A 56,513-nucleotide genomic window follows, 5' to 3' on the forward strand; every position below is an offset into this window, starting at 1 on the left:
CAGGGAATCGTCGATTCTGATCGACGGCCGACCGGTCATCGCTCAGGCTCTGCAGGACCGAAGCGATGAATGACGACGTCCATCATGAAGCGTGGGGCGACCGAGTCGGGCCGGAGTTGCTCGACGCAGTTCGCCACGGCAACGTTCCGGAAGTGCTGAGGCGGCTCGAGGAAGGATTGCCGTCCGACTGGCAGGACACGGAGGGATGCAGTCTGGTGTTCTTGGCCGCATTCCACCGTCGGTGGGACATCGTTGACGCCTTGTTGGCGCACGGCGCGTCGATCGATCTGCCCGATCGTCGTGGCTGGACGCCGCTCTTCTGGGCCGCCTTCAACGGACATGCGGACATCGTCTCATTCCTGATCGGCCGCGGCGCCGATCCCGACCTGCGCACGGAAGACGGGGAGTGGCCCTTGTTTTGGGCGGTATACAAGGGCCACACGGCGGTTGTTCGAAACCTGCTGATCGGCGGAGCAAGGAGGGACCTGCTCGATGAGGAGGGCCATGACATGCTGTGGCTCGCGCGGACTTTGAAGCGACGGGACATCATAGCGATGCTGGAAAGACGGTAAGTGACTTGCTTCGGCAATGGGAGCACGCCGGGGCGCATGTGCGCATCGCCGCTCAATGGGCCGCCGGGGATCACTTAATACGCAGCGCTCCTTACGAGCAGGCACGAGTTGCCCTGCAGATCGGGGATCGGCATCGGTGACGTGATGCCGATCCCGCGGAGCGTTGAGGCTTAGAATGCGAATTCTACCGGCATGCGCAGGGTGTGCTCAGGTGTTGCGTTCGTCATGCCGACGAGGTGGGCGGCGTTGTACTTGATCGACTAGTGGTTACCCACCGGCAGCTTGCCGAAGATCGCTGGGCCGGCCTTGTGCTGCTGGTCGCTCGACGATTCCCAGTCGTCCCACTTGCCGACTTCGCCGAAACCCTGCAGACCGTACTCGAAGGTCGGCATCAGACATACTTGAGCTGCCATTGGTACCCCAACACAGTCTCGCTCTTTTTTTAGCGTCGAAATGACGCTCGGCGAGCAGGTTCAAGTTGAGCTGGACCTTGCCGAGATCCTTCTGCGCCAGACCACTGAGTTTCACTTCCCAGCCTTCGTCGTGGTTGCGGGGGCGCTCAACTTCGACCGGCAGGCCGAGGTCGATCGGGTACTTACCCGTTTCGGTGAGCTGAAACATATTTTTCCACTCGACATCGCATGGATCCGAATTGGTTTCGCGAATTAAATTTGCTTGATGTGCGCCTGTCATCTGGCCCAAACGCGAGGCCGCGCAGAACGGGATGCTCGCCGAGTCAGTCGTGACCGGTGACAAGCCAGCCCCAGTCGGGCGGCGCGCGCACCGGATAAAAGTCGGGAACCTTCTGCTGTGGAAGACGACGCGAAGGTCACGTATTCTGCAGCGACGCCGCGTAGTGCTGCCCACCGCAGCGTGCGGATGGACGTCGATGCGCGATGTATCCGGCAGGACTTGGCATTGACGGACGAATGGAAAGGAAACGAGACATCGCCAAGTATCCGGCGCACCGAATGCCACCCGAACAATCATCCGACCGATGCGATTACACTGTGAGGAGCATCATGCAGCACGATAACCGGGCACCGATCCGCAAAGCATTGGCCCTCGCCATCGCCTCATTCGGACCCGTGACGATGGCGCTCGCCGCCGAGCCCGTCGAGCTCGCGCCGGTGGAGGTCGTCGGCACCACGCCGCTGCCCGGTATTGGCCTCCCGAAGGACCAGGTCCCCGCCAACGTCCAGACCCTCAGCGGCCAACGCCTGCGCGAGGCGGGTGGCCAATCCCTGGCCGAAGACCTGCAGCGCAGCCTGCCTAGCGTCAATGTCAATGAGATGCAGGGCAACCCCTACCAGGCCGACGTGAATTACCGCGGCTTCTCCGCCTCGCCGCTGCTCGGCACGCCGCAGGGCCTGTCCGTGTTCCTCGACGGCGTGCGCGTGAATGAGCCCTTCGGCGACGTAGTGAACTGGGACCTGATCCCCCAGGCGGCGATCGCCACCACGGTGCTGGTGCCCGGCTCCAACCCCCTCTATGGTCTCAACACTCTGGGCGGCGCGCTGGCGATCGAGACCAAGCGCGGCGACACCCACCCCGGAGGGGAGATCGAGCTGTATGGCGGATCCTTCGGCCGCCGTGGCGGGTCCGTCGAACATGGCGGTAAGCGCGACGAACTCTCCTGGTTTGTCGCTGCGGAGGGGATGAAGGAGGACGGGTGGCGTGACCGTTCTCCGTCCGAGGTCGGCCAGCTGTTCGGCAAGCTCGCGTGGGCCACGGGGAAGACGGATCTCGCCCTCACGCTGGCCCACGCCAACACCGATCTCATCGGCAACGGCCTGGTGCCGAAGAGCATGGAACGTCAGCGGCATGAAGCCATTTTCACCCATCCCGACCAGACGAAGAACCGCAGCACCCTGCTGGCGCTGTCCGGTGGCCATTGGCTGAGCGACGACGACCAGATCTCCGGCACCGTCTACGTCCGGCGTACCCGCACGCGCACGCTGAACGGCGACGGCAACGACGAGTACGAGGACGAGTTCGAGGAATGGGCCGATGCCGGCTTTCCCGCCGGGGAGGAACCCGAAAGCGGTGTGCTCAACCGCACCCGTACCGACCAGAATGCCGCGGGACTGGCCTTGCAGTGGAGCCGCATCGCCGGTGCCCACCAGTTCGCCGTCGGGGTGTCGCACGACCGCAGCCGTGCCAGCTTCCGTCAGAGTGAGCAGGGCGGCGCGCTCACCGGCAATCGCGGCATCGCGGCCGAGGAAGACGAGGAGCAGGTGAACAGCCTGCTCGGCCGCACCCGAACCACCAGCGTCTACGCGACCGACACCGTCACGCTTCCCCCCTCCGTGCATCTGACCGGCTCGCTACGCTTCAATCGCACCCGGGTAATCAACCGCGACCACATGGGCGACGCCCTCAACGGCGACTTCACCTACCGCAAGCTCAACCCCGCGCTGGGGCTCACCTGGCAAGCCGCACCGACCCTCACCGTGTACGGCGGCTTCTCCCAGGGCAGCCGCGCGCCGACGCCGATCGAGCTGGGGTGCGCCGATCCCGAGAATGCCTGCAGCCTGCCCAATGCGATGGCCGCCGACCCCTTCCTCGACCAGGTCGTCACCCGGACCCTTGAGCTGGGTGTGCGCGGCAGACTCGCCGGCAACACGCAGTGGAATGCCACGGTCTTCCGCAGCACCAACCGCGACGACATCCTCTTCGTCGGCACCGGCGGCAGCCTCGGCTACTTCACCAACTTCGGCCGTACGCGCCGCGAAGGCGTCGAACTGGGCCTTTCCGGGGAGACCGGCGCCCTCGATTGGCGCGTAAACTACAGCTACCTCGAGGCCACCTTCCAGTCCTCCGCCTGCATGCTTGCCGAGAACAACAGCACCGAGGGCGAGGGGGGCTGCCCCGACGACGAGATCCGCGTTTCGCGCGGCGACCGCCTCCCCGGCCTGCCCGAGCATAGCCTCAAGCTCGGTCTGGGCTGGCGCGCCAGCGACACGCTGCGCCTGGGTGCCGACCTCCTCGCCTACTCCGGCCAATACGTGCGCGGCAATGAGAACAATCGCCACAAACCGAACGACGAGTTCGGAGGCCGCGGCAAGCTTCCCGGTTACGTCGTGGTGCACCTGAACGCCGACTACAAGCTCGCTCGCGGGTGGACGGTGTTCGGCCGCATCGACAATGTCTTCGACCAGCACTACGCCACCGCGGGTGCGCTGGCCGAGAACCCGTTCGTCGGTCCCGGCAACGCCTTTGAAGCAGATCCGGACGGATGGCGCCACGAACGGTTTGTCGCCCCGGGCGCGCCGCGTAGTGCGTGGGTAGGCGTGCGCTACGCCTGGAAGAACTGATGATCCGTTGCGGGCAGAGTCCGTCCCCGCATAAAGAGGCATGTGTGGAGGTCACCCATGCTCAAACCCTTAACCAGCGCAGCCCGCGCACTCTAGACCAGTCCGAGCGACAGCACGACCAACGACTGCCCTTAATTGGCCGCGTTCCCCGCAAAATCGACAGCATCGGTCAACGGCGACACCGATCCCGAGGCAATCCCGTCGACGATCTCGATGCCGAACATCAGCGCGTTGACCTACAGCGCAATCCATGGCATCCGGCGGTAACGCGGACTCACCGGTTGGTCGGGGGTGCAAACGGTGTCGCAGCAATCTGACATGTTGATCTCGTGGGGGTTGGGGCCGTGGCCTTACTTGAACGGGTGCTCGAGCGACAGGTAGACCAGCACCCCCTGCGTTCCCGATGACGAGCCGACCCCAATCGGCCGGGAAACCCCGGACACGACCTGAAGCCCCGAATCGAAGTTGGCGGCGTAGCGGAAGCCCGGATTGATGAACATCGTCTTCTCGCGTTGTGTGTTGCCATCCGGCTGCACCACCTGAAAATTTGCTCCGGCCGCCTCCAGCATCAAGTTGAAATTCGGGGTCATCAGATAAATGAGGCTGGCCCCATAGTTCGAGCCCACCGTATCGGCACGGGCGCCGCCGGGTTCCTTCGATTTCGGCGTGTAGGTTCCGCCGAGATTCCAGTGGGTGACCACCGTGTCGGACAATTCGACACTCAGCGGCAGGTTCACCTGAATCCCCGTCGCCCCGGTGCCATGCCCATTCTTGTAGTCGCCGGTCGGCGCGATGATCGACAGCCGAGGCGCGAAGGCGACGCGCTCGTTGGCGACGGCCTGATAGCGGTAGTTAAGGAGAATGTCGCCAACGCCGGTCGAGGCGCCCGGATCAGGTGTCCGGAGCACGGGAATGGTGTAGGAGAGTTGGTGTGTTTCATCGGGGACGGGCCATTCTTGCGTGAACGAATAGGCCCACTCCTTCGACTGCTTCAGGTACATGAAACTCTGGATGTGTTGGACCACGCCAGCTTCCTGGTTGTAAGCCTCCTCGACCAGGAAGGAGTTGTCCTGGATCTTCTTGGCCCCTTCGGCCGAGGCGTGGAGGGGCAGACCCAGGGTCGCGGCCAGCGCCAGAATGAAAAGATGATTTGACATGAACGGTTCCTTGCAATAAACGGCAGCACCAATTGCGGTCGGTTGAAAAGCGCGGAGTTCAAGCGTTCAAGCGGCTATCTGTTGTGCATGGTAGCGCTGATTGATAGCTGCAGGCCACAGATCGTCAATCCGAAATCGTCCTGTGTCACGAGGTGCGCTTCGACGGCACGGGCTATCCGCGCGGCCTACAGGGCGAGGCGATTCCCTTCGGCACCCGGCTGTTCGCAGTCATCGACACCCTAGATGCGATGACCTCGAACCGCCCCTGCCGCAGGGGATTGCCATTCGACACCGCGAAGACGGAAATCCTACGCATGAGCGGTCGCCAGTTCGATCCGGAAGCCGTCCTCGGTTCGCCGCGGACGAATAGGTCCCGCGGCACATGGTCGAGAATAAGTGCGGGGACGCTCCTCTGGCCTGAGTTTCTTGGCCAGCAAGTGGGCCATGTACCCAATGTTTGCCGCACGTTTCGCGAGGTTTACAAACAGATAATCCACACGTCATCGATGGGGCAGCCACTCCGGCGCACACTGGCAATATGTGCGAAGGATTCTGGCACGACCACGCCAAGAGCGGATTCGCAAACCATCACCGGAGACCATCATGAAATCCAGGACTGCAGTTGCCATCAGCGCATTCTCTGCGCTCGTCGCGCTTTCCTTCGGAGCGAATGCCGCGCCGGAATCACCAGCTGCCGGGCAGACCACCAGCACGGCGCTACCGACACAGGCAACTACCAGACCCACGACACCGCGCCACAATCACATGACCGAGAAACTCGGCGTACCTACCGCGACCCCAGACTCGGACGACAAAATTGCAGCGAAGGAAAAAACACCGCTCCAGCGACACGATCACCAGCGCGATATGAAGTGACGAGGTGACGTCGCGTCTTTCATGCGTCATGAAATGCCGTGCACACACGGTGTGCGGTGTGCCTGCCGCCTTCTTGCCGCTGCAACGGGTTGTCCCGAGGATGCGGTGAATTACCGCTGTTGCGCCATCGTCCTGCGCAAGCGCTGGATCGTCGAGTGCGATCATGGTTGCATCAGAATAAGTAGAAACAGTACTGATAAGGGGCGTGACCTCGGGCCGATCGATCCCGTCAAACGGATCCTGCTTGGCAACGAGTAGGGGCACGGATAAAGAGAACAGCCCGCCATGCCTGTCGGTATGCGGGCCGTTCGACTGCAGCCGCTTCGCGGCCGGGCAGCTTACCTCCCTCGATGGTCGCGATGCAGCAGGCTGTCAAGACGCCAGACCTCATTGCCCTTCATCATGATTTTGTTGCCGTCCTTCGTTTCCATTTCATGACCTTCCTTCATTGAGGTAGCCCGGCCGAATTTGTCTTCCATGGCCATCTTGCCGTCCTTGAAGATGTACACCGTCGAGCCGTCCTTCAATTCGTAGGACTTCTCGACATTACCCTGATCCACGGCGAAAGCCGAGGTGGCGATCAGGATAGATGCGGCAGCGGTAGCGAGTTTCGTGAACATGATGGCTTCCTCGTGATGTGTTGCAGCAGATGAAGTCGAGCAGGCCCGTGCGGTGAATTTCCTCATCCGGTCCCCGCTCGTGCGGCACGCCGATACCCGTCCCAGAAATCAGCGTCCCCGGTAAAGCGGGCTTTCGGCGACGTACACCGTCACGCCTTCGGCGCCAGGAATGATTTTCGACAGCGGGAAACTGCGCATCGGGAACGCGTCGAAGGTCCAGTTGACCGTCTTGTCGCCGACACGAATGGCGACGGTCTCCAGTTGCACGACGTTGAGATAACGCGTGTCCTTGTCGACGACGATGAGGCGACCGGCCGCGCCGCCGGGTGCGGCATAACCGTAGGGGGCCAGTTGCCGCTCGGAGGGCTGGCTGGAAGACGCCTGGACTTGTTCCAGCCAGTGCGCGGTACCGCTTTCGGAATAGTCCGTGTGGGCGGATGCGCCGGATGCCGCAGCAATCAGCGCCGTTGCAACGACCATGCGGTTCAATGTGCTGTTCATGGTGATTCCCCTTGCAGTGTCTGAGTCGGCCGTTCACATGCGAGCGACCATGAGCACATGCTAGGAGGGATCCCCCGACAGCAAGATGACCCCGAAATTACTTCTACTTTAGCTTTATGTCATGTACAGGACAGGAACGACGGAGCGTCGTGACCATCTTGCTGATGGCTTCCGTGACGATGCCCTCATGCCCACTGGCCGATCGTCGCCCCTTCTCCCGCGGACTGCGAAGAGCCCTGGGGGCAATCCCCCCAAGGCTTTGTAGCAGCGCTTACTTGACCTTGGTCACGACATAGTCCTTGCCTTCCTTCACAAACTCGAATTCCACCTTCTTGCCGTCGGCGAGCTTGTCCAACAGCATCTTGTCCTTGATGCCGAAGGTCATGGTCATCGCCGGCCAGTTCATGCTCTTGACCGCTTCGTGGGCGAAAGTCACCGTGCCGGCGGTGGCGTCCAGCGCCTTGACGACGCCGACGGCCTGATGGGCCTTCACGCTCGGGGCGGACGGCTTGCCCATGTCCATGCCTTTCATGTCCGTGCCTTTCATGCCATCCATCTGCTGCTGTGCAAAGGCGCTGCCCGCCAGCATCAGGGTGGCCAACGCGGGGACGAGAATCGTTTTCTTCATGAGTCGCTTCCTTTCATTCGGGGATTGGAGGAGATGCCGGGGCTGATCGAACCAGCCCCGTCCTGCTAGAACTTCGGGTTCAGGGTGCCTTTCTCGGTGATCGTCTTCCACAAGGCATCGTTCTTCATCACGTACTGGGTTCCGTCCTTGCCTTCCATCTTCACGCCGTTCTTCATCTTGACGCGATTGCCGGCGGCGTCGATATGAACCATCGTGCCGTCTTTCTGCAGGGTGACCTTGCCGCCATCCTTGAGCTCGATGACCTGTGCTTGGACCCGTTCTTCAGCGGCGAAGACGGACAGCGAGAGAGACAGCAGCATCGGGATCAGCAACTTGCGCATGATCATTCTCCTTCTGGTTAATCAAGTGGATTGCATGGGCTTGCCTGAGTCGATCGATCACATTTGGACCACCTCCTTTCCCGGTTCGGGGGCGCGACGGCGTCGGCGCAACAGCAGGTAGACGGCCGGGATCACGAACATCGACAGCAGCGGCGCGGTGATCATGCCGCCCACCATGGGTGCGGCGATGCGCTGCATGACTTCGGACCCCGTGCCACCCCCCCACATGATCGGGAGCAGCCCGGCGAGAATGACGGCGACGGTCATCGCCTTGGGGCGCACGCGCAGCACCGCGCCTTCGCGGATGGCCTCGAGCAGGTCGGCGGTGCCGGTCTTGCCCTGATCGATGCGATCGTCCCAGGCGCTTTTCAGGTAGAGCAGCATGATCACGCCGAACTCGGCCGAGACGCCGGCGAGCGCTATGAAGCCGACGGCGCCGGCCACCGACAGGTTGTAGCCGAGCAGGTAGAGCAGCCAGATGCCGCCGACCAGGGCGAAGGGCAGCGTTGCCATGATCAGCAGCGCCTCGTCGAAGCGCTTGAAGGTCAGGTACAGCAGCACAAAGATGATGAGCAGCGTGAACGGCACCACCACCTGGAGTTTGGCCGTCGCCCGCTCCAGAAACTCGAACTGGCCCGACCACGAAATCGAATAGCCGGGCGGCGTCTTCACGTGTTCGGCCACCGCCCGCTGCATGTCGTGCACGGCCGAACGCAGGTCGCGCCCGCGGATATCCACATACACCCAGCCGGACAGACGCGCGTTCTCGCTCTTGAGCATCGGCGGGCCGTCCACCACCGCGACCTGCGCCACATCCGAGAGCAGGATGCGCGCGCCGCGCTCGGTGACGATCGGCAACGCCCGGATGCGTTCCACCGAGTCGCGGATCTCGCGCGGGTAGCGCACGTTGATCGGGAAACGCGACAGGCCCTCGACCGTCTCGCCGATGTTCTCGCCGCCGATGGCCGACGCGACCACCGACTGCACGTCGGCGATGTTCATGCCGAAGCGCGCGGCGGCATCGCGGTCGATCTTGACGTCGATGTAGCGGCCGCCGGTGAGCCGCTCGGCGAGCGCCGACGAGACGCCGGGCACGTCCTTCAGCACGCGCTCAATGTCGGCGGTAATGCGGTCGATCTCGGCCAGGCTCGTGCCGGCCACTTTCACGCCGACCGGGCTCTTGATGCCGGTGGCCAGCATGTCGATGCGGTTGCGGATCGGTGGTACCCAGATGTTGGCCAGGCCCGGCACCTTCACGATGCGGTCGAGCTCGTCCACCAGCTTGTCCTGGGTCATGCCGGGTCGCCACTGCTCGCGGGGTTTGAACTGGATCGTCGTCTCGAACATTTCCAGCGGCGCCGGGTCGGTCGCCGTCTCGGCGCGTCCGGCCTTGCCGAACACGCTCGCCACCTCGGGCACGGTCTTGATCAGGCGGTCGGTCTGCTGCAGGAGCTCCGACGCCTTGCCGGCCGACAGCCCCGGCAGCGCCGAGGGCATGTAGAGCAGATCCCCTTCATCGAGCGGCGGCATGAACTCGCCGCCGATGTGCTGCAGCGGCCAGACGCTTCCGACCAGGATCAGGGCGGCGACCGCCAGGGTCGTCTTGGGGACGCGCAGCACCGCATTCAGCAAGGGCTGATAGGCCGCGATCAGCAAGCGGTTGAGCGGGTTGCTCTGTTCGTCCGGAATGCGTCCCCGGATCAGGTAGCCCATCAGCACCGGGATCAGCGTCACCGCCAGGCCGGCGGCCGCCGCCATGGCGTAGGTCTTGGTGAAGGCCAGCGGCGAGAACAGCCGCCCTTCCTGCGCTTCCAGCGTAAACACCGGGATGAAGGACAGGGTGATGATGAGCAGTGAGAAGAACAGCGCCGGGCCGACTTCGGCGGCCGAGTCGCCGATGACCCGCCAGTGCGCATCACCCGTCAGCGCGTGGTCTGGATGCTCGTGCTTCCACTGCTCGAGATGCTTGTGGGCGTTCTCGATCATCACCACCGCCGCATCGACCATGGCGCCGATGGCGATGGCGATGCCGCCCAGCGACATGATGTTGGCGTTGACGCCTTGGTAGCGCATGACGATGAAGGCGGCAAGGATGCCGAGCGGCAGCGACACGATCGCGACGAAGGCCGAGCGCAGGTGGAACAGGAAGAGGAAGCAGACCACCGCGACGACGATGAACTCCTCGACCAGCTTGTGGGTGAGGTTATCCACCGCGCGCTCGATCAGGCCGGAACGGTCATAGACCGGCACGATCTCGACGCCCGCGGGCAGGCTCGATTGCAGCGTCTCAAGCTTAGCTTTGACCGCGGCGATCGTCTCCAAGGCGTTCTTGCCGGTGCGCATGACGATGACGCCGCCGGCGACTTCGCCTTCGCCGTCGAGCTCGCTGATGCCGCGCCGCATCTCCGGCCCGACCTGCATTCGCGCGACGTTGCCCAGGCGTACCGACACGCCGGCGTCGGTCGTCATCAGCGGGATCTTGCGGAAGTCGTCCAGCGATTGCAGGTATCCCGAGGCGCGCACCATGTATTCGGCCTCGCCAAGCTCCAGCACCGAACCGCCGTTCTCCTGGTTGGCCTTCTGGATCGCGTCCACGACGGTGCCGTGCGGCAGGTTGTAGGCACGCAGCTTGTCGGGGTCGAGCACGACCTGGTATTGCTTGACCATGCCGCCGATCGAAGCCACTTCGGCGACGTTGGGCACGGCCTTCAGCTCGTATTTCAGGAACCAGTCCTGCAGCGCACGCAACTGGGCCAGATCATGCTGGCCCGTGCGATCGACCAGCGCGTATTCATAGACCCAGCCTACGCCGGTGGCGTCCGGCCCGAGCGAGGCCTTTGCGCTCGTCGGCAGGCGCGACTGCACCTGGTTCAGGTATTCGAGGACGCGCGAGCGCGCCCAGTAGAGGTCGGTGCCATCGTCGAACAGCACATAGACGAAGGAGTCGCCGAAGAACGAGAAGCCGCGCACCGCCTTGGCGCCCGGCACCGACAGCATGGTCGTGGTGAGCGGGTAGGTGACCTGGTTCTCGACGATCTGCGGCGCCTGGCCCGGGTAGGTCGTGCGGATGATGACCTGCACGTCGGAGAGATCGGGCAGCGCATCGAGCGGGGTCTTGCCCACCGACCAGACGCCCCAGGCTGCCACCATCGCGGTGGCCAGCAGCACCAGGAAGCGGTTTTCGATCGACCAGCGAATGAGCCGGGCGATCATGGCCTCTGCTCCATCGCGCCCTTCGGCTCGATGCGGGTCAGCACCGGCAGGCCATCCTTGGTCATCATGAACGCGAAGGCCACCGACTGGCCGAGCTTCAACCCTGGCGGCAAACCGGTCGCCGGCACGCCGAACTCCATCGTCATCGCGCCCCACTGCAACGACGGAATGGGGCCGTGGGACAGCGTGACGGCATCCTTGCCGATGGCTTCGATCCTGGCTTCGCCGCGGTGCTCGACCGGCGCGGCGAGCTGCGCCGGGGGGCTGCCCTCCATGCGAGTGGTCGTCGCCTTGAGGCTGGCCTCGGAATCCACCAGGAACTGGCCCGATACCACCACCTTCTGGCCGGCCTCCAGGCCATGCTTGATCTCGGTCTGGCCGTCCGCCTCGATGCCGATGTCGACATCCACCGGACGGAACTTGCCGTCGACTTCAGCCAGCATCACCACCGTGCGCTTGCCGGTCTGGATGATCGCTTCGGTCGGCACCATCAGCCCCTCCTCGGTCCGGGCGCCCAGGAGCACGCTGACGAACATCCCCGGCGCCAGTTGCGCGCCGGGGTTGGCCACGAGGTTGACGAGCTCCACCCGCGCCTTGAGGGTGCGCGTGGCCGGGTTAACGTCGGGCAGGATCGCCTGCACCTTGCCCTTGAACACGGTGCCGGGCAGCGCCGGGGAGCGCGCTTCCACGCCAGCCCCCGGGCGCAGCAGTCCGGCCTGGCTCTCGGGGATTTCGGAGTTGGCCCAGACGGTGGACAGCCCGTTGATGCGGAACAGGGTCGCGCCCGGCATCACCGTCATGCCCTCGCGCGCCATCAACTCGGTGACGACTCCGCCGATGGGCGCCGTGAGGGTGATGCGCGGCTGCACGCGGCCGGCGACCTCGACCCGGCGGATCTGCTCGTCGCTCATGCCGACCTGACGCATGCGTTGACGGGCGCCATCGATCAGCCCGGCCAGATCGCTGCCCTGCAGGCGACGCACCGACAGGAACTCCTCCTGGGCGGCGACCCAGTCCGGCACGTAGAGGTCGGCCAGCGGCTGGCCCTTGGCGACCTGGTCGAGCGTGGCGCGCACATAGAGGCGCTCGACGTAGCCAGTGGCCCGCGCCTGCACGAGTGCCTGGTCGCGCTCGTTGAAGGCGATGCTGCCGGCGGCCTCGACCTGCGGCGAAAGCGTGCCCCGCCTCACCTCGGCGGTGCGCACCCCCAGGTTCTGCTGCACCCGGGCACTCACCGTCACCTGGCTTTGGTCACCGTCGCCGTCGGCATGGACCGGCACCAGTTGCATGTCCATGAAGGGCGACTTGCCCGGCTTGTCGAACTTCTGCCCCGGTACCATCGGGTCGTGCCAGTACAGCACCTTCTTGCCGGTGGACGGATCGATGTCACCGGCCTGCGTCGGGGCGGCCGCGCCTGCCGAACCGGACCCGGCGCCTGCGGCGCTGCTCGCGTGGTCCATGCCACGTTGCATGCCGAGGGCGTACAGGCCATAGCCGCCGGCAGCGAGTACGCCGGCGAGGAGGAGGCCGATCACGAAGGGTTTGAGTTTCATAGGGTGGTTTTCCATGGCAGGCTCAAGGACGGGGCGTTGCGACGTCGCGGTCGGCCGGGAGCAGGTAGTTGAGTTGCGCCCACAGGCGCGCGGTGTCCAGTTCGAGGCGCAGGCGCTTCAGACGCGTGTCGATTTCGTTGCGACGGGCGTCGAGCACCGCGGAGAGGTTCACCGTGCCGCCGCGGTAGCCGGCCATCGCCGCACGAGTGCGCTCCGCGGCCAGCGGGATCAGCGAGTCGTCGTAGCGTGTCAGGCGCGCCCGGTTGCTCTGCCATTCCTGCAGCATCGCGCGGGCCTCGGCGACGTGTTCGCGCGACGCTTCTTCGCGCTGGGCGCGCATCTGCTCGCCGACGGCGAGCTTCGCGGCGAGTTCACGGTCCTGGCGATTCTTCTGATCCCATTGCAGCGGAATCGAGACGTTGATCGAGACCATGTTCGAGAATGCGGGACCGCGTTGGCTGAACATCAGCTCCGCGCTCCAGTCCGCCTGCTTGTTGGCGCGCGCAAGTTGCACCTCGGCGTCGGCGATTTCTTCCTGCTTGCTCATCACCCGGATCTGCGGATGGTGGGCAAGGCGCGCATCGAGATCCACCGCGCTCAGGCGGACGGCGTCGGTCGGCGGGAGCCCGCCCAAGGGCAGGTTGGCGTCGTCGCCGATCCAGCGCGCCAACCGCATCCGGACCGTTGCGACCTGTGTTTCTGCCTCGGCGATACGGTCTTCGATCTGCGCCACGGAAGCGCGTGCCGCGAAGACGTCGGCCTGGGATCCCTTCGCGCCGCGGTACGCGGCATCGGCTGCCGCGATCTGCAAACTAGCCTCGTCGCGCTGGCTAACCAGGATCTCGCGCGTGCGCTCGAGGTAGTGGCGGTCCAGCCAGGCCAGCGCCGTGTCGCGCTGCAGGTTGGACAAGGCCAGTACTCCAGCGGCCTGCGCCGCCTCGGCTTCGCGCTCGAAGCGCGCCGCGCGCGCCTTGCGCTTGTCTTCGCGCGTGAATTCCTGTGCCACCCCGATCGAGCGCATGGTCATGAAATCGCGTGTGAGGCTGAACCGGTCAGGGCCGCCGACCGGCAGATTGTTGATCCCGGCCTTGAGCATCGGATCAGGCAACTGGGCGGCCGCTATCGCCATTTCGCGGGCGGCGGTGGCGGAGGCGCCCTGGGCGGCGAGTTGGCGCGAACGGTCCTGCGCCAGGCGCAGCGCCTGGTCGAAATCCAGCACGTTGTCGGCATGAGCGCCCAGGGCGGTGATGCCGAGGGCCAAGGCGATGGCGTGCGCGACGACACGCCTCCGCGAGAAGCGGAATGAGTCAGAAAACATCAGAGCTCCAGACAGGGGAACGAGTCAGCTCGGGATAAATCCCGCCGCCGGCGAGTCGAAACTCGCAAGCACGGACGAGCGGAACCGATGCGCCGGACGACCGCTCAGGTCGTCAGCGCAGCGTCGTCTGGAGGATCAATGTCGGAAGCAGCAGTGCAGGATGGCGTGCGGCGGGGAGGTGGCAGCGAGTAGGCTGGCCGCCGCTGCGGCGGGCCGGGTCGGCCCGGTCGGCTCCGGCAAGAGGGGGAGGGTATAAAGGTTGGAAAGCACTACCGCAGGCACCGTCGGTGTCTGCGTCTGATCGCTCTGCTGGCCGAAATGAACCTGTTCGACGCAGAGGTTGGGATTATCGGGGTCCGCCTGACCCATCTCGGGACATCCGGGCGCCATGTCCACGACCGGCGTTGTCGTCTCGGATCCTGCCATGGCCGTGTCCGCGCCGGCCGGACTACCCTTCGAACCCATGGTCGGCATCGCCGACCGCTCGCTGAACTCGGCCGACGACAGTTGCGGGCACGCGTAAGCCGCGAGCGCCATTTGCGAAAACAGCAGAATGCCAATCAACAGCTGGCAAACCGATCGTTTGACGCGCCGGATCATGGTCAATGCTCCACCGCGTCGGCGTGGGCAGGTCGCTCGGCACCGGACGCCGTCCGAAGGCGCACCTGCGGTCCACCCGCCGGGGCTTCCGCAACGGGGTCCGTCGTCAACGCCGCGATGATCGGACAGGCCTGCGACTGCGGCGCCCGGGCACAGCAGGAAACCAGTCCCTCCAGCGCGGAAGCCATCGCTTCCAGCCGGCCGATGCGCTCCCGAATCTCGGCGGCGCGCCGCCTGGTCACTTCGCGCACGTGTACCTGGTCGCGTTCGGCACTCAATGACACCAGTTCGGCGACATCATCGAGCGAAAACCCCAGTTCCTGCGCCCGCTTGATGAAGCGCAGGCGTTGCACGTCGTCCGCCGAATATTCCCGGAATCCGCCCGCCACGCGCTGCGGCTCGTGCAGCAAGCCGCGCCTTTGGTAATAACGCACGGCCTCCACCCCGACACCGGCGGCGTCGGCGATTTTGCGGATGGTGAAGGCACGGGTAGGCACGGGCGGAATCAACCAAAACTCAGTTTGATGCTACGGAGTTTAGTGCCGGTGAATGTCCATGTCCACAAGGGAATCGGTGCAGCTCAAGTTGGCCCCCGGCACCGTGGCCAACCCCGCGCCAATGCCAGATTCATCGACAGCATGTTCGCCACTGCCATTGCGCTTTCCTTCAGCGTGAGGCCGCACCGGATGCCACACCATCTGGGGTGCTGCTGCCGCATCCCGAGATCCATCATCTGGCTGCATCGGCCCGTAATGATCCAGCATGGACTGGCGCTGCTTGAGTCGCTCTCGGGTGAACTGCCCGCTTCCCGGCGCAATCGTACCCTCGAACCTCGATTTCGCCTCCGGCCCCTACATCGAGCGTGATTTCGCGATTACCGAGTTGGGATTATTGGATTACCGCTGACACATAGGCGAAGTGGCAGTGACGCTCGCGGTGGGCGTCCAAGCGGTGGTCTACTGACGCTGCCCCTCCAGTAGCGCGACCACATCCCACCGCTTCAGTGTTCGCGCCAGCCAGAGGACATCGTGGCCGTCCGTATCGAGCAAGTCTCGTCTCGCTCCGCCGATTAGTAGGTACCGAACGACCGAGGTGTGGCCCTTATAAACGGCCCAAAACAGCGGCCACTCCCCCTCCACCGTGCGACTGTCAGGGTTGGCGCCGCGGCCGATCAGGAACGAGACGATATCCGCGTGTCCATTGAAGGCTGCCCAAAAAATCGGCGTCCAACCCCGATAGTCGGCCAGGTCGATGGAAGCCCCCCGCGCCAGCAAGCTGTCGACGACTCCCCATTGACGACCATGCACCGCGTGAAACAACGCACTGCAACCTTCGACATCCCGACACTCGCAGGACAATCCGTCGTCAAGTAAACGACAAACGTCCTGCACATTGCCTGCACGGATTGCGTCGAGGAGGGCAGTTGTCATACGAGCGGTACTCGATGCGCTGTGAGTCGAGTCATTCATCGGTGCGATACCCGCGCCCGTTCCTTTCGGGGGCGATTGTCCGACAGGCCGTGATGTGTTTCGCCTCCCGCAACTTGATGCACATCAGCAGCCTGTCGGGCAGGCGGGATGGCACGCACGCTTAAGGCGAGATTCGTCAGGGTCTCGCCGAAAGGCGAGCTGGGAGCCCTGGAACGGCTTCGACATGAAAAGCCGGTCCGATTTGACGCTCGCAAGCGAGAAAGTGGCCACGGCACACCAACCGGAGAAAGGTGCTCGGCGCGCCACTTACGTCTATCAACTGCCGGTTAATGAAGAAACGGCCTGCGGTGCCGGGGGCGCCCAGGCCATTGGACTTGCACTGCGATTGAATTGCAGTGTCAGCGACCGCCGCGATTCGGATGTAGCGCCCTTTCAAGTCGCCAGATCTCATCGCCCTTCATCATAATCTTCTGGCCATCTTTCGTTTCCATCACGTGACCTTCCTCCATTCTTGCGACCCGGCCGAATTTGTTTTCCATGGCCATTTTGCCGTCCTTGAACACGTACACGGTTGATCCATCTTTGAGTTGATATGACTTCTCGACCGTGCTTTGGTCCACAGCAAAGACCGATGCTGCCAACAGCGCGGACACTGCCGCGACCGCGATTTTCATACGCATGATAGGCTCCTCTCGTTAATGTCGCCTCAGCGGGCGAAGCGGTTAGAATGGTGATGCAAAGGTTATTTTGATATCGCCGAACCCGAGTGGGCCTCGCAAAACCGACTACAAGCAGCCTTATTGACCGTGGGGGGATGGTTGACTGCCCCTGAAAACCGAAATTCTCGGGCGCTTCAAGCGTCCGGATCAAGCCTGTTAGATCGTCGTAAAATCATGAACAGGCGGCTGATTCTTACTACAGTATGCATCCGCATGAACCTGCCGTAGGCTCTACGATTGCTAACAACCAGTTATCCCGGAGGCGGGATGCGTGGTTCAGTAACCCACGCTCGTGACAATGAGACCTAGCTGCCGCCACGTTCGCGATGCAACTCCCTCTCAAGCCGCCAGATTTCGTTACCCTTCATCATGATCTTCTTACCATCCTTCGTTTCCATGGCATGGTCTTCCTTCATTGTGACAAACTGCCCGAATTTGTCTTCCATAGCCATCTTGCCATCCTTAAATACGTACACCGTTGATCCGTCCTTTAGTGAGTAGGACTTCTCAATATTTCCCTCGTCAACGGCGAATGCGGATGCTGCGATCAGGGTCGAAGCAAGTGCGATAGCAGTCTTCGTGAGCATGATTGGCTCCTCCTAGGTGTGGGGCGGTTCAAACGCGAGCCCAGTGCCGGTGCGCGTACGTTTCTCGGTCGCGTACCGAATTTTTGACCGTCTGCTTGAACCCTAGCGACCTCCCTGATACATCGGATTTTCATCCACGTAGACAGTAACCCCCTCTGTGCCAGGAATGGCCTTTGCAAGCGAAAAGCTGGCTGTCCCGAACGTGTCGAAGGTCCAGTTAGCGGTCTTTTCTGCCATGCGAATCGCGACGGTTTCAAGCCGTACCACATTGATATGGCGTTTGACCTTATCGATTATGACTTCCCGAGTTGGCATGGCAGACGATGCATAACCGTAGCGGGCGAGTTGCTGTTCGGTCGGTTGGCTGGAAAATGCTGCAACATGTCCGCACCAGTGAGTGGCGCTTTTTTCCGAACAGTCTTCATGTGCGAATGCGCCAGAGGCCGCAGTGAGTAGACCTGAAGCGAGGACAAGCCGCGTCAACGTTTTCATAGTGCATCCTCGTGCCTGACGACGTTCAATTGCTCGCGCGCAAGCAATCATGAACCAATGATAGACGGCAGTCTCTGACGGCAAAGTGACGTGGTGATTACGTCTACGTCACTTCCGATTATTGCGAAAACTGGGGTGAGATCCGAGGGGCGCGAATCATCACCCATTTGCTTGAAAACGAATTGGCCCGCTCTGCAATCTGGGCGCGGGCCAATCGAACGCGGTCGTTCCTAGACCGCATGGACTCAATTTGTCTGGTGCTCGCGATGTAGCGCGCTATCGAGACGCCAGATTTCGTTACCTTTCATCATGATCTTCTTGCCGTCCTTCGTCTCCATCGTATGTCCCTCCTTCATGGAAACAGCCTGGCCGACTTTATTCTCCATAGCCATCTTTCCGTCCTTGAAGATGTAGACGGTTGAGCCATCCTTCAGTTCGTAAGACTTTTCCACATTTCCTTGGTCCACTGCGAATGCGGACGTCGCAATCAAAACGGATGCTGCTGAGGCAATAAGTTTCATAAGCATGACTGGCTCCTGGTTGGTGAACGGTGAAGATTATGTTCCACGGTGTGACACTGCCGGCATTGACGGTGTGTGAAATGACGCCTCCGACCGCACGTCATCATTGGTAGCGCTTAACGTCCGCCGCGATACATAGGGTTTTCCTCGACGTAAACCGTAACACCCTTGGCTTCCGGAATGATCTCGGTGAGCGGAAACGGCCGTGGGTAAGCATCAAATGTCCAATTGATCGTCTTGTCGCCAATGCGAATGGCGACGGTCTCCATCTGCACGACGTTGAGAGAGCGGGTGTTTCGGTCGATAATTGCGGTACGTTCCGCAGGGGCTGACGATAAATATCCATAAGGCGCCAGTTGTCGCTTAGTTGGCTGACCGGAAGCCGCTTGTGCGTGTTCTAGCCAGTGCGAGGCGCCGGCTTCGGAGTAGTCGGTATGTGCTAGAGCATTTGCGGTGCCCGCGCCAACTAGTATTGTTAGTGCTATGACTCGTGGGAAACTCACGTTCATGGTACTTACCCCTGCAGGTTCATGATCGGACGGCCTTAATCGAACCCTCGTGAGACTATGTTAGTCGTGGGTGCCTAACATAGGAATGACCGCTGCATTACATATGCGTAATTGAAAAGTAATGTATGCCAGCGGGACGTTAGTCGAGTAGCGGCGACTCCGAAGCACAAATGCTTGGGTCTCCGAAAATAGAATGCTGGGCGCAACTAATAATTGGCGTTAGGAATTTCGGATGACCGGTGGATGACCGTTTCATCCAGGAAGCGTAGATGGTGTCAACGACGCCTGTTTCAGACCGCGAAGCAGATCGGTCCGTATGCCAAATGCTGCTCCTGACGTGGTCTGACTTGCTAAATCGAATGGCACGCATTACATTCAGTCCATGGCCACTCGAGAATGGTTGCCCGATGCATGCTGGGTCGCTTGCGGAGCGTCAACTTTAATTTGGAAGGCGTTGGCGAGGACGCAGTGGTGCGGAGTGAGGGTCAAGTAGATCGCCGCAGCTGAAACGGGGTATGCACGTTTTCGGCAAACCGGAAGGTCTGCGGTCGGCAAGGAGGCGGAAGGAATGGAGACATCTGGACGGACTGCAACGTGGCTAGAATTAGCCGTTGCACCGGAGTGGATGCGGAATTCATGGATTATCAAGATTCACGAAGTCGGGGGCAGGGATGATCGCTGCTTCGCGATTTCGTTGAACGGCCGATGGTTGTGCGCTGCCAGTGGCAGCCTGACGATTTTCAATGGCCTCGGCTCAGCATTGCATTTTATTAAATTATGGCATATCGATGTTTTCGAGCCAGGTGTGTCGCCGAAGGGGCGCGTCAAGTGCGATGGCTCCCTTCAGTGTTGGCGTTTGGAGATGAACGGAGGATTGAGGCGATGTTTCGCGCATCGACGATGCGGGTAAACAAGACGCCTAACGATAGTGAGTGAGCAATACATGTCACTGAGGGTTTCCGCGCATCACATACGTCCACGTGAGGCCCTTGGATTACTTCATCGTCGCTATAGTGGTCGGCCCGCCGCGGCCGTCTTGCTTGAGATCGAGTCGATGCCGGGCCGACGGGTCGTGTCATTGATTCTTGTGAAATTTGTTATGATCGTGAAGTGGTTTTTTTGCGTGCTGCAACTTGCTGTCCGCTGCTTTCGGCGTTGAAACTGCAAGTTTTTCCTGCACGTGGCTATGCGGGCTGACCTGAGACTCGGGTTTTTGCGTCTCGGCCCTCGGAACATCCGTAGTTGGCGAGGCTGCATTAACCACCGGGGTGACGAATGCAGAGACAGACAGCACGCTGGCGATAAGGATCCGTTTCGGTGTCATGGAGGTTCTCCGTCTAAAGAGTACTTTCGAGGTCGGGCGGTAGTGAGAAGGGCACCTTGCCCGACTCATAAGGTTAGTATTACCCGCCTTGCCTTGAGTAGGCATGACGTGAAAATTACTTCTTTGTAAGAATTGACTGGACTGTACCGCGCGGTAGGGGGTGATCGACGCGCTGCGGGGCCGAAGGCGGCACATTCAGGCGAGGTCCGCGTTGGATAATGATGGCGTTGCTGTTCGCCGCCAACCTGGTCACGACCGAGGTCTGCGGTCGCGCCTACCCCTGTCGAAAGTTGGACGCTATCGAGACGATGGTGCCGCCCAACCTGCGACCGGACGGCACCAGATGACCCATCCGCCCTCTGTCGATTCACGCACTCCGCGATGTTCTTGACGGCGTGCTGAGGCTGCTCATGCACAACCGTGCACGGCACCAGAGAGCCGCCGCCAAGACGCTAGACTGTGCAGATCGGAACACGTATCCGATCCAGATCGCCACCCCGGTGCGACGTCTTGGGTTCCGCCCATTCAATTCCCATAGTGCCCCACCGCCCGTGAGGCAGTTCAGTCCAACGGGATCTTTTGCCTACCGGCCGGAGGATGAGCGCATGGCATCGGTTGACCGCAGCGCGCCGCATCCGCCAGGCAAGAGTCTGTCTCCAGTTGCATTGCGATGTAATTTGTACGTCATCATGATGTCAGCGATGTGCGCATAGACTGAAGTTGTCGCCGCTCAAGATTGGGGGAGTGCTTTCGGTAGACGATTGTGATCGCAGCCGGGATGCACAATGCGTCACGGTAGGATCCTCACGAAGCCGCCGTCGACTCATCACCGATCGAATTGGCAGCTTCAAGAACCAATCCGTGTGCGGTCGTATTTCCGATAGCATGAGCAGCCATCAATTCCGAAGCCGGCGTGCCATGAAAGAAGTTCACGAACATGGTCGCCGACGTCCATTGCCTCACTTGCCGACGAGTTTCTTCTGACACCAATGACGATCCGGCATCGGGCAGCGAAGGTTTCGCAAATTGGCGACTTGCCGTCGCGCATGTGTTCAAACGTTATGATCGGAGGTGTTCCATGGAATCAACTTCTTTGAACGCTCACGGCCACCTTTGCGTCTGCCGCCTACTCGCGGCTGCCGTTGGTTTGGCGCCCAGCGTGGTGGATTATCATTTTTGTTCCCGCGTACTTCAAAAGCGGTGGATCGTCGAGTGCGACCACGGTATGTGCAACCAGCCCATAACGAGGGACACCAGTGGGAAATGGCATGATATGGGATCTATCACCCCCGCAATAAGGGCAGTCCTCATCCATGAGGAGTAACGAGAGGCGAGCGCGGTTACGGATTACGCAATGGTTACGAATATGTAATCCGGAAGTCATGTCTACGTCAAAAAAGGGCGCTCATAATTTCCGCATATATAAGAGTGGCCTAGTCTGAGCTACTCGTTATTGCCCCCAATGTCGTGACTACGGCAGCCGATACGTAATAGGGACTGCGGTCTTACGATAACAGCTATCCGGCACGACGACGTAAAGGGGGCCTGCGTGTCCAAACGCTCAAATCCCATTCCGGCGCACCCTGTGGTAGGGCAATCGACGCCACACCAACGGGGTAGCTATCAGCAGTGGTCGGGCAGGCACGATTCTTGTGTCCGTGACAAGGGGCCCCCGCTTATCAGTTCCACGCGCACACCGCGTTCTGCATTGGGCCGGACGGCAAATGGGTATCGCGCTCGGATTTTCTTGTCTCGCGCGACCGCAGGATACTCGTCGTGGCCATCGATTTACATTGTGTATTGAAAGTTCAGATGCCGCGGGACATTGCCACCATCCGCGCGCTGCGCCCGGCTAAGTCTTTGTACGAAAACAGGCTATCCCCGGAATACGGTGCAGGCGATGCGTTTGTTAGAGATCAGCTTTGTATTACGGGGATTGCTCCTCTGGTGGGGACTGGTGCGCATCCGCCTGATCCGCTCGGGGGGTACTCCCGCGGAGCGCTTCGCCGCCGGCCGCGCGCCCGGCGGGCGTGCAACGGATCCCCGCTTCTTGCGCAAGGCAGACCGCCTGCCTGTGTGACCCCAGTAATCTTCATCCACGGAGGCTATCTTGGACTCACCAGTACAGCACAAAGAGCACGGGGCTCATGGTCATCAGGGTCACGCCCAGGTCGATGCGAGCCGCAGGCGCGGGAAATGGGTCTTCATCGCCTTCGCCCTGATCGCAGCCTTCTTCCTCGTTACTGAGCACCGTGCCCATCTGCTTGGCGTTCTGCCTTTCCTGCTGCTGCTGGCCTGCCCGTTGTTGCACCTGTTTCATCATGGCGGTCACGGCGGACATGACAGCGAAAGCAAAGAAGGAGACGGGAAATGAGCGATTCCCCCGCCTACGGCCTGTGGTCCCTGGTGGTACTCAATTCGGCGATCTTCATCATCTTCGCCTTCAGCTTCGCCAAGCCCCAGAGCAAGCGCGACTGGCGCTCGTTCGGCGCCTTCTCGGCCTTCATCGTGGCGCTGTTCACGGAGATGTACGGCTTTCCCCTCACCATCTACCTGTTGTCGGGTTGGCTCACCAGCAAGTTTCCCGAGGTCAATTGGCTGGCACACGATTCGGGGCACCTGCTGGAGGTGATGTTCGGCTGGAAGTCAAATCCTCACTTCGGACCCTTCCACCTGCTCAGCGGACTGTTCATCGGCGGCGGCTTCTTGGTGCTGTCCGCCGCCTGGCGTGTGCTCTACGCTGCCCAGCGCGCGGGCAGGCTGGCGGTGGAAGGCCCCTACGCCCGTGTGCGCCACCCGCAATACGGGGGCTTCGTGCTGATCATGGTCGGCTTCCTGCTGCAGTGGCCCACCCTGGTGACCCTGGTGATGTTCCCCATCCTGGTGTTCATGTACGTGCGCCTTGCCCGCAAGGAAGAGCGGGAGGTGGCCGCGAGGTTCGGCGCCGAATATGAACGCTACGCGGCGTGCACGCCGGCCTTCATTCCGCATCTGGGCGCTCGGGCGGGCGCACAACGCATACGTGAGTGAATGCCATGAAAAAAGGTGCGTGGCTGACGTTTGTCAAGATAGTCGTCGGGACACTCGCGATCTGGCTCCTGTATGTCTGGTTCATCGACGAGGGCGCGCCGCCGGTGGCACGCGAGGTCGTGACGGTACGCGAGCAGGTGCCTGCCACGGCGAACGCAGCACCCGGCGGCGGAGGATTTCGCGCGGCGGCCCGCAGGGCGATGCCTTCGGTCGTGAACGTATACACGCTGAAGCAGGTGCCGCGCGGCCTGCCCTGGGGCGATCCGGGCTGGCGCCTGTTCGGTGGCGCGGAACCGGCGCCGCGGCCCGCCACCAGCCTGGGCTCGGGTGTCGTGGTCAGCGACGATGGCTATCTGCTCACCAACAACCATGTGGTTGAGGGGGCTGACGAGATCGCGGTGGTGTTCAGCTCCGGCGAGGCGACCGAGGCGCGCGTGGTCGGAACCGACCCGGAAACGGACCTGGCCGTGCTCAAGGTGGAGGCGCAGGGGCTCGCGCCGATCGTCTTCGCCGACGCGGGCAGCGTCGATGTCGGCGACGCCGTGCTGGCGATCGGCAACCCCTTTGGCGTCGGACAGACGGTTACGCAAGGCATCATCAGCGCAACCGGACGCAATCGGCTGGGCATCAACATCTTCGAGAACTTCATCCAGACCGATGCCGCCATCAACCCAGGCAACTCGGGCGGCGCCCTCGTCGATGCGACGGGCGCCCTCGTGGGCATCAACACCGCGATCTATTCCGAAAGCGGCGGTTCGCAGGGCATCGGCTTCGCCATTCCCGTGACGCTCGCACGCCAGGTACTGGAGCAGATCGTCACCACGGGGCAGGTGCAGCGCGGCTGGCTCGGTGTCGAGGCGCGCGACCTGCCACCGGAGCTGGGCAAGGGCGTAGGCATCGCCAGCGTGATGCGCGGCGGCCCTGCGGAGGCAGGCGGTGTCAGGCCCGGCGACATCGTGCTCGCGATCGCTGGCAGGGCAGTGACCGACAGCGTATCGCTCATGACCACTGTCGCTTCGACCGCGCCCGGCAGCACGGTGGAGATCCGACTGCGCCGCGGCGAGCGCGAGCTGGCGCTGCAGGTGCAGGTGGGCAAGCGGCCGCCGCTGCGGCGGCAATGAAGCGGCCGAGAGGGGGAACAGGCCATGGTTGCCGATACACGAGACATCGGTATCGAAAACGCGGAGCGCGTCGATACGGCGCGAGCGCGACGCATCCTCGAGCCATTGCTGCACGATGCCAATGCCGCGCTGGCGGTCAGGCTGTGGAACGGCACCACGCTCGAATTCGGGGGCGAGCGGCCGCGCTTCACCTTGGCCCTGCACGATGCGCACGTGCTGCGCGAACTGATCCTGACACGCGATCCGCTGTGCCTGGCCGATGCCTATGTGCGTGGCGCCCTGGACGTCGGAGGCAACCTGGAAGCTGCGTTGGCATTGAAGGACCATTTCGCTACGCTGCGCCTGCCGGCGTTCAAGAAGTTCGTGCTGCTCGTCAATGCCCTAGCGCTGCGACGGCGCGGGGCCGTGCCCCAGTCAGGCAGGCGCTGGTCGGCGGGCAGCCTCCTGCTCAGGCACTCCCACGATCGCGACCGCAAGGCCATCGCCTTTCATTACGACGTCTCGAACGACTTCTACCCGCTGTGGCTCGATGAGCAAATGGTGTATTCCTGCGCCTATTTCGAAAACACGGGCGACAGCCTCGAGCAGGCCCAACGCAACAAACTCGATCATCTGTGCCGCAAGTTGCGCCTGGCCCCGGGCGAGCGGCTGCTTGATATCGGCTGCGGCTGGGGCGCGCTGTTATGTTGGGCCGCCAGACACTATGGCGTCGACGCGCACGGCGTGACCCTGAGCCGCAACCAGTACGACTACACCCGACGACGCGTCGCCGAAGACGGGCTCGCGGGGCGCGTCACCGTGGAGTTGGGGGATTACCGTGACATTGCGGGAGCGGGGCGCTTCGACAAGATCGCCAGCGTCGGCATGTTCGAGCACGTCGGGCTGAAGAATCTGCCCATCTATTTCGCGACTGCCCATCGCCTGTTGCGCGACGGCGGCCTGTTCCTCAACCACGGCATCACCCACGACCGCGAAGGTTGGCCGGATTCCGCGGGCACGCGCTTCATCAACCGCTACGTATTTCCCGACGGGGAGCTCGATACGGTGGGCAATGTGCAGCGCGCGATGGAGCGGGCCGGCTTCGAGATCTGGGACGTGGAAGGCCTGCGCCCCCATTACGCGCTGACGCTGCGCCACTGGGGCGAGCGGCTGGAACGCCGCCGGCTCGAAGCGCTGGAGCACGTCACGCCGGAGGTCTTTCGCACCTGGCGGCTCTACATGGCGGCGTGCTCGCACGAATTCGAGCAGGGCGGAGTGGGCGTCTACCAGATCCTGGTGTCCAAGCGGGCGAAGGCGCCGCCCCCTGTGCCGCTCACCAGGCGCGATCTCTACAGCTAGCCGGCGCGGGCGACGACTTGGAGGAGCCATGCAGAAACCCCTACTAATCAGCCTGCCGTCGGGGCTCGCCCGCACGGATGGATACGCTGGTGGAGCCCATGATCGACGCCCTCAGCGACCACCGCAGTTGACGCGCCCGCTATGCGCGGTCCTCGTGGCAACCTGCTTTGCCCCCGTTTCGGCCGAGGAGATTTTCCAGCGCGAGACCGTGGATGGCATTGTCGCGTGGCTGCAGGTCACGCCCTCGCAGCCCCATTCGTCGACGATGACGGAGGAGAGCGACCACCGCGTCGTCGCCTTGCTGAAGGAGCAGGCGACCGGACGTCCCATCGAGGACGCTTCCGTCGCGGTGGAAGTCGCAAGAAAGGGACGGGTTGCCACGCACTGGCCACTTGCGCCGAGCATCCATGGCGCTGACCCGGCCTATGTAGGACAGGTGCCGATGGCGGGACGCGGCACGGCGTATCGGATCAGGCTCCAGTTCCGGCGGTCGGGCGATGCGCAGACGCTCGAGGCGGAGTTTCGCTATGCCCACCACTGAACGGCCGCGCCTGTGCGCCGATCAGTCCTTTTGAGGAGATCGTTCATGAACTGGAACTGGATATCGGAGAATGGGATTTGGATCCTGTTGGCGATCGGACCACTCTTCCTGCTTCGCCGGGCACACGGCCACGGTGGTTTGGGCGGTCTGTTGGGTGGCCACGGCCACCATGGCGGCCACCGCGACCACGGCGAGCGGGAAGCCAGCCGCGCTGACCAGCCTCAGGCCGAGACCGCTATCGATCCAGTGAGCGGCAACACGGTGCGCATTGAGGGCGCGTTGACCTCCGTGTTGTGGGGACGCATCTATTATTTCAAGTCCCGGGAGAACCGTGCGCTGTTCGAGTCCTCTCCCGATCGGTATGTTGGCACGGTCAGCGGGGAGGCCTTGGGCAGTGAGCATGCCGCTGGACACAGGCCGCACCGGCGTCACGGCTGCTAAGGCGCGTGCCATCAGCGATGAAGCGGCTTTCGCCCCACGCGGATACGGACATCCACCTGCTGCTGATGGCTGCGGTGTTCGCGGTGTTCATGGGCTACGGCGCCCTGCTGCCGGTGCTCGCGCCTTTCATCGAGCATCTCGCGGACAAAGGTGGCCGTTACGACGTGTCGTGGCATGCGGGCATGCTGACGGGCGTGTACACGCTGGCGCTGTTCGCGTTCGCTCCCGTCTGCGGACGACTGTCCGACCGCGCCGGCCAGCGGCCGGTTCTGCTGACGGGGCTGGCGGGCTACGTGGTGACACTGCTCCTGTTCGGGCTGTCTCTGAGCCTGGGGCAGGCCTATGCCATGCGTATCGCCAGCGGCGTCTTCGCCGCGGCCGTATTACCGGTGGCCATGGCTTTCGCAGGGGCCAGCCACCCCACTGAGCGGCGCGCACGCCGCTTCGCCTGGTTGAGCGCGGCCTCAGGCCTGGGACTGCTGGCGGGGCCGGCCTTGAGCGGCATCACGACTCGGGAGGGGGCGGGATCGGGCGACGCCGACCTATGGCACGTGGCGCTAGCCTCGCCCTTCGGCGTTGCCGCGATTTTGGGCGCGGTCGTTTGGCTCACGCTGTTCTTTCGCCTGCCGCGCGGGGCGAGGGGCGAAGTACCGGCCGCGCCGGACGCTGCGCGCGGGCGGCCGACATTGTTTCTCATGGTGCTGCTGCTCATGTTCGGGCTCGGCGCTTTCGAGGTCGCCATCGTGCTGCGCGCCCAGCGCCTGCTCGGGCTGACGCCCGCCGCCATCAGCGTCATGTTCATGGAATGCAGCGTGGTGATGATCGCGGCCCAGATTGCCGTCTTCTGGTCTTCGCCCTCACGGCTTTACGGCCCACTCCTGACGGTATCGGGCTTCGTGGCAATGGCGGGCGGCATGGCCTTGCTGCCATACAGCGACAGCTATCTGGCTCAGGTGGGCCTGGTCGGGATGATCGCCGCCGCCTCAGGCATTCTCATTCCTCTCCTGAGTTATCGCGTTTCCCAAGACGCCGGCGACAACCAGGGTGCGGCCTTGGGCAAAAGCGTGGCGGCGGGAAATCTGGGACAGGCGGCGGGCTCGTTTGCCGCCGGCGTGCTGTTCGACGTGCGTCCCGAGGCGCCGTTCTGGCTGGGTGCGGGGCTGCTGCTTGCGGCCGCGCTTGCCGCCGCACGGTTGGCTGCGAGCGGTGTGCCTCTGCAACCGAACGAGGAGGGGAGGGGGTGAAGGAGCACAGTGCAGTGCGCTATGGATCCCCTGCCCGCGGCGGCAGGGAGTCCGGCAACCGTTAGAGGTGGCGTTATGCTGAGCCTGAAAGTCGTTGCTGTCGCCTTGGGTATTTGGACCGCGTTCACTTTCGTTCTGTGCGTGGCGTACGGGCTGGCGATGCCCGTGAGCATTCACATGCGTGCGTTCTTGGAGCAGATGCTGCCCGGCTTAAAATGGCTGAGCTGGCCGGCGTTCGTACTGGGACTCGGAGAGAGTTTCGCGTACGGCGTCTATGCCGGCCTCGCCTATGTGCCGATCCACAACTTCCTGCAGCAGCGGTGGGGCGCATGATGGAAAAGCGCCAGGTCTTTTCCCTGTGGTACTTCCTGGGTGCCTTCGCCGTGCTGTTGTTGATCCAGAGTGTGCTGTTCCCCACGCATACGGAGACGCTGGCCTACAGCGACTTCAAGATGCTGCTCAAGGCGGGGAAGGTCGCCGATCTCGCAGTGGCTGCGGACAAGATCACCGGCACGCTCAAGACGGAAGGGCTCGAAGACACGCTGCCGCCGGAAAAGATCGGCGAACGCCAGCGCCTTGGCGGCGGACAGCACCGTTTCGTCACGCTGCGGGTAGACGATCCCAGCCTGGTGAAGGACCTAGAGTCGGCGGGTGTGCGCTTTGCGGGCTACGTCGAGAGCAAGCTGCTGGCCACCGTCCTGTCGTGGGTCGTGCCGGTGCTGATCTTCGTCGGCCTGTGGGGCTTCCTGATGAAGCGCATGGGGCCGGGCGGAGGGCTGATGGAGATCGGCAAGAGCAAGGCCAAGGTCTACATGGAAAAGGAGACCGGAGTCACGTTCGACGATGTGGCGGGCATCGACGAGGCGAAGGAAGAGCTGCGCGAGATTGTCGAATTTCTGCGCACGCCGCAGCGTTACCGCCGCCTGGGCGGGAAGATCCCCAAGGGCGTGCTGATCGTAGGGGCGCCCGGCACCGGCAAGACGTTGCTGGCCAAGGCGGTGGCCGGCGAGGCAGGGGTGCCTTTCTTCTCGATGAGCGGCTCGGATTTCGTCGAGATGTTCGTCGGCGTGGGGGCGGCGCGGGTGCGCGATCTATTCAAGCAGGCGGAGGAAAGGGCACCTTGCATCATCTTCATCGACGAGTTGGACGCCCTGGGCAAGGCGCGTGGCATCGGCATCATGGGTGGCCACGACGAGCGCGAGCAGACGCTGAACCAGCTCCTGGTGGAGATGGACGGTTTCGACACCAACAAGGGCGTGATTATCATGGCCGCCACCAACCGCCCCGAGATCCTCGACCCGGCGTTGCTGCGCCCGGGCCGTTTCGATCGTCACGTCGCCCTGGACCGCCCCGACCTGCGCGGCCGCGAGAAGATCCTGCGGGTGCACGCCAAGCATGTCACCTTGGCTGGCGACATCGATCTCGCCGTGGTGGCCGCGAAGACGCCGGGGTTCGCAGGCGCCGACTTGGCCAATCTCGTGAACGAGGCGGCGCTGCTTGCCGCCCGCAAGGGCAAGGATGCGGTCGAGATGGTCGATTTCGATGAGGCCCTGGACCGCATTGTGGCGGGTATCGAGAAGAAGAACCGGCTGATCAATCCCAAGGAGAAGGAAACGGTGGCCTATCACGAGGCGGGTCACGCGTTGGTGGCCGAGGACCGGCCCCGCACGGATCGGGTGACCAAGATATCCATCATCCCCCGCGGCGTGGCCGCCCTGGGCTACACGCAACAGACGCCGGGTGAGGACCGCTATCTGGCGACGAGAGCTGAACTGCTCGAGCGCATCGACGTGTTGCTGGGCGGCCGGGTGGCGGAGGAAATCGTCTTTGGCGATGTATCCACCGGCGCGCGAAATGACCTGCAGCGGGCGACCGATCTTGCGCGCCAGATGGTCACCCAGTATGGCATGAGCGACCGACTGGGGCTGGCGACGCTGGACGAGGCGCGCGCCGCTCTGTTCCTCGACGGACCGGTGATGCCAGGGCGCAAGGAGTACAGCGAACACACGGCCGAAGCCATCGACCAGGAGGTGAGACAGCTCCTCGCCGATGCCCATGCCCGGGTGAGCGATACGTTGAGTGGGCGGCGCGCGCAGTTGGACGCCTTGGCGCACCTGCTTCTGGAAAACGAAATCGTGGACCGGGCGGAGCTGGACCAGCTGCTGGCCGCAGGCGACGACGGACCGCGATCGGCGCGACAGGAGCCCGCCGAAGCAGCGGTGCTAAACCCGATATCGAACCGATCGGAGAATCCAGAATGAATAAGGCATCGACTAAGACCCCTAAGGCACCGGAGATATGGCCGGATACCTCGACTGCCGGCACGTTGCCGGTTCCGCCATCGTCCGTGCCTGGACAGGCGACCGCCCTTGCCGAGGCCGCGTCCCTATGGATGGCGCCGTGGCGATATCAGATCGACTGCTGGCAGCGCACGGTGCTGTTTCTCGACGCCCTGCGGCAACGCGCCGACAACATGCTGCAGCACGAGCAGGCGGGCCTGCCGCCACTCCTCGACTTCGACTACGAAACCCTCCTCGACGCACGCCGCTTCGAACGCCCGTCGAACTACGCCCTGCTGCGGATCACCGACACGGGGGGCGATCGCCACGAACACTGCTTGGACGACACCAAGCGCCCGTTGATCGTTGTCGATCCGCGCGCCGGCCACGGTCCGGGTATCGGCGGCTTCAAACGCGACTCCGAGGTGGGGATGGCCTTGCACGAGGGGCACGCGGTCTATTTCGTGATGTTCTATCCTGAGCCGTGTCCGGGGCAGACCCTGGCTGACGTGCTGCATGCCCTGCGCCGCTTCGTGGAGGAGGTGAGCCGACGCCACGGTGGCCGCGCGCCGGTGCTGTACGGCAACTGCCAGGCTGGTTGGGCCGTCACCCTGCTGTCGGCGGGATGCGTCGGGCTCGCCGGGCCGGCGGTGCTCAACGGCTCGCCCCTGTCCTACTGGGCCGGTGCCGCCGACGTGAACCCGATGCGCCTGGCCGGCGGCTTCGTCGGCGGCGTGTGGCCCGTGCACTTCCTCGCCGATCTGGGCAACGGCAGCTTCGACGGTGCCTGGCTGGTGCAGAATTTCGAAGCCCTCAATCCCGCCCACTCGCTGTGGGACAAACTCAACCATGTCTTCGCCAACATCGATGACGAACGGGAGCGGTTTCTCGATTTCGAGCGCTGGTGGTCGGGCTTCTACTTCCTGGGCCGCGAGGAAATCGTCGCCATCGTCGAGAACCTGTTCGTCGGCAACAAGCTCGAGCGTGGCGAGATGCGGATCTGCCATGGCTGCGTTATCGACCTCAGGCACATTCGCAATCCGCTGCTGATCTTCGCCTCCAGCGCCGACAACATCACCCCACCACATCAGGCGCTGAACTGGATTCCGACGATCTATCCGACGACCGCAGACCTCAAAGGCGCAGGCCAGCGGATCGTCTATCTGCTCAATCCCCATGTCGGCCACCTCGGCATCTTCGTTTCGGCGAGCGTCGCCCGCCTGGAACATAGGGCGATCCTGGAATCGGTGAACGAGTTGGAGGGACTGGCGCCGGGCCTCTACGAGATGCGGATCGTCAACCCGACCGGCGATCCGGACTGCCGCAAGCCGCAGTACGCGGTCGTGTTCGCGGAGCGCCGCGTGGAAGACATCCGCTTCGATTATCCGCGCAAGGCGTTCGAGACCGTGCGGCTGATTTCCGAGCTCAATGAGTCGCACTACCGCGGCTTCGTCAGTCCGTGGGTACAGGCGGTCGCCACGCCGTGGACGGCGACGGCGCTGAAGTGGCTGCATCCGATGCGCACGAGCCGCTACCTGTTCTCGGAGAAGTTCTGCCCTTGGATGAAGGCGATGGAAACGCTGGCTCCCTGGGTGCGCGAGCACCGCTGGCCGGTGGACGCCGACAATCCGTGGCTGGTGGGCGAGCAGGCGGCGAGCCGAATGATCTCCAATGGGTTGGACGCGTATCGCAGGTGGCGGGATGAGACGCAGGAGGCGATGTTCGCAGCGCTGTTCGGCTGAAAATCACACGACCGCAGCACCGCGGTTCGGCACCGCGGCGCGGCCATTGCCGGCAGCGCCGACAACGGTTTGTTTGGGAGAGTACCGTGAAAGATAAGGAACCGGTCAAGGATGTGGTGTGTGGCATGTTGGTGGATTCCGCCGGCTTCGCCACCGAGTATCAGGGCAGCCATTTCGCATTCTGCTCGCCGCAATGCCGCGAGCGTTTTCTCGCCAACCCCCATCTGTATGTCGGCTTGCCCGGCCGTCCGGCACCGAAACAACGCGGAGAAACGGTGCTCAAGCGTCGGCGCTTCGCGCTCGACGCGGCCCTTGACGCGGACCAGGCCGACACCGTGAGCGCGCAAGTGGGCGCGCTGATGGGAATCAAGACAGTGGAGGTGTGCGGTGACGAGGTGGTCGTGACCTATGATCTGTTGCAGACGACCGCTGTGCAGGTCGAGGCGGCCTTCGAGGAGGCCGGCGCACGGCTGGGCGGAGGGTGGGCCGAGCGATTGCGTCGCGGCTTTGTGCACTACACGGAAGAGTGCGAGATTGGGCACCTGCAGGTCGACCGCCCGTCCGGCTGTCATTGACTGGGAGGCGGCCATGCATCCCGCGTCATCTGCAAGTCATGTTTTGTCATCCATGCACAAGCATGGTCGAGCGTGGATGGGGATAGTAGCGAGCACGTCGTCGGAACTGCTTTGACGCCTGTACGCGATGCACTGGCGGTCCCTTCAGGGAGCTTTCCGCCCAAGCGAAAGGTTTGTCACAAGCGAGCGAATCAGGAAGCGTGCTCGACGGCGACAAGAGCGCGCCCTCGCGCGAGCTGGCGAGCCGGTTCGCAGCGCCCTTTTACCTTATGCACGGCACGGTCGAAAAACCGGGAACGGGCATCCGGATGCTCGACCGTGGCGAGGTGATAGTCACGATGGACATTCCGCCCGGCTTCGAGAAGTCGCTGCTGCGCGGTGAGCCGGCCGCCGTGCGTCAGCAGGTCGATACCACCAATTCGTCGCTCAGCCTGCTCGCCGCGGCCTACGCGGAACAAATCACGAGCCGGTTTGGAACCGATCTGGCGCTCGCCCGCCTGGGCCCGGGCCCCGGCAGCCTCGACGCACAGCCGGTCATCCGAGACGAGCAGCGCGCGTGGTTCAACCCCAATCAGGACAACGCCTGGTTCTTCTCGATCTCCGAACTGCTGATGATGACCGCGCTGCTGACGATCATGCTGCCAAGCGGGCTTCATGTGATCGTGCTGTTCGATCCGCTCGCCCACTACATCGACGCGACCTACAGCATCCCGCTGCGCGGCGCCGGGCTCGATCTGGTGTGGGATTCCGTGCTGGCGTTGGCCCTGCTGGGTGGAACCGAATTCGGCGTCGGCGTCTGGCGCTTTCGGCGGCAATTCGAGTGGGCAAGCGCATCGGCGGGGTGCGGAAACGAACCGGGATGACCGACGCAGCGAAAAATTTTGATGTTATAAGCTGCGCTCAGACGTCTGAATCGTCTTTGCCGATCAGCAACTGCGTATCGGACAGGTACTTGTGTTTCGGGATGACCAAGTTCGATGGAGCCGGCACGTGCTTGTAGACGCGGCCCGCCAGATCGAACTTGGAGCCGTGGCAGGGGCAATAGTACCCGCCGGACCAGGTCTTGCCCAAGTCTCGTGGCGCCACTTCCGGACGGAAGGTTGGGACGCAGCCCAGATGGGTGCAAAGGCCGACGGCGACGAAAATTTCCGGCTTGATGGAACGCGCCGCATTCTGACAATAGGGCGGCTGCTGCTGTTTCACCGAGGCGGGGTCGAGCAGCTGATCGTCGATGTCGTCGAGCCGTTCGATCATTTCCGGCGTGCGCCGCAGAATCCACACCGGCTGGCCGCGCCATTCGACGGTGGTCATCTCGCCGTCGCGCAGCTTGGCAATGTCCGCTTCCACGGGAGCGCCGAGTGCCCTGGCCCGCTCGCTCGGAGTCAGGCTGGCAATGAATGGGAGTGCAGTCGCTGCCACTGCGGCACCTCCCGCTACTGAGGTCGCGACAAGCAAACGGCGGCGCAGGGGATCGGGGTGGCCGTCGGCGTCGTGCTCTGATCCCATCGTCACATCTCCCATCCGCCACGCGCCCGACCAGACCACGATCGGTCGGATCGCGAAATACCTAAGTCCTGCACCGAGCCATCGTTCTCTCTCGTATGGGAAGGCTCGCCGTGAGCGGACCTCTTCAATGTCTTCAAATGATGAAAGCGGCTGGCTGACTGCGCCGTGACCACACTATTACATTTTCGTTAGCGTCCAGTTATCAATGATTGCGTGCTGGGGGATCGGATCGCCACGGCGCGCCAATGACTCATGATCACCCACGCCGATTCGTGCCCCGAATGATGCCGCTGATGAGGCCAACTGGGTGACTGGGCCTCGCCGCGCCACTGTTTGAAATTACGCCGATGTAATGGATGCGTCATCGTATTGATGGGATCAGGCGAGCATACTCAGCGCGGGAGGCAAGGCACACCGACGATGAGAGTTCGTGACGCGGCGGCACCGGTGCGGAAGTCAAGCGCGTCGGCGCGGACCTGACTCGAGGCTCGGCTACACAAGTGCCAGCGCGATACCGAGGCGGTGATCGAATCGGCCGAAGGACGGAGTAATACCACTCACTACGAACAATAGAATAGGGGGGATCATGATGAGCAAGCGAAAAACCACGAGCCTCATCGACACAGTCATACAGACCATCACGACGGGGTTGCTGTTCCTGCTGTTGAGCGCCCCGGCGCAGGCGGTGCCAAGCTTCGGGCGCCAGACCGGACAGCCATGCGCCGCCTGCCACACCGTTTTCCCTGAGCTTACGTCATTCGGCCGACAGTTCAAGCTACGCGGCTACAGCCTGGGAAATCAGCTCGACGACAAGAAGTTTCCATTCAACCTGCCGCTGTCGGCTTCGCTGATTGGCTCCCACAGCTCGATTCGCGACACCCGCGCATCCAATCCATCGGAGGACTTTCCACGTGCTGACGAGACGATTCTGCAGACAGCCGCCGTCTATTATGCCGGCAAGATCACCGACTCCTCCGGCGCCTTTGTCCAGTACGGATACGATGGCATCGAGCGGCGCTGGGCGATCGAGATGGCCGACATCCGCTATGCGAATGACACGATGCTGGGGGGCAAGGAACTGCTCCTTGGCGTAACGCTCAATAACTCCCCTGGAGTGCAGGACATCTGGAACAGCGCCCCGATGTGGTCGTTCCCCCATCTCGAGGACGCAGGCATCATGCCGGAGGTCGCCCCCGTGCTCGACATGGCGCTCGCCAGTCAAGTGGCCGGGCTGGGTTTGTACGGTTTTTGGGACAACACGCTGTATGCCGAGGTCGGTGTCTACCGCACTGCCAGGAACGGGTTGCTACGGCCGTTCAGCGCCGGCGTGCCGACAGAAACCGAGGTCGACCGCAATGCGCCGTACTGGCACCTGATGATCAACCGTGAAATGGGCAATCAGAGCTTTGCCGCGGGGATCAAGGGGATCATGGTGAATATCTTCCCTGACGCGGATGCGCCGAGCGGTCCGACGGATCGCTTTCGCGACGTGGCTCTGGAAGCCCAGTACCAGTATGTGGGTGCGGCTCACATCTTCACCGCCGACGCCACCTGGATGCGCGAAACGCGCGATTGGGACGCAAGCTTTCCGATGGGGATGGCCTCCAACCCATCCGACAAGTTGCGGACATTCAAGGCCAACGTCCATTACTACTGGCAGCGCCGTGTCGGCCTCGGCGTCGGTTACTTCGACACACAGGGTGATCGCGATATGCTGAAGTACGGCATGGCCGACGAACCGAGCGCTATGGGCAACGCCAGCGGCAGCCCGCACAACCGTGGCTGGACCGCGGAATTCAACTACCTGCCGCTCAAGGATATGCAGAACCTGAAGCTCGGACTTCGCTACACTGCGTACACGCGGTTCAACGGTGCACGCAGCGACTACAACGGCTTCGGCCGCGACGCGTCAGACAACAACCTGCTCTTCGGCTACGTCTGGCTCATCTTCTGAATGAAACTCGAGGGGAGGGCCAGGAGGCAGGAAAAATCTGGCCCAACACTTCGCACCGGACGATAGCTGCGTTCGGATCTTCAACGGGCCGATCAATACATGAAATTCCCTCGATGCACTCACGCAGATCGTCTCAGGCGGCGTAGGGATGCTCGACGGTGTCGCTCTGCAACGGACTCCTCGCCTGGGTACGATCGCCTGAGCAGGTACAACTGCGGAGCGCAGGCACTCCGGGATTCATCGAACGCCTAGTTGGCTCACACACGACGTTTCTCGCCCGGGCTCGGTCGAACTGTGGACCGAGCTGCGTCAAATTACGGTTTCGTTACTCCCTACAGGCCCTGTCCGCTTGACGGTAGTTGATAGGGAGTAGCCCTGGCGGACCTTCTTTGAGCGGAACGGTCCGTCAGGCGGCTACCTAGCGCTTCGAGAGGCTGCCAATCATGCCTCTCTGAAATTCGACTCCCGCTGACCACCAAGCGCTCCAAAGGGCGATGCCGACATCGGTACTTTCGGCCACGAATTTCGGAAAGCCGTTTTCCAAGAATAATTGACGACCGGCTTCCGCAATGGTGATCGTCCTCTGCGTCACTTCAGCGTTCAGGTCAGCCAGTCCCTTACAGCACTTCAGGCCGAGATCACAACATGAGCGCGTTAATTCAAGCTGCGCCTGGAAGGTCTCTGGTATTTGCTGAGTGTGCGAATTCCCTTTCTTGTCATCCATATCGTTCTCCTGGTGTTAATCGGCACCGAGAATCCGCCACACGATGGCGGATCGCCATTGGACATCATTCTCAGACGCGACGTAAACTGTTATGACAACAGGTCGATTGTTCACCCTTCATCCTCATGCGGGATCAATCTCAGCATTGTCTACGCATTCGGATAGGCGGACTTCCCGGGGCAATGTTCCGCCTGTCCGAGCCAGCTACTTCATGTCGCGCATGTGATCGTGCCGGGCCTTTTTCTCTTCTTCGGGTTTCATGGAGTCTTCGGCTGCGGGGGGCGCTGATGGATTCGTGCCACCCCCAAGCCGCTCTGCTGCATGATCGTGCCGCGATACGGGTTTCGTTGCCGGTTTCTTGGCCCCCTCACTCTTGTTCGTCTCAGCGGTGGGGTTGGTGTGGGAATCTCCTGACGACTCGGCAGCAATGGCGGTCGTTGTAGTGACAGCGAGAAGACTGGAAATCAGCAAAATCCTGAAGGTCATGGCAAGGTCCTACGAGAGTGAATAAATCGGTATTGCGGCAGGCGGTGAATCGAATTACGACTGCCGTCCGTATCCGCGATCAGCTGCACTCCATTACCTCTCAAATACATGGCGATGGAATTAGAGGTACATCAATTCAGTCCTGTCTCTGACACTCGGCCGGTTACTTGATCGCAAACCGCGCAGTCGCAGGCGCCTTGCCGGCCAGTGTGACGACCGCGACAGCCTTAGTGCCGGAGGTGAGTTTGTAAGTGCCTTTTGCCTCCAATTTGTTGTCACCAGCGGGGGTGAGAATTGCCTCCGTCTTCTCGGCTCCCGCGAGGAGGGTGATCTTCGCAGTCGCGCCGTCAGTGTTGATCCTTTGCCCATGGTCGTCGAGGTGCAGGGTCAGCGCGGCGGGCGTTGCAACGAGTTCGTACACGACACCACTCGCTTCGGCGGCGACACCGCCGTGCTTCGGCGTCAGATCATGACCGGCGCCGGCGAAGGCAGCGGGGGTGGACAGCATGGCAAGCACAGCGGCGAGTGTTCGCAGGGTTTTCATGTGTATCTCCTGGGGGCGTGGGCGAGCCCACGTAAGATGAGGGTTAGTAAGCGTCCTTGCCCGAGTCTTCGACGAGCCGTTCGATGGGCTTGCGGCCGAAGAGCCACACGATGGCGGGTGTCAGGAAGGTATCGAGCAGTGTCGAACTGATCAGTCCGGAGAAGATCACGACCGCGACCGGATGCAGGATTTCGGTACCGGGCTGTTCAGCCTCGAAGAGCAGCGGGGCGAGCGCAAAGGCGGCGACGAGCGCAGTCATTAACACCGGCGTGAGGCGTTCCAGTGAGCCGCGAATGAGCATCTTCTGATCGAATTTCTCCTCCTCGAACGCGCACAGGTTGATGTAGTGGCTGACCTTGAGGATGCCGTTGCGCGTCGAGATGCCCGCGAGCGTAATGAAGCCGATCAGCGCGGCGACCGATAGCGGCTGTCCGGAGAGCCACAGTCCAATCACCGAGCCGACCAGGGCGAGCGGGATGTTGGCCATGATCATCAGTGCAAGCGCAGTGCTCTTGTAGCGACTGAAGAGCACGAGGAAGACCATCGCGGCGGAAACCAGCGAGAGCAGACCGATCAGACGGCTGGACTCCTCTTGCGCTTCGAATTGTCCGCCGAGGTCGATGAAGTAACCTTCGGGCAGAGGGGTGTCGGCGATGACGCGGCGAATGTCGGCGATCACGTCCGACAGCGGGCGCTGCGAGGCGTTGGCGGAAAGCACTATGCGACGTTTGCTGTCGTCGCGGCTGATCTGGTTCGGGCCGTCGGATTCGTCGATACGCGCGAGCTTGGACAGGGGCACGCGCCCGGACGGCGTATCGATGAGAACGTTCGCCAGGCCATCGACCGAGCGGGCGGAGTCCGGCAAGCGCAGCACGAGGTTGAAGCGGCGGTTGCCCTCGATGACCTGCGTGACGCGCTCGCCATCGACGAGCATGTTGAGTTCTTCAACAAGCTTCGACGGCGGCAGTCCGTAGGCTTCAGCGGCGTCGTAGTCGACCCGCACCTTGATCTGCGGCGTGAGCACCTGCTTCTCGATCTCGAGGTCGGCCAGCCCTTCGATGCCGGCAAGGCGTCCGCGCAGCGCATCGGCCTGGGCGCGCAGCGTGTCGAGGTCATCGCCGAAGATCTTGATCGCGATCTGCGCGCGCACGCCGGAGAGCAGGTGGTCGATGCGGTGACTGATCGGCTGGCCGATGCCGATGTTCGCCGGCAGGCTCGCGAGGCGTTCGCGCATGTCGGCGTAGATCGCACCGAGCGGGCGTTCGCTTGGGCGCAACTGGATGTCCAGTTCCGACGAATGCACGCCTTCGGCATGTTCGTCCATCTCTGCGCGACCGGAGCGGCGCCCGACATGTACGACTTCGGGTACCTGCCGGATCAATTCCTCGGCCTGGGTCGCGATGCGGACCGATTCGGTGAGCGTGGTGCCGGGGTTGAGGCGCAGGCCCACGAGCACCGTACCTTCGTTGAAGGGCGGCAGGAAGGTCGTCGGAAAGAAGGGCACGAGGGTCAGCGCGGCAGCGACGGCGATGCCCGCCGCAGCGAGCAGCACGCGGGCGTGGTTGAAGCACCACGCGAGCGCGCGGGCGTAGCGCGCCTTGAGCCATTGCACCAGCTTCGGTTCGCCGTGGCCGAGGCTCTTCATGCGCGGCAGAAGGTAGTAGGCCATCACCGGCGTCAGCGTCACCGACACCAGCATCGACGCTAGGATCGACGTGATGTAAGCGACACCCAGCGGCAGGAAGAGACGCCCTTCGATGCCCGGCAGTGCAAACAGCGGCACGAAGACCAGCACGATGATGAAGGTCGCGTAGACAATGGCCGAACGCACCTCGAGCGTTGCCTTGCCGATGAGTTCCAACGGACTCAGACGGGGATGCCCCTCGGCGCCACGCTGACGTTCCTGCTTGAGGCGGCGCAGCACGTTCTCGACGCCGACAACAGCATCGTCCACCAGTTCGCCGATCGCGATCGCGAGGCCGCCCAGCGTCATGGTGTTGATCGACATGCCGAAGTAGCGAAATACGAGCACGGTGGTGAGGATCGAGGCGGGGATCGCGACGAGCGAGATCAGCGTCGTGCGCAGGTTGGCGAGAAAGAGGTAAAGCACCACCGCGACGATCGCCGAGGCCGCAAGCAGCTTGCCTTTCAGGTTGCCGATCGACGACTCGATGAAGTTGGCCTGGCGGAAGGTGACGCGCGGCTCGTCCATGCCCGCGGGCAGCGATTTCTTGAGGTCGCCGAGCGCCGATTCGATCTCGCGCGTGAGCTTCACGGTGTCGGCGTCGGGCTGCTTCTGCACCGACAGGATCACCGCCGGTTGACCATTGAAACCGGCGTCGCCGCGCTTGATTGCGGGCGCAAAGGTGACCGCGGCGACCTGCTTGAGCAGGATGCTGCGACCGTCGCGCGATGCGACCGGCAGGCGTTCGAGGTCGGCGAGCCGGGTCGTGTGGCCGATGTGGCGGATGAGGTATTCGCGCGCGTTGAGTTCGAGGAAGCCCCCGCTGGTGTTCGCCGAGAAGCCTTTCAGCGCACCCGCGATGTCGTCAACGGTGACGCCCAGCGCCGCCATGCGCGCGGTGTCGGGCTGCACCTGGTACTGGCGCACCTCGCCGCCGATCGGGATCACCTGGGCGACGCCGGGCACGGACAGCAGGCGCGGGCGCAGCACGAAGTCGGCGTACTCGCGCGTCGCCATCGGGTCGATCTTTGACGGATCGATCGGGATGGCGATCAGCAAGATCTCGCCCATGATCGAGCTGATCGGCCCCATCGCGGCATGTTCGATGCCGGCGGGCAGCTGGTCGCGCACGGTGGTGAAGCGCTCATTGACGATTTGGCGCGCGCGGTAGATGTCGACGCCCCAGTCGAAACTCACATACACGAAGGCAAGACCGACCGAGGACACCGAGCGCACCGCGCTGACGCCCGGCAGGCCGCTCATCGACACCTCGAGCGGGAGCGTGATGAGCTGCTCGACCTCCTCGGGAGCCATGCCGCCGGCTTCGATCTGCAAGGTGACCTGAGGGCGGTTGAGGTCGGGGAAGACGTCGACCGGCGTGCGGGTCAGCGTCAGGCCGCCGTAGAGCATCATCACCACCGCGAGCGCAAGCACCAGCAGGCGATTGTGCAGGGATTGATGGACGAGCCAGTCGAACATGCCGGCTCCTTCAGCGGACCTGGTTCACGAGGGGGGCGCCCTGCACGACGACGCGGTCGCCGGCCGCGAGGCCATCGGTCACGGTCACCGTGGCGCCGTCGAGCGGGCGGTAACGCACGGTACGCGGCACGAAGCGCTCGGCCGAGGTGTGCACCCAGACGATTTCCTGGTTTGCCGGGTTCTTCACCAGTGCGGCGCCCGGCACCGGGATACCCATGACCTGTTCGCGCGTCTGCACGATGACCTGCAGTGGCTGGCCGACCGACAGTGGCGGCGTCTTGCCCGCGACCGTGCGGAACAGCACCGGCAGGCTTTGTTCGCGCAGCGCACGGCCGGCGCCGACCCAGGCGAGAGGAAAGGAGTTGCGACCGCCGTCGACCGAGGCGGCGGCCTGGGCCACGTCGTTCGCTTGGGCGGCGTCGTGGGCGACGGCCTCGACCTGCAGGCGCGAGGGATCGACGATCTCAAACAGGACTTCACGCGCCTCAACGACTTGCCCGACGACGATGTTGCTGGTCGCGACGACGCCAGAGACCGGGGCGACCAGCGCTTCGAGGGTGCTCAGGCTGCCGCCGATCGCGGCGAGGCGTTCGCCGAGGCTCTTCACTTCGGCCTGCGCCGCCTCGATTTCCTTGCGCGGCACGCTGCCTTCCAGTTCCTGCAGGCGGGTGAGCTGCTTCTTCGCAATCTCGAGATCCGCACGCAGCTCCGCCGCCTGGGCGTTCTGTTCCGCGCGCTCGACGGGACTTGCCGACGGGCGCACGAGCGCGAGTACCTCACCTTTCCGAACTGGCTGGCCCAACACCGGCAGGCCGCGCGGGCCGGCTTCGATACGGCCGTCGATGGTCGGCTGCACCTTGCCGCCGGCATTGGGGTCCATGACGACGCGGCCGACCCACTGCCAGGTCTGCGGCAGGGACTGCTGTTCGGCGAGCACCGTGCGTACCCCGAGCTGGCGCTGAGACAGCTTGGGGAGAAAAACCGAGCCGTCAGGTAGGCGCTTCGGGGTGTTCGGGTTGGCGACGATAGGCGGCTCGTTGCCGTGGTCATGCCCGGCGTCGGCGAGCACCGTGCCTGAGGTGCCCGTCGCGAGCGCAAGGATGAACAGGGCGATGGGCGCTGATATCGGACGACCGGGCACCAGTCGAGGGGATTTCTTCATGGATCGATATTTCCGTGAGTGTTTCTCAGGCAGCCCTGCGGCGACTGCGCAAACCGAAGGCGAGTGCGAGAACTGCGGCCAAGCCGCCGATACCCCACCACACGCGCCTGTCCGGGCCGGACGTCCTCGGTGTGCCGGTTGCGACGGATGTCCCTAGCGCCTGCGGCACGACGAGACTGGCCGCGAGCAGGTCGACGTCATTGCCAGTGGAAATCGTCAGCGTGATCGGATAGCTGCCTGTCTCACCGAACGGGGCCGACTTGAAGCGGTAACTGCCGTCGTCGCGCTGGAACTCTCCGTTCGCCTTGTAGGAACCCGATTCAAGTTCAATCTGTGCTCCCGCCACCGGTTCGTTGGTCGCCCAGGTATCCAGGGTCACCGAAATCTCACCGCGGTTCACGGTGCCGACGACTTCAAATAGGTCGGAATGGGCCTCGAATCGCGGTAGCGCCGGGTCCGTGGCCATAGTCTGCGTTTCGTCACCCTCGTGACCGCCGTCGTGGCCGGGGCCGGCGAAGGCCGGAGCAGCAAGACTGAACACGAGCGGCAGCATGAGTCGGCGAAGGCGGAGCAGGATGGGAGGGAGATTCGGAATCATGGCAGCAGTCCGTAAGCTTGTTTGAGCCGCGAGGCGGCGCGGCCGGTTTCGAGACGGGCGCGGCCGAGCGCGAGTTCGGCGTCGAAGTGCTCGTTTTCCGCACGCAGGCGGGTCGGCAGATCGACTTGGCCGAGTTCGAAGGCCTTCACCAACAGTTGTCGGGAATCGGCGGCGAGGCGAGCTCGTTCGATGGCGAAGGACTCGGTGCGACGGGCCTGCTCGAGTTCGTGGCGCGCGACATCGAGTTCGGCGCGCAGGCGTTCGCGTTCGAGCGTGACCGTCGTTTCGGCATCGATGAGATCGGCATTCGCTGCGGTGATTTGCGGGCGATTGCGCGCGTCGGTGCCGAACGGCACACGGATCCCGACTGTCGTCGTATTCGAGTAGCGTTCGCCGAACTCCCCGCGTTCGCTCGTCACCCCAAGGATCAGTTCGGGGGCGTCGCGGGTCGCAGTACTTGCCTGATGGAGGCGGCTCCGCGCAATGTCGGCAGCGCCGCGTTTCGCCATCAGGGCCGGATGACTCTCAAGCTCGGTGGACGGAGCGTCCCCCTCCCGGTCGACGGGCGTCTGGGGAAGACCGGTCAAGGCGGAATAGAGTTTCTGTTCGCGCAGCAGGCGGGTCTGCACCTCGGCGAGCGTCGCGCGCGCCTGTTGCACGGCGCCCAGTGCGCTGTTCGCGTCGACGCGTGCCAGATCGCCTGCCTTGACGCGGCGCTCCACGTCCGCTGCGAGCGCTTCGGCTTCAGCGACCCGGCGCAAATTCGCGTCCAGTTCGTTCTGCGCAAGCCTTAACGACCACACGGCTTCACGAACCTCTCCGGCGAGCTTGAGTCGGGCCAGTGCCAGACTTGCTTCCAGCGCCCCGCCTTGCACGTCTGCGAGCGCCGAGGCGGCTGCGCGGGTTCCAGGCATCCACAACGGCACTTCCAGCTCTATCTCGACCTCGTGAAAGCCGTCGTTGCGATGAAGGCGATCACTGCGCTGCGACAAGGTGACGCTGGGCGGTTCCGGCGTCCAGCTCGCGGCGGCATCGCGCCGTGCGGCCGCTTCGTCCCGCCGGGCAGCCGCCGCACGGCCCTCGGCACTGCGCTGCCACGCAGCATCGACCGCGTGCCGGATGCTCGTCACGCCGACCTCCAAGGAGCCGGCGGGCGAAGACGACTGCGCCAATACGGGCCAAGATGTCGCGAGCCCGAGCATCAAAACCCAATGTATCGGGAGTCGCCAGCAAGAGGTCGGCGACAAGATCTTGATTGCCGCGCGGGCGTCGCTACGAAAGGACATCGATGCGCAGTGTGGCTTTTTCCCGCGGGTAACCCACATCCTTATGCCACTCATGTGTTCGCTGCGACCGTGGAGAGGGGGTCGGATGCGGGCTGCAATTTCCGGCCACGCCTCAGCTGCCACTGTTTGACCAAGGCATAGAGCGCCGGGATCACCCCAAGCGTGAGGACGGTCGACGAGATCATTCCGCCGACCATCGGCGCTGCGATGCGGCTCATCACTTCGGAACCAGTGCCGCTGCTCCACATGATCGGCAGAAGGCCGGCCATGATGGCTACCACGGTCATCATCTTCGGTCGCACGCGCTCAACCGCGCCTTCCATGATCGCCTCGTAGAGGTCATCGACCGTCGGCTCGCGGCCTTCCCCGAGACGTTTGGCTTTAATGGCTTCCCATGCGTGGTCGAGATAGATCAGCATGATCACCCCGGTCTCCGCAGCGACGCCCGCGAGCGCGATGAAGCCGACCGCGACCGCGACGCTGAGTTGGTAGTTGAGCCACCACATCAGCCACACGCCTCCGATGAGTGCGAAGGGCACCGACAGCATGACGATCAAAGTTTCGGTGAGTCGCCGGAAGTTGAGGTACAGAAGTACGAAAATCAGGCCGAGCGTCAGCGGCAGTACGATCTTCATTTTCTCCTTGGCGCGCTCCATGTACTCAAACTGGCCGCTCCAGGTTGCGTAGTAGCCCGGCGGGAAGGTGACCTGTTCGGCGACCGCCTGCTGTGCGCGTTTGACGAACGCGCCCAAGTCCGCGTCACGGGTGTCGACATAGACATAGGCAGCGAGCAGCGCATTCTCGGTGCGAATCCCTGGTGAACCGCGCGTGAGGCGGACCTCGGCGAGTTGGCCGAGCGGAATTGGTCCGCTCATCGTCGGCACGTACACTTCGGCGGCAATCCGCTGTGGGTCATCGCGCAAATCGCGCGGATAGCGGACGCTGACGTTGTAGCGCTCGAGGCCCTCGACAGCGGTCGTTACCATGTCCCCCCCCAGCGCGGTCGCGACGACTTCCTGCACCGCCCCGACCGACAGGCCATAGCGCGCGAGCTGCTCACGTCGCGGCACGATATCGACGTAATAGCCGCCGGTAACGCGTTCGGCGTACGCGCTGCTTGCACCCGGGACATTCCTTACCGCGGCTTCAACTGCTTTCGCAACCTTCTCGATGGTATCGAGATCCTTGCCGAATACCTTGACGCCGATTGGAGTACGAATTCCGGTTGACAGCATATCGAGGCGCGCCTTGATCGGCATCGTCCAAGAGTTCGCGACGCCGGGGAACTTGAGTGCTGTGTTCATCTCGGCGATCAACTTGTCGGTTGTCATGCCGGGGCGCCATTCGCTTTGAGGCTTGAGATTGACGACCGTCTCGAACATCTCAAGGGGAGCGGGATCGGTCGCCGACAGCGCGCGTCCGGCCTTGCCGTACACCGACTCGACTTCGGGGAAGGTCTTGATGATGCGGTTCGTTGTCGCAAGCAGGCGCCCGGCTTCGGTCACCGACATCCCGGGCAGGGCCGCGGGCATGTAAAACAATGTGCCTTCGTTGAGGGTCGGCATGAACTCCGAACCCAGTTGTCGCGCGGGAAAAATGGTGGCAGCCATTGTCACGAGCGCTGCCACTAGCGTGAGGATCTTGTGGCGCATGACCCACGCGATGATCGGTCGGTAACTCCATATCAGGAAGCGGTTCAATGGGTTTTTCGCCTCGGGCAGGATACGGCCGCGCACGAAGAACAGCATCAACACTGGTACAAGCGTCACCGACAGCAGTGCGGCACCTGCCATTGCGAACGTCTTCGTGAAGGCGAGCGGAGAGAACATCCGGCCTTCCTGCCCTTCGAGCGTGAACACCGGCAGGAAGGACACCGTGATAATCAGGAGTGAGAAGAACAGCGCTGGGCCGACTTCCTTGCAGGCGCGAATAATCGCCTCACCGCGCTGCGCTTGTGTCGCATTCTCGGGCAGATGCTCTATGCGCTTGTGCGCATTCTCGATCATGACGATCGCGGCATCGACCATCGCCCCGATGGCGATCGCAATGCCTCCGAGGCTCATGATGTTCGAGCCCAGACCAAGCGAACGCATGGCGATGAACGCGATGAGGATTCCGAGGGGTAGCGTGATGATCGCGACGAGTGCACTGCGCACGTGCATCAGGAACACCACACACACTGCGGCGACGATCAGGCTTTCCTCAAGCAGTGTCCATTTCAGGTTGGCGATCGCTCGCTCGATCAGCGTAGAGCGGTCATAAACCGGTACAATTTCGGTGCCTTTGGGCAGCCCCGGTGTGATCTCGGCAATCTTCGCCTTGACGTTCGCAATCACATCGAGCGCATTCTGGCCGAATCGCGCCATGACGATGCCCGATGCGACTTCGCCTTCGCCGTTGAGTTCGGCAATACCTCGCCGCTCGGCTGGAACGAGTTCGACGCGCGCGACGTCGGCAATGCGTACCGGGGTGCCGCCTACGCTCTTCAGAACGAGGGCCTCGATATCCTGCACGCCCCGCAGGTAACCGCGACCGCGGATCATGAATTCCTTTTCGGCCATCTCAATGACTCGCCCGCCGACGTCGCGGTTCGAATCCCGGATCACCTTGCCTACCTCGTCGAGCGCGAGCCCGTAGGTCGCAAGCCGGTGAGGATCGACAGTAACCTGATACTCGCGCACGAAACCGCCAATGCTTGCGACTTCGGACACGCCGCCGGCCTTCGTCAGTTGGTAGCGGACGTACCAGTCCTGCAGGCTGCGCGTCTCTGCAAGTGAGATGTTCTTGCCGGTCAGAGCGTACTGGTACACCCACCCGACCCCCGTCGCGTCCGGGCCGATCTGCGGTGCCACGCCGGCGGGTAGCCGACCCGCGACGGTACTCAGATATTCGAGGACGCGCGAGCGGGCCCAGTAAATGTCGGTGCCGTCCTCGAAGATCACGTAGACGTACGACGCACCGAACATCGAGAAGCCACGCACTACCTTCGCGCGCGGCACCGCGAGCATCGACGTCGTAAGCGGGTAAGTCACCTGATCCTCGACCACTTGCGGCGCCTGGCCCGGGAAGTCGGTGAAGACGATGACTTGAACATCCGACAAATCCGGCAATGCGTCGAGCGGCGTGTTCTTGACCGCATAAATGCCGCCACCGATCAGGAACAGCGTCCCGAGCAGAATCAGGAAAATATTGCGGGAAGACCAGTCGATCAGCCGGTCGAGCATCTTAGTGCCCTCCGTGGGCAGCGGCAGCAGCCGTGGATTTTTCGATGCGTGTGACGACGAACTCGCCAGGCGCCCGCTGTACGAACTCGAAACGCACCTTCGTGCCCGGTGCGACCCCGGCGACGAGATCCTTCGATGCGACTCCAAAGTCCATTGTCATCGCCGGCCACTGCAGCGCAGGTATGTCGCCGTGCGTCAAGGATACGGTGCCGGCCGTTGCGTCGAACGCATCAAAGGTGCCTTCGCCACGGAAGATCTGCGCGGCAGCCGACGGTCCTCCGCTCCCTGGTGCAGTGGAATCGGTGAAATTCGACAATGCGGCCTTGAGCTGGCTCTCCGAGTCGATCAGGAAGTTCGCGGACACGACAACACGGTCGCCAGCCTTGACGCCATCCGTCACTTCGACGAACTCCTTGCCACGCTGGCCAATGCGTACCGGTTGCGGCCTGAACCGACCTTCGTCGAGTGCGATCAACACCACCTGGCGCGTGCCGTCGTCGATGACTGCGGACGTGGGCACGGTGACAAGCGGGGTCGTCGAGCCGGCTGCAAGTTCGACGTGGGCGAACATACCGGGACGCAGCAGACCGTCCCGATTGTCGAGTTCGAACCGAACCTGCGTGCTGCGTGTCTCCGTATTCAGAGTCGGGTAGAGATAACTGACCTTCGCCTCGAAACGGCGGTCGGGCATGGCGTCGAACGCGACTGAAGCCGATTGACCGGTCTTCACGCGAGCGAGGTCGCGTTCGTAGACGTCGGCGATGACCCAGACCTTCGACAGGTCGGCGATGCGATACACCGCCTCTCCGGGCATGAAGCGAGCCCCTTGTACGGCCTTCTTTTCGAGCACGATCCCGTTCGTCGGCGAGTGCAAAGTCTGGCGCTGCGGCACCTCGCCACTCGCGGGCGCGGCGACTTCCCAATTGCGAAGCCGCGCCCGGGTGGCGTCGGCGAGTCGGCGCGCGGCGTCGGCAGCGACGGAGTCGGTAGCTGAGCTGTCGCGCTGCAGCCGCTCGGCGATGCGCAGTTCGTCGCCAGCAGATTGCAGTTCCGGGCTGTAGATCGTGAAGAGCGCCTGGCCGCGCCGCACCGGATCGCCGACCGCATTGACATGAAGGCGCTCAATCCAGCCTTCGAAGCGTGGTGCGACATCGACGATCGCGCGCTCGTTCAGCTCGACACGTCCGGCCGCACGCACTGCCGTATCGACGATGCGCATCTCGGCGACCGCCGTCTTGACGCCAAGAGTCTGCACTCGGGCGGCGCTCACGACGACCACGCCGCTGTCGTCCGGCTCGTCATCGGCATAGACGGGGATGTAATCCATACCCATGGAATCCTTCTTGGGCACCGGCGAGGTGTCAGGGAGACCCATCGGGTTTCGGTAGTACAGAACCTTGCGCTCATCGTTCGCGCTCGACGACGTGCCATTGATGGAAGCGACCTCGTGGGAAGCAGCTGCGTGGCTCCGACCGGCTGCCACCTGTCCGTCTGCGCGGTTACCCGCCCAGTAACCGGCGCCCAACGCGAGCGCGACCGCGACCGCGGTCAATGAAAATTGAATGCCGGGCTTCACGGCAGTTCTCCTGCAAATTTTTCAATCTCGGCGAGTGCCATCCGAGTGTCAATGTCGGCCTGCAGCATTGCCATCCGCGTATCGACGAGTTGGCGTTCTGCTTCAAGTACGGTGTCAAAGTCGACGCGGCCCGTTGCGAAGGCAGTGCGCGTTGCATCGCGTGTCGCCTCCGCTTGCGGCATCAGTGTCCCGCGCAACAGTTGCAGGGTTTCGTGGCCGCTCGAGTACGCGGCATACGCGGTGGCGAGCTCGCCAAGCAGCTTCGATTCGGCTGCGGCGCGCTTTGCATCGGCGGCCGTAACCATCAGCGCCGCCTCGCGTTCGCGTGCCCGGCGGGCGGATTGCTGCAGCGGGATCATCACCTCGAACATGACGTCCCAGGATTGCTCACCGCCGCGTGGCCGATTGTTCGTCAGGCCGACGCTGAAATCAGGGTAACGGTCAAGCCAGGTACGGTCGCGTTCGATCCGGGCGGCCTCGATGCCACGCTCTTCGGCGGCAATCATCGGGTTCGTCGCACGCGCACGCTCCACCAACTCCGCGAGTGCAAGTGCCTGAGGCAGCGGTGCCGGATCCTGAGGAGGTGCAAGTTCGCTGCCTGGGGCACGCCCGAGCAGTGCGTTCAGCGCGGAAGCCATGCTGCGACGCCGCTGCTCGATGCCAACCAGCGCAAGCCGCTGCGAAGTGATCTCGCGTTGCGCCCGCAGGACCGCCTGTTGCGGCAATAGGCCGAGGCGGTAGCGTGACAGGGTGATCTCCTCGAGGCTCTGGAGCAGCGCAAGTCCGTCGCGATTGAGCACCGCCTCACGGTCGGCCGCGTAATAGCGGAGCCAGGCGGCCTTGATCTCTGCCGTCAGATTCAGCCATGCCGCATCGCGATTCGCGCCCGCCTGATCGGCACGAGCGCCTGCCGCCTGCGCTGCCAGATCGCGCTTACCCCAGCCCGGCAGCGGCTGGATGATGCGGTAGCGCGTTTCGCCGACTTCGCCCGGAACGAGCGTGGTCGATCCGCCGCGCATCGTGTTGGTGAAATCCATCAGCTCGATCTGGAAGTTCGGATCGGGCAGTGCGCCGGCCGGGCCAACCCGCTCGCGCGCGGCTGCAGCTTCGGCACGGTCCACGGCAAACGCCGGATTGTTGAGGCGGGCCTGTTCTATCAGACCGGCAGCGTCGGTCCCGAGCGCGGCGCTCTGCCCATATGCGAGACCAGTGCCGAGACTTGCTGCAAACACGAAAATGCCCGCGGCCCTGTGCAAGGAACGCAGGCCTACATTAGGCGATTTCATCGGAAAAGGGCTGAGAGTGGCGGCCAGAGTCGATCGATGGTACGACAGTTGAAACGGGAGTCGGCACGGCATCCAACTCCCGCTGAGCAGCATCAGTTCGCCGCTTCGAGTTTCATCACGGTAAACACGCCATCGACGCGTTCGGCGCGAAAGCGGACCCTGTCACCTGCCTTGACCTGCTCCAGCATTGCGGCATCATGCGCGATAAACGCCATTGTCATTGCAGGCATCCCAAGATTCTCGAGCGGACCGTGATTGATCGTGATCTTGCCGGCGGCCTTGTCAACCTTCTTGATCGTGCCGTCCGACAGCGCAGATGCGACCTCGCTGCTCGCGACGGCGGTGCTGTTGTGGTGGGAGCCGTGCTCGCTCGCAGCATAGACTGGAGCCGCACTCATGAGTGCGGCAACGAGCGCAAGGGCGGAAAGGGGCCGAAGAGCAAGCATGGAAAATCCTGTTTTCTGACGAATCACAGCTAGTATGGATAGGCAATTTGAACTGGAAGGTGACTGGAAAATTACTTTTCTGTCAGATTTGTGTGGTTGATCCGTTCAGCCGTGGGAGACGATAATTGTGCCGACCATGCCAGCTTGGTAATGACCGGGGATAAGGCACGCGAAATCGAAGGTTCCTGCGCGGTTGAAGGTCCAAACGATCTCGCTGCTACCACCTGGGGCGACGTGGGTCATCCATGGCGCATCGTGCTCCATGCCAGGGAATCTCATCATCAAGTCGGCATGCTTGTCGAGTACCGGTTTCGTGCCGATGACCATTTCGTGCAGAACCCTGTCGACGTTGTGATGAACGAAACGGATGGTCTCGCCAAGGCGGACTTCGACGCGGTCTGGCACGAAGCGCATTCCATCAGTCATGATTACCGGGATCGTGCGGCTGATCTGGTTGAAATCGCCTGCGATACCCCAGTCCTGCTGTTCAATGTTGATCGCCGTTCGCTGTGTATCGGCGTGCTTCGCGTCTCCGTGCGCAAATGAGGCCCGGCCGGCAATGAGCGAACCGGTAGCAAGCAGGGTCGTGGCAATAAACTGACGCCGGAAATTCATTGTGACTCCATTTTCGGGGTTGGACACTACGTGCAAAACTGAGGGGGAATCCGATCGAGATCGGGATTCAATCGGTATCCCGTGTGGCCGCCGGGCTTGCGGACATCGAACCTCATCGGAGGATCGGACGCAACGGTCGCCATGGACTGACCGCCCGCGTCGTTGGCGCGTTTCGGCTCAATCGAGACTTGCTCCGGGACGATTTTCTGGACGTTCTCGACGAGACGGCGGTGATCGACAGCAATCATAGCTGGACCCGCACCCGCCATCGCTTCAGCGGCCGTGGAGTAGCCATCTGGCATTTAGCGCATCTGTGATTCCATTGCGTGCAGCTGCACTTCCATCAGCGCCATGCGTCGCGCTGGCTTCGGCTCCGTGCGGATCGACCTCGTGCGCTGCAATGCGCAGGCATGCCGGTTGTCGGTGTGACCTAAGCGGGTGCCGCTTGGGTAGTGTAGGAATGATGACTGTCGGGTTCCTCGGCGTATGACTTAGCCGCCAAAGCGGCAGGCATCGTGGAAGACGCCACAAGTGGAATTACGAGGCGCATCGACATCATCGGTTTCACGGGATTGCCTCCTCAGGAAGGAACGGAACGGACGTCCTCGGTACGGGCCGATACATCGCAATATTGCGACCTGAAAGGTGTCAGGAGTCTGTCTCGCGAATTACATCTTGGTAATCTCGGTTCTATGACCGATGCGGGAAGGCAAAATGTCCTCGCATGCTTAAAGAAGAGGGCAATCATGAAAATCCTGATCGTCGAGGATGAGCCGAAAACAGGCGATTACCTGCAGCAGGGGCTGGTCGAAGCCGGATTCGTCGTTGACCTGGCGCGTGATGGGCTAGACGGTCTGCATTTGGCGCTCAACAGTGACTACGACTTGATCGTACTTGACGTGATGCTTCCGTCCCTCGATGGGTGGGGCGTACTTCGAACGGTCAGACGTAGCGGCCGTGAAATGCCAGTGCTGTTCTTGACCGCGCGTGATCAAGTGGAAGACCGGGTTCGCGGACTCGAACTCGGCGCCGACGACTATCTGGTCAAGCCCTTCGCCTTTTCCGAGTTGCTCGCACGAGTGCGCACTTTACTGCGCCGCGGAAAGGCAAAGGAGCCGGAGGTGTTCCGCGTCGGCGATCTGGAACTTGACCTCCTGCGGCGGCGCGTGACGCGTGCAGGTGTAAAGATCGACCTCACGGCGAAGGAGTTCTCCTTGCTCGAGTTGCTGCTGCGTAGGCAGGGCGAGGTATTGCCGCGATCGCTGATCGCTTCCCAAGTGTGGGACATGAATTTTGATAGCGACACGAATGTGATCGAAGTCGCGGTGCGGAGACTGAGGGCGAAGGTCGATGAACCATTCGAACCTAAACTCATCCGCACCGTTCGTGGCATGGGCTACGTCCTGGAAGCGCCGGAGGCACGGTGAAATTCAGAATGCCGCTGTCGCTTACGGCCCGGCTCGCTCTGCTTTTCGCGCTGGTGGCGGCAAGCCTGCTGATTCTAATTGGTGTACTGCTTGGGCAAGCTGTCGAAGGACATTTTGGCGAGATTGATGATCATGAACTGCGCGGAAAACTCGTTCTGATCGAGAACTTGTTGCAGCGGGCGAATACGCCGCTGGCCCGGGAACAACTGCCTCAACGCCTCGACGAGGCTTTTGTCGGGCACGACGGAATTGCAGTGTTGTTGCGTAACGGCGCCGGCGTGGTGAGCTATGCACTTCATCCGACATCCTTCGAAGATGAGCTGCTAGCACGGGGGCAGCCTGGATCAGGTGTTAGCCGTTGGAAAAAGAACGGAAGCTATTACGTGGGCCGCGCGAAAACAGTGCGCCTCCAGGGCCCTGAAGGGATGATGGAGGAGGCCAGCGTGGCGGTCGCGCTGGATGTTACCCATCACACGAAATTCCTGGAAGCAACGAGCATTCGGCTTTGGCTTGGGATTGCGCTCGCAGCAATCATCGCCGCATTGTTGGGCTGGTGGGTCGCACATGGAGGACTCGCACCATTGCGCAGAGTGACGGCCATCGCAAGTGGTTTATCGGCAGAGCGTCTTGGAGAACGCCTCAAGGAAGGTGACGCGCCAGTCGAAGTGCGCGAACTTGTGGATGCCTTCAACGGCATGCTCGGCCGCTTGGAGTCCGCATTTCAGCGCCTGTCCGACTTCTCGGCCGATATCGCCCATGAACTTCGTACGCCAATCTCAAATTTGATGACACAGACGGCTGTATCGTTATCCCGTACGCGTAGCGAAGACGAGTATCGTGAGGTGCTGACTTCCAATCTCGAGGAGTATCAACGGATCGCTCGAATGGTCACTGACATGCTATTCCTTGCAAAAGCAGATAACGGACGCCTGCCAAATCCAAACGAACGGGTGGCTCTTGCCAACGAGGCGCGTGCATTGGCCGAATTTTATGAGGCTCTCGCGGAGGAGCGTGATGTAAGCGTGGTAGTGCGCGGAGAGGCGACGATCAGTGGCGACCGACTCATGCTGCGGCGAGCAATTTCGAATCTGCTTTCGAATGCTCTTCGGCATTCCCGTCCTGGAAGCACAATCGAGATCGATGTCGCCGATCAAGGCTCGCACGTAACGCTCGGCGTGCGAAATCGCGGCGACACTATTCCAGTTGATCAACAACCACGAATCTTCGAGCGCTTTCATCGGGCAAGTGCTGAACGGCAGCATCACGGCGAGGGTGCGGGGCTAGGGCTTGCCATTACACGCAGCATCGTTCAGGCCCATGGGGGGGAGGTGGACGTCGAGTCTGCCAACGGTATCACCGAGTTCCAAATCCTGCTTCCCCACACAGTAGCCAACAGACCTGTCACAGACTAGTCCGTCCACAACCTCATTGAGAGGAAATTACCTATGGTCGTCAAACTTTCACTCTCGGGCCGCGAGCGCACGTTGTTCGCCGTCGTTGCGTTGTCCGTCATGTCCGGTTTTTCGTCGGCGTTTGCCGCGCCTGAAGAAGTTACCGTATATAAGGATCCGAATTGTGGCTGTTGCGGAAAGTGGGCAGACCACATGCGGTCCCACGGTTTTAAAGTGAAGGAAATCGCCACGCCTAGGATGGGAGAGATTAAACGTGAGGCCGGACTACCCGTGGCGCTGACCTCATGCCACACGGCAACGGTGGGCGGTTATTTCATCGAGGGTCATGTGCCCGCTGCAGATGTAAAACGCCTGCTTGCCACCAAACCACAGGTCACAGGGGTCGCCGCCCCCGGTATGCCTCAAGGGTCTCCGGGGATGGAAGGGCCGTTCCCAGCGGACCGCTACGAGGTCGTAAGCTTCGACCGAAAGGGTGTGACGACAACATTCTCCAGACACTGAGCGACTTTCTTCACCCCGCGCCATCAGGGAGGGCGCCGAGTAAGGCGTGGCGCGGCCGCGTCGAGCAGTTCCAGGGTAACTCGATCGCGCCAGGCCTCGTGATCGAGTCGTCATGTATCGTATTGGTCCTGACGAGGCAAACCCGCACGCTTCGGGCGTTGATGCGTCGCAATACCCTGCGGCGTCCTGCGCGACAAGCGCATCAATTGAATTCCTCGTCATCAGGCGTTGATGGGCTGCGTTTCGGGATGGGCGCGTTACAGTCCTTGAAATTCACGTAGACCTTGTCGCCGACCTGCAATTTCGAGTCAGCAGGCAACTTCGCGGCGCGCGCATAGGGATGTCCATTGCGCAAGAGCGCGACCATCACATACCGATCGTTGCCGTCAGTGTCCGACGCCTCGGTCCTGCAGTCGTAGTACGACGGCCGCTTCAGACTTTTCGCCGGGCCGATCTCGACGACGGTTCCTTTGCGCCACCCGTCACCCTGCGAGTATTTCCCTTCAAACACCGTGGGGCTGGTCGCACATCCGGCCAGTCCACCGAGGGCTACAACAACCATTCCTGCCGCAAGTACTTTCATTGGGTCACCTCCATAGCACAAGGAATGGCTGCCCGCGGCGACGTGCTGCGGGCAGCCGGACAAAGTCACTTCAGCGTGAAACGCGCGGTGGTGGTCGGCTTGCCCGGCAGGGTGACGACCGCCACCAGCTTGGTGCCGGCGCCCACCTTGAAGTTGCCCTTGGCCTCCAGCCGGTCGCCGGCGGGTTTGAGTTCGACTTCCTGCTTGTCGGCGCCCGCGAGCAACGTGAGCTTCGCGCCGCCGTTGGTTACATCGGCCGGCTTGCCGTGATCGCGCAGGTGCAGCTGAATGAGGTCGTGCTTGGCGACGAGTTCGAGATCCAAGTCCTTCCGGTCGCCTGTTGCAACTGCTACCGGCGGCGATGGCAAAAGGAATAACTCATTTTGCTAGCGTTTCTTAACAGCCTCGTCTGTGGTGCCGATGTTCCGGGGATGTATCTCCAGAGGGGGCGGTAACCGCAAATCGCTCTGGTGAGGCCTCAAAGCTCTCGCGATTCTCACGCGTCGCGAAGTAATACGTTCGGCCCTTATAGACACAGGTGACCGCATGGAGCACCTGAACCGGTCGACCGCTCACGGGGTCGATTGCCGACTCCGCGCGCGGCCCCTGATCGCCCGCAGTCGGGCTGTGCGCCCCGTGCTCTTCAGAACGTCCGTGGCCATATGACCTGCGACCGCCACCACAGCCCATACCTCCGCGGCTCATCATGGCGAACACCCCCACCAGCAGAAGTACCCAGATCCAGTTTTGAGATAGCCACTCCATAATGCTCACCTCAAGTGTGGTCGATCCCGGTTCCGCGGTCTTAATGGCCGCCTCGTGTGTCGAACGGTGCCCGCAGCGCTCGACCTTACGCGCGGAACTGCTGTAACACCATTCTGCTGCTGATCGGATCCTAGGCCCACTATGCACTTGGACGGTTGACGAGAACGTGACTGGCAAATGACATTGCAGTCATTGGAGTTGAGCACCGCTTGGTACCTCCCAAGTCGCGTGGTTTCTGTGGTTGGTCAGAATGGCCGATCGATCGGCACCCGAAACAAAGTGAAGGGCTCGGCTTTGATCCGGATAAAGTGATCGGGCAGTTTTGGCGCGCTCTCGCCAGTTGGGTAGCGCACACCAGGCCCTGCTGTCGATGACCGCCAACCACGTTCGTTTTCTAGGGCGCTCGGATGGGAAGAAGCTGGAGAACTTCGAGTGGGAGCCGATCCATGACCGCAACGTGATCTCGGTACTCGAGAATCCCTTCTTCGTCAGAGTCTACGGTTGCGGAAAGGCGTGAAGCGCACTGCGCTGGTCGATGGCCGCGTTCGTAGGAGGTGATCAGACGCCCCGGTTGCCCTGAGTTTGTCGACGTACGCGAGCACAGCCGGGCCTCGACGGCTGCGAGCATCAGGCGTTCGTCGGCGGGGTGTCGGATGCCATTACGCG

General features: G+C 62.6%; 59 protein-coding genes and 1 pseudogene (1 of these 60 running past the window's edge). 23 read left to right on the top strand and 37 right to left on the bottom strand.

What is annotated here, in order from left to right; translation table 11 throughout:
- Positions 1 to 65 precede the first annotated feature (65 nt).
- Positions 66 to 572, top strand: a complete 507-nt coding sequence (locus GO615_RS13605) for an ankyrin repeat domain-containing protein (protein WP_169128905.1) — start codon at positions 66 to 68, stop codon at positions 570 to 572.
- A gap of 260 nt (positions 573 to 832) precedes the next feature.
- Here the strand turns inward: GO615_RS13605 and GO615_RS13610 are convergent, their stop codons facing one another.
- Positions 833 to 985, bottom strand: coding sequence for a hypothetical protein (locus GO615_RS13610; RefSeq protein WP_169128907.1), 153 nt, complete (start codon positions 983 to 985; stop codon positions 833 to 835).
- A 40-nt stretch (positions 986 to 1,025) separates the two neighbouring features.
- On the opposite strand from GO615_RS13610, the gene GO615_RS13615 reads away from it, so the two are divergent.
- The 3 genes from GO615_RS13615 to GO615_RS13625 all read left to right on the top strand — a co-directional run bounded on the left by GO615_RS13615 (position 1,026) and on the right by GO615_RS13625 (position 3,889).
- Positions 1,026 to 1,241, top strand: a complete 216-nt coding sequence (locus tag GO615_RS13615) for a hypothetical protein (protein ID WP_169128909.1) — start codon at positions 1,026 to 1,028, stop codon at positions 1,239 to 1,241.
- A 141-nt stretch (positions 1,242 to 1,382) separates the two neighbouring features.
- Positions 1,383 to 1,586: a hypothetical protein gene (locus GO615_RS13620; protein ID WP_169128911.1), complete on the top strand. Its 204-nt coding sequence runs from the start codon at positions 1,383 to 1,385 to the stop codon at positions 1,584 to 1,586.
- An 8-nt stretch (positions 1,587 to 1,594) separates the two neighbouring features.
- On the top strand, positions 1,595 to 3,889 hold the full coding sequence (locus GO615_RS13625) for a TonB-dependent receptor (RefSeq protein ID WP_169128913.1): 2,295 nt from the start codon (positions 1,595 to 1,597) through the stop codon (positions 3,887 to 3,889).
- Positions 3,890 to 4,239: 350 nt separating this feature from the next.
- Here the strand turns inward: GO615_RS13625 and GO615_RS13630 are convergent, their stop codons facing one another.
- Complete coding sequence (locus GO615_RS13630; RefSeq protein WP_169128915.1) at positions 4,240 to 5,046, bottom strand: transporter family protein; 807 nt, start codon at positions 5,044 to 5,046, stop codon at positions 4,240 to 4,242.
- 152 nt (positions 5,047 to 5,198) lie between these two features.
- Between GO615_RS13630 and GO615_RS29385 the strand changes: the two are divergent.
- Together GO615_RS29385 and GO615_RS13640 are read left to right on the top strand one after the other, a co-directional pair.
- Positions 5,199 to 5,327 (top strand): annotated as a pseudogene (locus GO615_RS29385) (HD-GYP domain-containing protein); the annotation flags it as partial.
- Between the two features lie 322 nt (positions 5,328 to 5,649).
- Complete coding sequence (locus GO615_RS13640; RefSeq protein ID WP_169128917.1) at positions 5,650 to 5,922, top strand: hypothetical protein; 273 nt, start codon at positions 5,650 to 5,652, stop codon at positions 5,920 to 5,922.
- A 338-nt stretch (positions 5,923 to 6,260) separates the two neighbouring features.
- On the opposite strand, the gene copK (GO615_RS13645) is transcribed toward GO615_RS13640, so the two are convergent.
- From copK (GO615_RS13645) to GO615_RS29200, 17 genes are all read right to left on the bottom strand, one after another.
- Complete coding sequence (gene copK, locus GO615_RS13645; RefSeq protein ID WP_169128919.1) at positions 6,261 to 6,542, bottom strand: periplasmic Cu(I)/Cu(II)-binding protein CopK; 282 nt, start codon at positions 6,540 to 6,542, stop codon at positions 6,261 to 6,263.
- Between the two features lie 108 nt (positions 6,543 to 6,650).
- Entirely contained in the window at positions 6,651 to 7,022 is a 372-nt protein-coding gene (locus GO615_RS13650; RefSeq protein ID WP_422614272.1) for a CzcE family metal-binding protein, read from the bottom strand.
- Positions 7,023 to 7,314: 292 nt separating this feature from the next.
- Complete coding sequence (locus GO615_RS13655) at positions 7,315 to 7,671, bottom strand: copper-binding protein (RefSeq protein ID WP_169128923.1); 357 nt, start codon at positions 7,669 to 7,671, stop codon at positions 7,315 to 7,317.
- Positions 7,672 to 7,736: 65 nt separating this feature from the next.
- On the bottom strand, positions 7,737 to 8,012 hold the full coding sequence (locus GO615_RS13660; protein WP_169128925.1) for a CopK family periplasmic copper-binding protein: 276 nt from the start codon (positions 8,010 to 8,012) through the stop codon (positions 7,737 to 7,739).
- 57 nt (positions 8,013 to 8,069) lie between these two features.
- Entirely contained in the window at positions 8,070 to 11,225 is a 3,156-nt protein-coding gene (locus GO615_RS13665) for an efflux RND transporter permease subunit (RefSeq protein ID WP_169128927.1), read from the bottom strand.
- Positions 11,222 to 12,778 carry an efflux RND transporter periplasmic adaptor subunit gene (locus GO615_RS13670; RefSeq protein WP_169128929.1) on the bottom strand — a complete coding sequence of 519 codons (1,557 nt, stop codon included), beginning with the start codon at positions 12,776 to 12,778 and terminating at the stop codon, positions 11,222 to 11,224. The genes GO615_RS13665 and GO615_RS13670 overlap by 4 nt, the downstream gene beginning before the upstream one ends.
- A 22-nt stretch (positions 12,779 to 12,800) precedes the next feature.
- Positions 12,801 to 14,096, bottom strand: a complete 1,296-nt coding sequence (locus tag GO615_RS13675; protein WP_169128931.1) for a TolC family protein — start codon at positions 14,094 to 14,096, stop codon at positions 12,801 to 12,803.
- Between the two features lie 135 nt (positions 14,097 to 14,231).
- The gene (locus GO615_RS13680; RefSeq protein WP_246262278.1) at positions 14,232 to 14,696 is read right to left on the bottom strand and encodes a hypothetical protein; all 465 of its coding nucleotides are present in this window, start codon (positions 14,694 to 14,696) and stop codon (positions 14,232 to 14,234) included.
- A gap of 2 nt (positions 14,697 to 14,698) precedes the next feature.
- Positions 14,699 to 15,193 carry a MerR family transcriptional regulator gene (locus GO615_RS13685; RefSeq protein ID WP_169128935.1) on the bottom strand — a complete coding sequence of 165 codons (495 nt, stop codon included), beginning with the start codon at positions 15,191 to 15,193 and terminating at the stop codon, positions 14,699 to 14,701.
- A 459-nt stretch (positions 15,194 to 15,652) separates the two neighbouring features.
- Complete coding sequence (locus GO615_RS13690) at positions 15,653 to 16,126, bottom strand: ankyrin repeat domain-containing protein (RefSeq protein WP_246262279.1); 474 nt, start codon at positions 16,124 to 16,126, stop codon at positions 15,653 to 15,655.
- Positions 16,127 to 16,524: 398 nt separating this feature from the next.
- Positions 16,525 to 16,806, bottom strand: coding sequence for a periplasmic Cu(I)/Cu(II)-binding protein CopK (gene copK / locus GO615_RS13695; protein WP_169128939.1), 282 nt, complete (start codon positions 16,804 to 16,806; stop codon positions 16,525 to 16,527).
- Between the two features lie 344 nt (positions 16,807 to 17,150).
- Positions 17,151 to 17,432, bottom strand: coding sequence for a periplasmic Cu(I)/Cu(II)-binding protein CopK (gene copK, locus GO615_RS13700; RefSeq protein WP_169128941.1), 282 nt, complete (start codon positions 17,430 to 17,432; stop codon positions 17,151 to 17,153).
- A gap of 102 nt (positions 17,433 to 17,534) precedes the next feature.
- Positions 17,535 to 17,924 (bottom strand): CzcE family metal-binding protein, encoded by a 390-nt coding sequence (locus GO615_RS13705; RefSeq protein WP_169128943.1) that lies wholly within the window; start codon positions 17,922 to 17,924, stop codon positions 17,535 to 17,537.
- Positions 17,925 to 18,169: 245 nt separating this feature from the next.
- Complete coding sequence (copK, locus tag GO615_RS13710; RefSeq protein ID WP_169128945.1) at positions 18,170 to 18,451, bottom strand: periplasmic Cu(I)/Cu(II)-binding protein CopK; 282 nt, start codon at positions 18,449 to 18,451, stop codon at positions 18,170 to 18,172.
- Between the two features lie 110 nt (positions 18,452 to 18,561).
- Positions 18,562 to 18,954, bottom strand: a complete 393-nt coding sequence (locus tag GO615_RS13715) for a CzcE family metal-binding protein (protein WP_169128947.1) — start codon at positions 18,952 to 18,954, stop codon at positions 18,562 to 18,564.
- 1,075 nt (positions 18,955 to 20,029) lie between these two features.
- Positions 20,030 to 20,278, bottom strand: coding sequence for a hypothetical protein (locus GO615_RS13720; RefSeq protein WP_169128949.1), 249 nt, complete (start codon positions 20,276 to 20,278; stop codon positions 20,030 to 20,032).
- 804 nt (positions 20,279 to 21,082) lie between these two features.
- A complete protein-coding gene (locus tag GO615_RS29200) occupies positions 21,083 to 21,217 on the bottom strand; it encodes a hypothetical protein (RefSeq protein WP_281358710.1) in 135 nt (44 codons plus the stop codon).
- Positions 21,218 to 22,388: 1,171 nt separating this feature from the next.
- Between GO615_RS29200 and GO615_RS29650 the strand changes: the two genes are divergently transcribed.
- The 12 genes from GO615_RS29650 to GO615_RS13780 all read left to right on the top strand — a co-directional run bounded on the left by GO615_RS29650 (position 22,389) and on the right by GO615_RS13780 (position 33,452).
- Positions 22,389 to 22,652, top strand: a complete 264-nt coding sequence (locus tag GO615_RS29650) for a DUF2933 domain-containing protein (protein ID WP_169128951.1) — start codon at positions 22,389 to 22,391, stop codon at positions 22,650 to 22,652.
- Positions 22,649 to 23,308 carry a methyltransferase family protein gene (locus GO615_RS13730; protein ID WP_169128953.1) on the top strand — a complete coding sequence of 220 codons (660 nt, stop codon included), beginning with the start codon at positions 22,649 to 22,651 and terminating at the stop codon, positions 23,306 to 23,308. The genes GO615_RS29650 and GO615_RS13730 overlap by 4 nt, the downstream gene beginning before the upstream one ends.
- A 5-nt stretch (positions 23,309 to 23,313) precedes the next feature.
- Entirely contained in the window at positions 23,314 to 24,429 is a 1,116-nt protein-coding gene (locus tag GO615_RS13735; RefSeq protein WP_169128955.1) for a S1C family serine protease, read from the top strand.
- Between the two features lie 105 nt (positions 24,430 to 24,534).
- Positions 24,535 to 25,767, top strand: a complete 1,233-nt coding sequence (locus tag GO615_RS13740) for a class I SAM-dependent methyltransferase (RefSeq protein ID WP_246262280.1) — start codon at positions 24,535 to 24,537, stop codon at positions 25,765 to 25,767.
- A 154-nt stretch (positions 25,768 to 25,921) separates the two neighbouring features.
- Entirely contained in the window at positions 25,922 to 26,308 is a 387-nt protein-coding gene (locus tag GO615_RS13745; RefSeq protein ID WP_169128959.1) for a hypothetical protein, read from the top strand.
- A gap of 45 nt (positions 26,309 to 26,353) precedes the next feature.
- A complete protein-coding gene (locus tag GO615_RS13750; RefSeq protein WP_169128903.1) occupies positions 26,354 to 26,749 on the top strand; it encodes a hypothetical protein in 396 nt (131 codons plus the stop codon).
- A gap of 17 nt (positions 26,750 to 26,766) precedes the next feature.
- Positions 26,767 to 27,993 carry an MFS transporter gene (locus GO615_RS13755; protein ID WP_169128961.1) on the top strand — a complete coding sequence of 409 codons (1,227 nt, stop codon included), beginning with the start codon at positions 26,767 to 26,769 and terminating at the stop codon, positions 27,991 to 27,993.
- 75 nt (positions 27,994 to 28,068) lie between these two features.
- Complete coding sequence (locus GO615_RS13760) at positions 28,069 to 28,326, top strand: DUF5676 family membrane protein (RefSeq protein WP_169128962.1); 258 nt, start codon at positions 28,069 to 28,071, stop codon at positions 28,324 to 28,326.
- Entirely contained in the window at positions 28,326 to 30,254 is a 1,929-nt protein-coding gene (gene ftsH, locus GO615_RS13765; protein WP_211167106.1) for an ATP-dependent zinc metalloprotease FtsH, read from the top strand. The genes GO615_RS13760 and ftsH overlap by 1 nt, the downstream gene beginning before the upstream one ends.
- 131 nt (positions 30,255 to 30,385) lie before the next feature.
- Complete coding sequence (locus tag GO615_RS13770) at positions 30,386 to 32,014, top strand: DUF3141 domain-containing protein (protein WP_211167102.1); 1,629 nt, start codon at positions 30,386 to 30,388, stop codon at positions 32,012 to 32,014.
- A gap of 86 nt (positions 32,015 to 32,100) precedes the next feature.
- Positions 32,101 to 32,589 (top strand): YHS domain-containing protein, encoded by a 489-nt coding sequence (locus tag GO615_RS13775; protein WP_169128965.1) that lies wholly within the window; start codon positions 32,101 to 32,103, stop codon positions 32,587 to 32,589.
- A 200-nt stretch (positions 32,590 to 32,789) separates the two neighbouring features.
- Positions 32,790 to 33,452 (top strand): ABC transporter permease, encoded by a 663-nt coding sequence (locus GO615_RS13780; RefSeq protein ID WP_169128966.1) that lies wholly within the window; start codon positions 32,790 to 32,792, stop codon positions 33,450 to 33,452.
- 37 nt (positions 33,453 to 33,489) lie between these two features.
- Here GO615_RS13780 and petA read toward each other — a convergent pair whose 3' ends face one another.
- Positions 33,490 to 34,095 carry a ubiquinol-cytochrome c reductase iron-sulfur subunit gene (gene petA, locus GO615_RS13785; RefSeq protein WP_211167103.1) on the bottom strand — a complete coding sequence of 202 codons (606 nt, stop codon included), beginning with the start codon at positions 34,093 to 34,095 and terminating at the stop codon, positions 33,490 to 33,492.
- A gap of 586 nt (positions 34,096 to 34,681) precedes the next feature.
- Here petA and GO615_RS13790 point away from each other — a divergent pair.
- Entirely contained in the window at positions 34,682 to 36,049 is a 1,368-nt protein-coding gene (locus GO615_RS13790) for a hypothetical protein (protein WP_246262281.1), read from the top strand.
- Between the two features lie 418 nt (positions 36,050 to 36,467).
- On the opposite strand, the gene GO615_RS13795 is transcribed toward GO615_RS13790, so the two are convergent.
- The 13 genes from GO615_RS13795 to GO615_RS13855 form a co-directional block, all read right to left on the bottom strand.
- On the bottom strand, positions 36,468 to 36,773 hold the full coding sequence (locus GO615_RS13795; protein WP_169128968.1) for a hypothetical protein: 306 nt from the start codon (positions 36,771 to 36,773) through the stop codon (positions 36,468 to 36,470).
- Between the two features lie 204 nt (positions 36,774 to 36,977).
- Complete coding sequence (locus GO615_RS13800) at positions 36,978 to 37,259, bottom strand: hypothetical protein (RefSeq protein WP_169128970.1); 282 nt, start codon at positions 37,257 to 37,259, stop codon at positions 36,978 to 36,980.
- Between the two features lie 163 nt (positions 37,260 to 37,422).
- Positions 37,423 to 37,803 carry a hypothetical protein gene (locus GO615_RS13805; protein ID WP_169128972.1) on the bottom strand — a complete coding sequence of 127 codons (381 nt, stop codon included), beginning with the start codon at positions 37,801 to 37,803 and terminating at the stop codon, positions 37,423 to 37,425.
- 43 nt (positions 37,804 to 37,846) lie between these two features.
- Positions 37,847 to 40,966 (bottom strand): efflux RND transporter permease subunit, encoded by a 3,120-nt coding sequence (locus tag GO615_RS13810; RefSeq protein WP_169128974.1) that lies wholly within the window; start codon positions 40,964 to 40,966, stop codon positions 37,847 to 37,849.
- Between the two features lie 10 nt (positions 40,967 to 40,976).
- Entirely contained in the window at positions 40,977 to 42,128 is a 1,152-nt protein-coding gene (locus GO615_RS13815; protein ID WP_211167104.1) for an efflux RND transporter periplasmic adaptor subunit, read from the bottom strand.
- A gap of 25 nt (positions 42,129 to 42,153) precedes the next feature.
- The gene (locus tag GO615_RS13820) at positions 42,154 to 42,726 is read right to left on the bottom strand and encodes a hypothetical protein (RefSeq protein WP_169128976.1); all 573 of its coding nucleotides are present in this window, start codon (positions 42,724 to 42,726) and stop codon (positions 42,154 to 42,156) included.
- Positions 42,723 to 44,051, bottom strand: coding sequence for a TolC family protein (locus GO615_RS13825; protein ID WP_169128978.1), 1,329 nt, complete (start codon positions 44,049 to 44,051; stop codon positions 42,723 to 42,725). Before GO615_RS13825 ends, GO615_RS13820 begins: the two co-directional genes overlap by 4 nt.
- Positions 44,052 to 44,062: 11 nt before the next feature.
- A complete protein-coding gene (locus tag GO615_RS13830; RefSeq protein WP_169128980.1) occupies positions 44,063 to 47,236 on the bottom strand; it encodes an efflux RND transporter permease subunit in 3,174 nt (1,057 codons plus the stop codon).
- A gap of 1 nt (position 47,237) precedes the next feature.
- Positions 47,238 to 48,812, bottom strand: a complete 1,575-nt coding sequence (locus tag GO615_RS13835; protein WP_169128982.1) for an efflux RND transporter periplasmic adaptor subunit — start codon at positions 48,810 to 48,812, stop codon at positions 47,238 to 47,240.
- A complete protein-coding gene (locus tag GO615_RS13840; RefSeq protein ID WP_169129038.1) occupies positions 48,809 to 50,098 on the bottom strand; it encodes a TolC family protein in 1,290 nt (429 codons plus the stop codon). Before GO615_RS13840 ends, GO615_RS13835 begins: the two co-directional genes overlap by 4 nt.
- Before the next feature lie 92 nt (positions 50,099 to 50,190).
- Positions 50,191 to 50,544, bottom strand: coding sequence for a copper-binding protein (locus tag GO615_RS13845; protein ID WP_169128984.1), 354 nt, complete (start codon positions 50,542 to 50,544; stop codon positions 50,191 to 50,193).
- A gap of 105 nt (positions 50,545 to 50,649) precedes the next feature.
- Positions 50,650 to 51,159, bottom strand: coding sequence for a cupredoxin domain-containing protein (locus GO615_RS13850; protein WP_169128986.1), 510 nt, complete (start codon positions 51,157 to 51,159; stop codon positions 50,650 to 50,652).
- Between the two features lie 26 nt (positions 51,160 to 51,185).
- The gene (locus GO615_RS13855) at positions 51,186 to 51,407 is read right to left on the bottom strand and encodes a hypothetical protein (RefSeq protein WP_169128988.1); all 222 of its coding nucleotides are present in this window, start codon (positions 51,405 to 51,407) and stop codon (positions 51,186 to 51,188) included.
- A 498-nt stretch (positions 51,408 to 51,905) separates the two neighbouring features.
- Here GO615_RS13855 and GO615_RS13860 point away from each other — a divergent pair, with 498 nt between their 5' ends.
- Genes GO615_RS13860 through GO615_RS13870 form a run of 3 tightly spaced genes read left to right on the top strand, consistent with a single transcriptional unit; the run spans position 51,906 to position 54,499 of the window.
- Complete coding sequence (locus tag GO615_RS13860) at positions 51,906 to 52,586, top strand: heavy metal response regulator transcription factor (protein WP_169128990.1); 681 nt, start codon at positions 51,906 to 51,908, stop codon at positions 52,584 to 52,586.
- A gap of 8 nt (positions 52,587 to 52,594) precedes the next feature.
- Complete coding sequence (locus tag GO615_RS13865; RefSeq protein ID WP_169129040.1) at positions 52,595 to 53,998, top strand: heavy metal sensor histidine kinase; 1,404 nt, start codon at positions 52,595 to 52,597, stop codon at positions 53,996 to 53,998.
- Positions 53,999 to 54,031: 33 nt separating this feature from the next.
- A complete protein-coding gene (locus GO615_RS13870; RefSeq protein ID WP_169128992.1) occupies positions 54,032 to 54,499 on the top strand; it encodes a DUF411 domain-containing protein in 468 nt (155 codons plus the stop codon).
- Positions 54,500 to 54,701: 202 nt separating this feature from the next.
- On the opposite strand, the gene GO615_RS13875 is transcribed toward GO615_RS13870, so the two are convergent.
- From GO615_RS13875 to GO615_RS29515, 3 genes are all read right to left on the bottom strand, one after another.
- Positions 54,702 to 55,082: a hypothetical protein gene (locus GO615_RS13875; RefSeq protein WP_169128994.1), complete on the bottom strand. Its 381-nt coding sequence runs from the start codon at positions 55,080 to 55,082 to the stop codon at positions 54,702 to 54,704.
- Between the two features lie 65 nt (positions 55,083 to 55,147).
- Entirely contained in the window at positions 55,148 to 55,405 is a 258-nt protein-coding gene (locus tag GO615_RS13880) for a hypothetical protein (protein ID WP_246262282.1), read from the bottom strand.
- 73 nt (positions 55,406 to 55,478) lie between these two features.
- Positions 55,479 to 55,847, bottom strand: coding sequence for a YHS domain-containing protein (locus GO615_RS29515; RefSeq protein ID WP_169128996.1), 369 nt, complete (start codon positions 55,845 to 55,847; stop codon positions 55,479 to 55,481).
- A 370-nt stretch (positions 55,848 to 56,217) separates the two neighbouring features.
- Here GO615_RS29515 and GO615_RS13890 point away from each other — a divergent pair, with 370 nt between their 5' ends.
- A complete protein-coding gene (locus GO615_RS13890) occupies positions 56,218 to 56,364 on the top strand; it encodes a hypothetical protein (RefSeq protein WP_169128998.1) in 147 nt (48 codons plus the stop codon).
- 142 nt (positions 56,365 to 56,506) lie between these two features.
- Here GO615_RS13890 and GO615_RS13895 read toward each other — a convergent pair whose 3' ends face one another.
- Positions 56,507 to 56,513, bottom strand: partial view of an ABC transporter permease gene (locus GO615_RS13895; protein ID WP_169129000.1) — the 3' end only. It continues 1,130 nt past the right edge of the window; 7 of the gene's 1,137 nt are visible here — the last part of the coding sequence; the start codon falls outside the window, past its right edge; it ends in the stop codon at positions 56,507 to 56,509.

The organism is Aromatoleum evansii (assembly GCF_012910805.1).
GTDB lineage: Bacteria > Pseudomonadota > Gammaproteobacteria > Burkholderiales > Rhodocyclaceae > Aromatoleum > Aromatoleum evansii.

Coding starts and splice junctions, on each gene's coding strand:
- GO615_RS13840 (WP_169129038.1), bottom strand. CDS start 50,098: ATGAAATCGCCTAATGTAGGCCTGCGTTCCTTGCACAGGGCCGCGGGC.
- copK (WP_169128941.1), bottom strand. CDS start 17,432: ATGCTCACGAAGACTGCTATCGCACTTGCTTCGACCCTGATCGCAGCA.
- GO615_RS13805 (WP_169128972.1), bottom strand. CDS start 37,803: ATGAAAACCCTGCGAACACTCGCCGCTGTGCTTGCCATGCTGTCCACC.
- GO615_RS13830 (WP_169128980.1), bottom strand. CDS start 47,236: ATGCTCGACCGGCTGATCGACTGGTCTTCCCGCAATATTTTCCTGATT.
- GO615_RS13795 (WP_169128968.1), bottom strand. CDS start 36,773: ATGGATGACAAGAAAGGGAATTCGCACACTCAGCAAATACCAGAGACC.
- GO615_RS13870 (WP_169128992.1), top strand. CDS start 54,032: ATGGTCGTCAAACTTTCACTCTCGGGCCGCGAGCGCACGTTGTTCGCC.
- GO615_RS13800 (WP_169128970.1), bottom strand. CDS start 37,259: ATGACCTTCAGGATTTTGCTGATTTCCAGTCTTCTCGCTGTCACTACA.
- GO615_RS13610 (WP_169128907.1), bottom strand. CDS start 985: ATGGCAGCTCAAGTATGTCTGATGCCGACCTTCGAGTACGGTCTGCAG.
- GO615_RS13675 (WP_169128931.1), bottom strand. CDS start 14,096: ATGTTTTCTGACTCATTCCGCTTCTCGCGGAGGCGTGTCGTCGCGCAC.
- GO615_RS13715 (WP_169128947.1), bottom strand. CDS start 18,954: ATGAACGTGAGTTTCCCACGAGTCATAGCACTAACAATACTAGTTGGC.
- GO615_RS13660 (WP_169128925.1), bottom strand. CDS start 8,012: ATGCGCAAGTTGCTGATCCCGATGCTGCTGTCTCTCTCGCTGTCCGTC.
- GO615_RS13890 (WP_169128998.1), top strand. CDS start 56,218: ATGACCGCCAACCACGTTCGTTTTCTAGGGCGCTCGGATGGGAAGAAG.
- GO615_RS13850 (WP_169128986.1), bottom strand. CDS start 51,159: ATGAATTTCCGGCGTCAGTTTATTGCCACGACCCTGCTTGCTACCGGT.
- GO615_RS29200 (WP_281358710.1), bottom strand. CDS start 21,217: ATGTTCGTGAACTTCTTTCATGGCACGCCGGCTTCGGAATTGATGGCT.
- GO615_RS13855 (WP_169128988.1), bottom strand. CDS start 51,407: ATGATTGCTGTCGATCACCGCCGTCTCGTCGAGAACGTCCAGAAAATC.
- GO615_RS13875 (WP_169128994.1), bottom strand. CDS start 55,082: ATGAAAGTACTTGCGGCAGGAATGGTTGTTGTAGCCCTCGGTGGACTG.
- GO615_RS13625 (WP_169128913.1), top strand. CDS start 1,595: ATGCAGCACGATAACCGGGCACCGATCCGCAAAGCATTGGCCCTCGCC.
- GO615_RS13735 (WP_169128955.1), top strand. CDS start 23,314: ATGAAAAAAGGTGCGTGGCTGACGTTTGTCAAGATAGTCGTCGGGACA.
- GO615_RS13770 (WP_211167102.1), top strand. CDS start 30,386: ATGGCGCCGTGGCGATATCAGATCGACTGCTGGCAGCGCACGGTGCTG.
- copK (WP_169128939.1), bottom strand. CDS start 16,806: ATGCGTATGAAAATCGCGGTCGCGGCAGTGTCCGCGCTGTTGGCAGCA.
- GO615_RS13680 (WP_246262278.1), bottom strand. CDS start 14,696: ATGATCCGGCGCGTCAAACGATCGGTTTGCCAGCTGTTGATTGGCATT.
- GO615_RS13605 (WP_169128905.1), top strand. CDS start 66: ATGAATGACGACGTCCATCATGAAGCGTGGGGCGACCGAGTCGGGCCG.
- copK (WP_169128945.1), bottom strand. CDS start 18,451: ATGCTTATGAAACTTATTGCCTCAGCAGCATCCGTTTTGATTGCGACG.
- copK (WP_169128919.1), bottom strand. CDS start 6,542: ATGTTCACGAAACTCGCTACCGCTGCCGCATCTATCCTGATCGCCACC.
- GO615_RS13810 (WP_169128974.1), bottom strand. CDS start 40,966: ATGTTCGACTGGCTCGTCCATCAATCCCTGCACAATCGCCTGCTGGTG.
- GO615_RS13820 (WP_169128976.1), bottom strand. CDS start 42,726: ATGATTCCGAATCTCCCTCCCATCCTGCTCCGCCTTCGCCGACTCATG.
- GO615_RS13860 (WP_169128990.1), top strand. CDS start 51,906: ATGAAAATCCTGATCGTCGAGGATGAGCCGAAAACAGGCGATTACCTG.
- GO615_RS13760 (WP_169128962.1), top strand. CDS start 28,069: ATGCTGAGCCTGAAAGTCGTTGCTGTCGCCTTGGGTATTTGGACCGCG.
- GO615_RS13655 (WP_169128923.1), bottom strand. CDS start 7,671: ATGAAGAAAACGATTCTCGTCCCCGCGTTGGCCACCCTGATGCTGGCG.
- GO615_RS13750 (WP_169128903.1), top strand. CDS start 26,354: ATGAACTGGAACTGGATATCGGAGAATGGGATTTGGATCCTGTTGGCG.
- GO615_RS13720 (WP_169128949.1), bottom strand. CDS start 20,278: ATGACACCGAAACGGATCCTTATCGCCAGCGTGCTGTCTGTCTCTGCA.
- GO615_RS13825 (WP_169128978.1), bottom strand. CDS start 44,051: ATGTGGGTTACCCGCGGGAAAAAGCCACACTGCGCATCGATGTCCTTT.
- GO615_RS13665 (WP_169128927.1), bottom strand. CDS start 11,225: ATGATCGCCCGGCTCATTCGCTGGTCGATCGAAAACCGCTTCCTGGTG.
- petA (WP_211167103.1), bottom strand. CDS start 34,095: ATGGGATCAGAGCACGACGCCGACGGCCACCCCGATCCCCTGCGCCGC.
- GO615_RS13670 (WP_169128929.1), bottom strand. CDS start 12,778: ATGAAACTCAAACCCTTCGTGATCGGCCTCCTCCTCGCCGGCGTACTC.
- ftsH (WP_211167106.1), top strand. CDS start 28,326: ATGGAAAAGCGCCAGGTCTTTTCCCTGTGGTACTTCCTGGGTGCCTTC.
- GO615_RS13790 (WP_246262281.1), top strand. CDS start 34,682: ATGATGAGCAAGCGAAAAACCACGAGCCTCATCGACACAGTCATACAG.
- GO615_RS13865 (WP_169129040.1), top strand. CDS start 52,595: ATGCCGCTGTCGCTTACGGCCCGGCTCGCTCTGCTTTTCGCGCTGGTG.
- GO615_RS13640 (WP_169128917.1), top strand. CDS start 5,650: ATGAAATCCAGGACTGCAGTTGCCATCAGCGCATTCTCTGCGCTCGTC.
- GO615_RS29515 (WP_169128996.1), bottom strand. CDS start 55,847: ATGGAGTGGCTATCTCAAAACTGGATCTGGGTACTTCTGCTGGTGGGG.
- GO615_RS13705 (WP_169128943.1), bottom strand. CDS start 17,924: ATGAAAACGTTGACGCGGCTTGTCCTCGCTTCAGGTCTACTCACTGCG.
- GO615_RS13690 (WP_246262279.1), bottom strand. CDS start 16,126: ATGACAACTGCCCTCCTCGACGCAATCCGTGCAGGCAATGTGCAGGAC.
- GO615_RS13615 (WP_169128909.1), top strand. CDS start 1,026: ATGACGCTCGGCGAGCAGGTTCAAGTTGAGCTGGACCTTGCCGAGATC.
- GO615_RS13815 (WP_211167104.1), bottom strand. CDS start 42,128: ATGAAGAAATCCCCTCGACTGGTGCCCGGTCGTCCGATATCAGCGCCC.
- GO615_RS13730 (WP_169128953.1), top strand. CDS start 22,649: ATGAGCGATTCCCCCGCCTACGGCCTGTGGTCCCTGGTGGTACTCAAT.
- GO615_RS13845 (WP_169128984.1), bottom strand. CDS start 50,544: ATGCTTGCTCTTCGGCCCCTTTCCGCCCTTGCGCTCGTTGCCGCACTC.
- GO615_RS13650 (WP_422614272.1), bottom strand. CDS start 7,022: ATGGTCGTTGCAACGGCGCTGATTGCTGCGGCATCCGGCGCATCCGCC.
- GO615_RS13755 (WP_169128961.1), top strand. CDS start 26,767: ATGAAGCGGCTTTCGCCCCACGCGGATACGGACATCCACCTGCTGCTG.
- GO615_RS13630 (WP_169128915.1), bottom strand. CDS start 5,046: ATGTCAAATCATCTTTTCATTCTGGCGCTGGCCGCGACCCTGGGTCTG.